Source organism: Synechococcus sp. CBW1004, assembly GCF_015840715.1.
Taxonomy (GTDB): domain Bacteria; phylum Cyanobacteriota; class Cyanobacteriia; order PCC-6307; family Cyanobiaceae; genus Cyanobium.
The window spans coordinates 2588521-2645803 of record NZ_CP060397.1; the positions used below are offsets into that span (position 1 = coordinate 2588521).

Here is a 57283-nt window from a genome sequence, read left to right on the forward strand (position 1 = left end):
TGCTGGTGCTCGCCCTGTTCACCACCATCCAGCTGCAGGGGGTGCGCGCCGGCAGCGGCAGCCAGCTGCTGCTCAGCCTCGCCAAGACCGTGGCCTTCCTGCTGCTGGTGGCCGCCTGTTTCCTGCTGGCCGATCCGGTTTCCGCCACGGCCCTGCCCGCCCTGCCGGAGGCGGTGGCCCACGCCGGTGTGCCGGGCTGGCTGGCGCTGGCAGCGGCCTGGGTGCTGGCCTTGCAGGCGATCATCGGCACCTACGACGGCTGGCACAGCCCCATCTATTTCGCGGAGGAATTCAGCGAGCCCGCCCGCGATCTGCCCCGCTCCCTGATCGGTGGGGTGCTGGCGGTGATCGCCATCTACCTGCTGATCAACGCCGCCCTGCTGCGGGTGCTGCCGTTGCCGGATCTGGCCGCCTCCACCCTGCCGCTGGCCGATGCCGCCGAGCGGCTGTTCGGCACCCTCGGCGGCCAGCTGATCACGGCGGTGGCGCTGCTGTCGGTGCTGGGGCTGATCAACACCTCGATCCTGAGCGCGCCACGGGTGCTCTATGCACTGGCCCGGGAAGGGTTGTTCCTGCCGGCCGCCACCCAGGTGAGCGCCGGCGGCACCCCCGGCGTGGCCCTGCTGCTCACCTGCGGCGCCATGGCCCTGCTGGTGCTCTTCGGCGATTTCCCGATCCTGCTGGCGATCGCCTCCTTTCTGTATGTGGCGCTCTATGCCAGCGGCATCGCCTCGCTGTTCGTGCTGCGCTGGCGCGAGCCCGAGCTGGAACGGCCCTTCCGGGCCTGGGGCCATCCGCTCAGCGGCCTGATCGTGCTGGCCGGATCCGCGGCCTTCCTGGTGGGGGCCCTGCTGGAGGATCGCAGCCACAGCCTGGAGGCCCTGGCGCTGGTGGCGGCGGCCGCGCCTCTGTACTGGCTCACGCGGCGGTGGACGCCCGGAGAGTCGCCGGCCGGACCCTGAGGCCGGGCTGCCTCGACGATCGGCCTGACTGGATGACCAACCGTGCGAAGGCCCGTGTCGGCGGCGAACGGCGGTCCGTCTTCCAGCCAGCAGCGGAGGGGCTGTCCCCCTGGATTTGGCGTCCTCATTCCGGGCAGGCGCGCCAGCCCTCGGCGAAGGGGGCCTCCTGGGCCATCAGCGCCGCCACCCGCTCATCCAGGTCCGACTCCATCAGCCCCACCGCCAGGCTGGCCGCCACCCGCGTCGTCAGCCCCTTGACCAGCGCGGGGTCGCGCTCGCTGCCGCCGGTGCGGCGCAGAGCGTCGGCGCAGAGCCTGGCCAGATCGCTGAGCAGTTCGCCATGGCCCAGCAGGGTGTCCACCACCAGGCGATCGAGGCCCTCGGGATCGGAGGACGCCAGCAGGTGGGGCAGCTTGCGCCGCACCCGCCACGGGCCCGGGCAGGCGGCCTCGTCTCCGTGCAGCTGCGCCAGCTGCTCAGGGTGGATCGGGGGATTCCACGAGACCATCGGTCCGGCGCATGGTGACCCGATGGTGACGCCTCGGACGTGATGGCGCACCTGCCACTGCCACCCTGCCGAGTGGAGGGGCGTTCTTCAGAGGGTGGGACGCCGCCAGCGTTCCCGCTGCATCCAGCTGATCCAGTCCGCGGAGATCTCCTGCGGGCAGGTGGCCTGGCACTCCAGGTGACTGCTGCAGCCCCCGAAGCCCTCGGCCTCCATCTGCGCCACCATCGCGGTCACGCGCCGCGGCCGCTCCGGCTGTCCCTGGGGCAGCAGCGCCAGGTGCGCCAGCTTCGCCGCGGTGAACAGGCTGGCCGACGCGTTCGGGCAGGCGGCCACGCAGGCGCCGCAGCCGATGCAGGTGGCTGCATCGAACGCCAGAGCGGCCTGATCGCGGCCGACCAGCTGGGCGTTGGCATCCGGAGCGCTGCCGGCATTGAGCGAGCAGTAGCCGCCGGCGGCGATGATCCGATCCAGTGCCGAACGGTCCACCGCCAGGTCCTGCAGGAGCGGGAAGGCTCCGGCACGGAAGGGCTCCAGCACCAGGGTGTCCCCGTCGCGGAACTGGCGCAGATAGAGCTGGCAGACCGTGGTGGTGGCCTGGGGGCCGTGCGCCTGGCCGTTGACCAGGAAGCCGCAGGCGCCGCAGATGCCCTCGCGGCAGTCGTGCTCGAAGCTGAACGGCCGTCGCCCCTGACGCACCAGCTGTTCATTGAGCAGATCGAGCGCCTCCAGCACCGACAGATCCGCTGACAGCCCCTCGAGGCGATGGGTCTCGAAGGCGCCGGGAGTGTCGGGGCCGTCCTGGCGCCAGAGTCGCAGCGTCAGCGTCAGGCGGGCGCGGGTCACGGCAGATGGGCAGGAGAAGGTAAGAAAACCGGCATCATGGATGGGATTCAAGACGCGTCTGATGCCGGAGGCCCGAAAAGAGCTCCTGGCACAGCATGATGGCTTAGGTCTCGATGCACGAGCCCATGGGATTGCAGAACCCCCCGTCTGTCCCCACCATCGCCGAGCTGCAGCAGGGAGAGGTGCCCTTTGTGCTCGCCGATGCGCTCGGCCTGGTGCTGGAGGTCAACGAGCCGTTCACGCACGCGTATGGCTGGACGGAAGCTGACCTGCGGGGCCAGTCCCTGAGCCTGATCCTGCCGGAGGCGTTCCAGATGGCCCACCATCTGGGCTTCTCCCGCTTCCAGTCCACCGGACAGTCCGAGATCCTCGCCCATCCACTGCGGCTGCGGACCATCTGTCGCGATGGCCGGGAGGTGGTCTCCGAGCACTTCATCGTTGCCGAGCGCAGCGGCGAGTCCTGGGTGTTCGGCGCCACGCTCACCCCCCTGCCGGATGGCTCCCCCACGGATGCCTGAGCCATCCCCTCCCGCTCCTCCCTCGCGCATCACCGCCGAGGAAGGGGAGCTGGTGGCGCGGCTGCGCAGCACCCTGGGCCGGCTGGAGGCCGGCCTGGCCACGATCAGTGATGCCCTGGCGATCACCGACCGTCACGGCCGTCTGATGTGGTGCAACCAGGCCTTCGAGCAGCTGGCCGGTCGTCCGCGCCTGCTGCTGCTGGACCGGGCGATCACCAGCCTGCTGCCCCCCGATGCGGAGGGTCAGCCGCTGTTCAACCTGGCCCTGCTCGATGGGCAGACCACGGAGGGCCGCAACCTGCGTGCGGTGCTGCGGCATGAGCCGCTGCGCGCCGTGGCGATCGAATGGAAGCCGGTGCTCTCCGATCCCGAGTGGCCGCTGGTGTTCTGCGTTCGCGACATCAGCGCCGATCTCACCAGTGAGGCCATGCGCCAGGAAGTGCTGCGGATCGCCGCCGAACGCCGGCAGCTGGAGAAGAAGGTGCTCGCCTGCGCGGTCACGGGCCTGCCGAACAGGCTTGCGCTCGAGCAGCGTCTCGCTCTGGCCTTCGGCCAGCTGCGCGAGTATCCCGGCCTGCTCACCCTGCTGTTCTGTGATCTCAACGGCTTCAAGCAGGTGAATGACGAGCACGGCCATGCCGCCGGTGATGCCCTGCTGGTGGCCATCGGAGAGCGCCTGCAGAGCTGCCTGCGCGCCAGTGATCTGGTCAGCCGGCTCGGGGGCGACGAGTTCGTGGTGCTCAGTCAGGGACCTGCCAGTCCCCAGGAGGCGATGACCCTGGCCCTGCGGTTGCTGGAGGAGGTGGGCCGTCCCTGGCGCCTGGAGGACCGCATCCTGCATCCCGCCATGAGCGTGGGGATCGCGATGACCGACGATCCCGATCTGGGCGGGGCCGAACTGATCCGGCGCGCCGATGTGGCCATGTACGAGGCCAAGGGTGGTGGCGGCCTGCCGGTGGCTCTGCACGACAGCAGCCTCGACCTGCGCAGCCGTTCGCGCGAGCATCTCGCCACCTGGCTGCAACGCACCCTGGCCGACGAGAGCCCCGAACGCGAGGGCCTGACGCTGCATTTCCGGCCGATCATCGACCTGGGCGATGGCAGCCTCCACGGTCTCGAAGCGATCCTGGCCCTGGAGCCTCCCGGGGGCGCTCTCCAGCGCGGGGCCGAGGCCCTGGCGGTGGTGCAGCGTCTCGGGCTGGCGGTGTCGCTGGGGCGTTGGTCCCGGACCATGGCCCTGGCACGCCTGCAACAGGGGCCCGCTGCAGCCGGGACCAGTGCGGTGGCGTTCCAGGTCAGTCCCGGCGAACTGAAGGAAGGCGGCTTGAGCGCCGAGCTGGAGCGCCAGGCCAACCGCGTCGGGCTGAATCCGGCCCGCATCGCCCTGCTGCTGAGCGAGGAGGTGCTGAGCGATCCGCCCGCTGCCGCCCTGATGGAACTGGAGGCCCTGTGGGCGATGGGGGTGCGTCTGGTGCTGGATGGCTTCGGGGCCGGCTCGATTCACCTCGGTGGTCTGGCCCGTCTGCCGCTGGCGATGGTGCGGCTGCACCCCAGCCTCTGCTGCGATCCAGGCGACAACGTGCATCAGCGCCGGTTGCGGCAGGCCGCCCTGCGGCTGGCCCTGGATCTGGATCTCGAGGTGATCGCCGAGGGCATCGAGACCGAGGGGCAGCTCCAGGAGCTCCGCTCCCTGGGCTGCCGCTGGGGACAGGGTCCCCGCTTCGGGCCGCCGCTGCCCTGAGGGGTGCTGCAGCGGCCGGAGCCAGGCGGCGGGTCCTGCCGATCCAGCCGTCGAGCCATCGGGGTCGCCCTGCCGGGTCGTCATCCTCCCGGCGCTCCGGGGCTGGTCGCCCACGCCGCAGGCACCAGGTCTGCTGGCGGTGCAATCGGCGGACCCTTGTCTTCAGTGCCCTGGTCCCGGCGACTGGCTCAGCGGTAGTCGCGCCGGCTGGGCTGAACGGCGCTGAAGGTCAGCGGTTCGGCGTGCCGCAGTGGCTCGCCCACCGGCCGGTGCTCCCAGGCGGCGATGTGGGCGAAGCGGGTGTCGTCGCGCAGGGCTTCGCCTTCCGGTGTCTGGTGTTCCTCGCGGAAGTGGGCACCGCAGGATTCCTCACGGGCCAGGGCGTCGCGCAGCATCAGCGCGGACAGCCCGAAGAAGTCCTCCAGCCGCAGGGCCTTCTCCAGCTCGGCATCGATCGCACCGCCCGCGTCGGGCAGGGCCAGCTCCGAGCGGAATGCGGCCTCCAGATCGGCCACCGTCTCCAGCGCCTGCTCCAGGCCGGCGCGATGGCGGCTGATGCCGCAGGCGTCGATCATCACCAGTCCCAGGGCCCGGTGGAATGCGTCCGCCGGCCGTCTCCCACCGATGGATCGCAGCGCAGAGATGCGGGCCGCCGCACGCGAAAGGGCCTCGCGGCAGGCGGGATGGTCCTCGCTCATGGTCCCGGCCGGTTGGCCAGCCAGCCAGGCCGGCACCGTGGCCGGGGCGATGAAGGTGCCGTCGGCCAGGCCCTGCATCAGGGCGCTGGCGCCGAGGCGGTTGGCGCCGTGCTCGGAGAAGTTGGCCTCGCCGAGCACGAACAGGCCCGGCACGCTGCTCATCAGCTGGTAGTCCACCCACAGGCCGCCCATCGTGTAGTGGGGCGCCGGGTAGATGCGCATCGGCGTGCGGCGCGGGTCCTCACCGCTGATCCGCTCGTACATGGCCAGCAGGTTGCCGTAGCGGGCCTCGATCGCCGCCAGCCCCTCGCGGGCGATCGCGTCGCTCAGATCGAGATACACCGCCCGTCCATCGGCCCCCACGCCGTGGCCCTGCAGGCACAGTTCGCGGGCCCGGCGCGAGGCCACATCGCGGGGGACCATGTTGGCGTAGCTGGGATAGAGACGCTCCAGGAAGTAGTCGCGCTCTTCGGCTGGAATCGCCGCGGCGTGCCGCTGATCCCCCGCCCGCGCCGGCAGCCAGAGGCGGCCGTCGTTGCGCAGGCTCTCGCTCATCAGCGTCAGCTTGCTCTGCCCCACATCGCCGGCTGGGATGCAGGTGGGATGGATCTGGGTGAAGCAGGGATTGGCGAACAGGGCGCCGCGGCGGTGGGCGCTCCAGATCGCCGAGACGCTGCTGCGGCGGGCGTTGGTGGAGAGGAAATAGACGTTGGAATAGCCGCCGCTGGCCAGCAGCACGGCGTCGGCGGTGTGGGCCTCGAGCCGGCCGCTGAGCTGGTGGCGGCAGACGATGCCGCGGGCGACGCCATCCACCGTGATCAGCTCGAGCATGTCGCGGCGCGGCAGCAGCTCAACCCGGCCCGCCTGCACCTGCCGCATCAGCGCCTGATAGGCGCCGTAGAGCAGTTGCTGGCCGGTCTGGCCGCGGGCGTAGTAAGTGCGGCTCACCTGCGAGCCGCCGAAGCTGCGCGTGGCCAGGGTGCCGCCGTACTCGCGGGCGAAGGGCACGCCCTGGGCGACGCAGTGGTCGATGATCGACGTGCTGATCTCCGCCAGCCGGTGGCAGCCCGCCTCGCGGGCACGGAAATCGCCGCCCTTGACGGTGTCGCGGAACAGACGCGCCACGCTGTCGCCGTCGTTGGCGTCGTTGCGGGCGGCATTGATGCCCCCCTGGGCGGCCACGGAGTGCGCCCGCCTGGGGCTGTCGTGGTTGATCACCACCCGCACCCGGTAGCCCTGCTCGGCAAGGCTGGCGGCGGCGGAGGCTCCTGCCAGGCCGCTGCCCACCACCAGGATCTGGAAGCGGCGGCGGTTGGCCGGCGCGATCAGCGGCAGGCTGTCGCGGCAGTTCTGCCAGGCGGTCGGCAGGGGACCGGCCGGCAGGCGCGGATCGCAGGGGAACGGGGCCTGGCTGCTCATCGGGCGGAGGCGGTGAAGACCAGGGCGAAGGGCAGCAGGGCGAAGCCGCCCCCCAGCAGCAGGGCCAGGCCGCGGCCCAGCAGGCGGATGCGCGGCCCGTTGCCCGCTTCAAGCCAGCCCAGGCTGCGGTGGGCGCTTTCGACCCCGTGCAGCAGATGCAGGGCCAGCGCCACGCCGGCCAGGCCGTAGAGCATCAGGGCCAGGGGGGAGGACAGGGCCTGCTCCAGCGCCGCAAGTTCCGCCCCGGCCGGTGGCCGCGACCAGCGCAGCTGGCCGAGATGCACCGCCAGGAACAGCAACAGCACGCCGCCGCTGAACGGCAGCCAGCGGCCTGAGGCCGCCGCCAGGCCTTCCAGGCCGCTGCCGCGGCGGCTGCGCCTCGGTGCGGCTGTGCTTCCCGTCCGGGCGCGGTTCTGGAACCAGCGGCCCAGGGCCAGCAGCGGATGGGCCAACAGGGCCAGGGCCAGGGCCACCTCCAGCGCCGGCAGCCAGAGGCGGCCGTGCAGCCAGGTGGAGAACGCCTCGAAGCGCATCGGTGCGAGCAGGGCGAGGGAGACACCTCCCAGGTGCAGCACCAGAAAGAGCACCAGTGTCAGGCCGCTGCCGGCCAGCACCACGGTCCGGCTCAGGGATGTCATCGCAGCCCACCTCACGGCTCCCCTCGCACCATGCTCCCCCATGCCGGCGTCGGTTTCAGTCGGGTCGCCGGGCATGGGAGGCCAGCAGACGGGCACAGTCCTCCACCTCCAGCGGGCGGGAGAAGAAGTAGCCCTGATAGCCGTCGCAGCCCATCTCCTGCAGCACGCCCAGCTGCTCCGAGGTCTCCACCCCCTCCACCAGGGTCTGCAGGCCGAGTTCGCGGGCCATGGTCAGAGCGGCGCGCACGATCAGGCGGGCGGAATCGCTGCTGAGCAGGTTGGCGGTGAAGTTCTGATCGATCTTGAGCTTGTGGATCGGCAGCCTGTGCAGCGATTCCAGGGAGGAATAGCCGGTGCCGAAGTCATCGATCGCCAGCGTCACCCCCAGGCTCGCCAGCCGATCGATCTCCTCGCTCACGCCCGTGATCGGCAGGATGCCGGATTCGGTGATCTCCAGCTCCAGCAACCGGGGCTCCAGACCGTGGCGCTCCAGGGCCGTGGCGACGATGACGCTCATCGGCGTCGGTGCCGACAGCAGCTGACGGGGTGAGACGTTGACCGCCACCGGCGGCGGCTCCAGGCCGGCCCGCTGCCAGCGGCGCTGCTGGGCGCAGGCCTCCTCCAGGGCCCACTGCCCCAGGGCCTGAATCATGCCGGTACGCTCCGCCAGGGGGATGAAGGTGCCCGGGCTCACCTCCCCCCGCTCGCCGTCACGCCAGCGGGCCAGGGCCTCGGTGCCGATCAGCCGGCCGCTCGGATCCATCTGAGGTTGGTACACCAGGCGCAGCCGCCCCTCCTCCAGCGACTGCCTTAGCCGCCCCTCCAGGCCGAGCTCGCAGCGCAGGGTTTCGGTGAAGGAGGGCTCATAGAACAGCACCAGTCCCCGGCCGCTGTCATGGGCGTGGCCGAGGGCGGTGGCGGCCTGGCGCAGCAGGGTGTCGGCGTCCTCGCCATGGTCGGGATAGAGGCTGATCCCGGCGCAGAAGCCCATGCCCAGGCCCTCTCCTGCGGGAAGGGGCACGCCGCAGGCGAGCGCGCGCTGCAGCCCGGCCACCATCGCCCAGGCTTCCGCTTCGTTGAGGCCGGGGCGGATCAGCACGAACTCATCGCCGCCCATCCGCGCCAGCCAGTCGCCGGGCCGGGACCAGCCCTGCAGCTGATCGGCCACGGCGCAGAGCAGGCGGTCGCCGCTGCTGCGCCCGTGGCTGTGGTTCACCCGCCGGAATCCGTCGAGATCGAGCCACAGCAGGGCCAGGGGCATCCCGGGCCGCTGCCTGATCTGATCCCGGATGAATCGCCGTGTGCTCCGCTCATTGCCGAGCCCGGTGAGTGGATCGCTGAGGGCCAGTCGCTCCAGCTCCTGCCGGGCCGCGTTCAGCTCGCTCACATCGCGGGCCAGCAGCAGGCTTCCCTCCGCCGGCCGGCCCTCCTCCCGGCGCGGGATGAACTCCATATCCAGAAAGTGCCGGCCGCCGTCGGCGGCGCCCAGGCTCAACCGGATGTGGCGGCCCTTGCCGGCCAGAAGGGCGCCGCTGAGCTGGTCCCAGCTGGCGCGGTCCTGGGGCATCACGAACCGCGCCAGCGGCATCCCGACCAGGGAGTCGGTGCACTGACCGAGGATCCGCTCCAGGGCGGGGTTGGCGTAGAGGATCCTCAGCTCCGGGTCGAGCAGGGCCAGGCCATCGCTCTGCAGCTCCACCAGTTGGCGGAAGCGGGCCTCGCTGCGGCTCAGCTGCTCGATCAGAGCGCCCTGCTCCTGCAGCAGCGCCTGGCTCGTCTGCAGCTGACGCTCCGGGTGTCGTGTGTCCGGGCTCTCCTGGGGGCCGGGATCGTCAGCGACAGTCATCACCCTCGGGGCGTTCACGCATGGCGCGGTGGTCTCGGATCCAGGGGGTGCAGGCACGCACAACCGCATGGGGCCCGTCGCCGGTTCGGTCAGGACGCAGGGACGGGATGTGTGGAGTGCATAGCTGGCCCTGGATGCTAGTCACATCGCCGCGGTTGAACAGCGATTCCCCTGGGGGCGCGGCCGGGCTGGACCGGCGGCCACGGTGGCCCCGGCCTGCATGGGATGGTGTGCAGGCCCGCCCCGGCCGCCATGCGTCCCGCCCGCCCGTCGACGCTGTTCTGTGCCTTCCTCACCCTGCTCAATGACCGGCTGGGGGAGTCGTTGATCTTTCCATTGCTGCCCTTCCTGCTGGCGGGCTTCACCGGCGACGGGCGCACCCTGGGCCTGCTCACGGGCAGCTATGCGGTGGCCCAGTTCCTGGCCACGCCCCTGATCGGGGCCCTCAGCGACCGCTACGGCCGCAAGCCGGTGATCGCCGTGTGCGTGGCCGGCTCGGTGCTCAGCCTCAGCCTCTTCAGCGCCACCATCGCCTTCCCCTGGGCGGATGCCTGGCCCGCGGCGGCTGCCGCCGGAGTCCCGCTGGCGCTGCTGTTCACCGCCCGCCTCATCGATGGCCTCAGCGGCGGCACCGCCGCCACGGCCGCGGCGGTGCTCGCTGACATCTCCACCCCGGAGAACCGGGCCAGGGCCTTCGGCCTGATCGGCGTCGCCTTCGGGCTCGGCTTCATCCTCGGCCCTGCCCTCGGAGGAGTGCTCGGCCAGGTGAATGTCAACCTGCCGCTGCTGGTGGCGGTGGGCATCGCCGCCCTGAACCTGGTGCTGGTGCTGCTGCTGCTGCCCGAGACCCACCCGGTCGAGGCCCGTATCGCCCTGCCCCGCAAACGGGAGCTGCAGCCGTTCACCCAGCTGTCGCGGGTGTTCCGCAACCCGCAGGTGCGGCGGCTGTGCGGCGCCTTCCTTTTGTTCTTTCTGGCGTTCAACGGCTTCACCGGGGTGCTGGTGCTGTATTTCAAGCAGGCGTTCGGCTGGGGACCGGGGCTGGCGGGAGCCGCCTTTCTGATCGTGGGTGTGGTGGCCACCGTCGTGCAGGGCGGTCTGATCGGTCCGCTCGTGAAGCGCTTCGGCGAATGGCGGCTGACGCTGGCGGGCCTGGGCTTCGTGATCAGTGGCTGCGTGCTGGTGCCCCTGGCATCGCGGGATCTGGCCAGACCTATGGTGTTCACCGCCGTGGCCCTCCTGGCGCTGGGCACCGGCCTGGTCACCCCCTGTCTGCGGTCACTGGTGTCGCGGCGGCTCGATGATTCGGGCCAGGGCGCGGCACTGGGCAGCCTGCAGGGTCTGCAGAGCCTGGGCAGTTTCCTCGGTCCGCCGCTGGCGGGCCTGGCCTACGAAACCCTGGGCCGCACCAGCCCCTTCTGGCTGGGGGTCGGCCTGTTGCTCCTGGTGGCCTCGCTGGTGGCCGGCGGCACGGCCCGTCGGCCGGGTGCGATGGCGGCCTCGTGATGGCGTGCCGGCGACACGGAGCGGGCGTCTGACATTGCTACGTTCGAGCTTCGCCGCCGGGGTCCCGACCGATGAGCCAGCCGATCGTTGCCCCCGAGCTCTATATCAACCGCGAGCTGAGCTGGATCGAGTTCAACCGACGTGTGCTGGCCCAGGCGCTCGATGAACACACCCCCTTGCTGGAGCAGGCGAAGTTCAGCGCCATCTTCAGCAACAACCTCGATGAGTTCTTCATGGTGCGGGTGGCGTCGCTCAAGTCGCAGCTGGAGGCGGGCCTCAGCACCCTGAGCGATGACGGACTGACACCCCTGCAGCAGCTGGAGGCGATCCAGGAGCGCCTGCGTCCCTTGCTCGAACTGCAGCAGCAGCACTATCGCCATTCCCTCAAGGGTCAGTTGGCGGAATATGGCGTGCATCTGCTCGACTACCAGCAGCTCAATCCCGGTCAGAAGCAATGGGTGGATGACTATTTCCGCCGATCCGTCTTCCCGGTGCTGACGCCGCTCGCCGTCGATCCGGCCCACCCGTTCCCGTTCGTCAGCAACCTCAGCCTCAATGTGGCCGCCCTGGTCCGCGATCCCGACAGCGGCCGCCAGCAGTTCGCGCGGGTGAAGGTGCCGCAGAAGATCCTGCCCCGCTTCGTGCCGATGCCGGTGGAGCTGCATCAGTGCGGTCCGCGGCCCGTGTACGCGGCGGTGCCGTTGGAGCAGGTGGTTGCCTTCAATCTGCAGCCCCTGTTTCCCGGCATGGTGATCGAGGGGCATTACTTCTTCCGGGTCACCCGTGATGCCGACCTGGAGCTGCGCGATCTCGAGGCCGATGACCTGATGGAGGCCCTGCAGGAGGGGCTGCGCAAGCGGCGCATGGGCGGTGAGGTGGTGCGGCTGGAGGTGGCCGACGAGATGCCCGAGGCCGTGGTGCACCAGCTGATGGATGGCCTTGAAGTCGAGCCGGAAGACCTCTACCGGATCAATGGCCCCCTGGGCCTGGATGATCTGATGAGCCTGCTGGCGATCCCGCTGCCATCACTCAAGGACAAGCCCTTCAAGGGCCGCACCCATCCGGCCCTGGCCCGCACTCAGAAGAGTCAGCTGGAGGATGGCTCGATCAAGCAGGAGGAATTCGAGAGCATCTTCCGGGTGATCCGCCACGGTGATGTGCTGCTGCATCACCCCTATGACCTCTTTTCAACCTCGGTGGAGGAGTTCCTCAGCCAGGCCGCCGACGATCCCAGTGTGCTCGCGATCAAGATGACGCTCTATCGCGTCTCCAAGGATTCAGCGGTGATCGCCTCCCTGATCCGGGCTGCCGAGAACGGCAAGCAGGTGATGGCCCTGGTCGAGCTCAAGGCCCGCTTCGATGAGGACAACAACATCCAGTGGGCGCGCCAGCTGGAGCGATCGGGTGTGCATGTGGTGTATGGGGTGATCGGCCTCAAGACCCATACCAAGGTGCTGCTGGTGGTGCGGCGCGAAAAGCAGGAGTTGCGCAGCTACATGCACATCGGCACCGGTAACTACAACTCCAAGACCTCCAGCCTGTACACCGATCTCGGCCTGCTCAGCTCCGACCCCCAGATCGGCCAGGATCTGGTTGAACTGTTCAACTACCTCACCGGCTTCTCCAAGCAGCAGAGCTTCCGCAAGCTGCTGGTGGCTCCCGTTACCCTTCGGCGTGGTGTCGAGGAGCGCATCCGTCGCGAGATCGAGCATGCCCGTGCCGGACGGGGTGGCCACATCCGGGCCAAGATGAACTCACTCGTCGATCCGGCCATCATTGCCCTGCTGTACGAGGCATCGCAGGCGGGGGTGCGGATCGAACTGGTGATCCGCGGGATGTGCTGCCTCAGGCCGGGATTGGAAGGCATCAGCGACAACATTTCGGTCAGCAGCATCATCGGCCGCTATCTGGAGCACTCGCGACTCTTTCACTTCGCCAATGGTGGTTCGTCGGAAGTGTTCATCGGCAGCGCCGACTGGATGCCCCGCAATCTCGACCGGCGGGTGGAGGCCCTGGTGCCGATTGAGGACCCTGCCCTCAAGCAGCAGCTGGAACAGTTGCTGGAGCTCTACCTCCAGGACACGGGGGCCTGGCATATGCAAGGCGATGGTCAGTTCACTCAGCGCCAGCCGGAGGGTGAGCAACAGCTGGTGCAGGCCTCGTTGATGCAGCGTTGGCGCGGCAGACTGCGCGGCGCCTGATTCCTGGGCGTTCGGTAGCCACCATTACTCCTGGTGGAGTGAACGGTGACAGCGGGCTGGTTCGTACAGGAAATCTTCCATTTTTTGCATACCACCCCCTGCTCGTGGTGCTACATTCCGGCCAAATTCAACCGGAGGCCTGGGGTGATGGGGACACCTCTGCATTCCGCTCCCGGCGAACAGGGCCTTCCCGGTTCCGCAGTTGGGAGCTGCAGATCATCTGAATCTATGCGACCCCGTGTCGCGCACCAGTCCTTGCCGTCTCTTCCGGAGCTGGGAGCCGCCCTGCAGGCTGTGGAGGCGCCACCCGCCGAGCCACCTGCCACGCGCTCCGTGCCCGTCAGGGCGGCGTCCAAGGCCGCCGCCCGCTCGTCCCAGCGCGGCACCACCCGCCTCAGTGTCGATTCCATCGGCTGGTATCTGAGCAGCATCGGCCGGGTGCCCCTGCTCACCCCTGCCGAGGAGATCGAGCTGGCGCATCACGTGCAGGCCGCCAAACGCCTGCAGCAGGAGCACAGCGGTCCCCTCAGCCCCAAGCAGAAGCGTCAGTTGCGCATGGGCCAGAAGGCCCGCGACCGGATGATGGCCGCCAACCTGCGGCTGGTGGTGAGTGTGGCCAAGAAGTATCAGAATCAGGGCCTCGAGCTTCTGGATCTGGTACAGGAGGGTGCCATCGGTCTGGAGCGTGCCGTCGACAAGTTCGACCCGGCCATGGGTTACAAATTCTCCACCTATGCCTATTGGTGGATCCGCCAGGGGATGACGCGGGCGATCGACAACAGCGCCCGCACCATCCGCCTTCCGATTCACATCAGCGAGAAGCTCTCCAAGATGCGGCGCATCTCAAGGGAGCTCTCCCATCGCCTCGGCCGCCAGCCCAACCGCCTCGAGCTCGCCCATGCGATGGGCACCACACCCGAGGAGCTGGAGGAACTGCTGACCCAGAGTGCGCCCTGTGCCTCCCTCGATGCCCATGCACGCGGTGAGGAGGATCGCAGCACCCTCGGGGAGCTGATCGCCGACCCGGCCAGCGGTGAGCACTTCGACTCGATGGATCGCCATCTGCAGAAGGAGCACCTCGGCACCTGGCTCTCCCAGCTGAACGATCGCGAACAGAAGATTCTCAAGCTGCGCTTCGGTCTCGAGGGCAGTGAACCGCTGACCCTCGCCGAGATCGGTCGCCAGATCAACGTCTCGCGCGAACGGGTGCGGCAGCTGGAGGCCAAGGCGATCATGAAGCTGCGGCTGATGAGCAACCGCCAGCAGGCCGCCTGAACCTCCCGGCGATGGGCATGCTGCTGATCCAGCCGGGCTGGTTGCGGCAGGCCCTCGGCATCGGGGTTGTCGCGCTCTGGCTCGCCTTGCTGGCCTTTGCGGCCCTGGCGATCCGCCAGCGCTGGAACGCCCATGGCGAGTGGAGCCGCAAGGTGGTGCACATCGGCGGTGGGGCGGTGGTGCCCCTGGCCTGGCTGTTCGGCATTGAGCGCTGGCTGGCGGTCCCCGCCGCCGCCACCATCACCCTGCTGGCCTGGCTCAACCACCGCCGGCGGCTGCTGCCCGCCATTGAGGACGTGGGGCGCTCCAGTTACGGCACGGTTGCCTACGGGGCTTCAATCACCTTGTTGCTGCTGCTGTTCTGGCCCTGGCGTCCGGATGCGGTCTGCGCCGGAGTGCTGGTGATGGCTTTCGGGGACGGCCTGGCGGGGCTGCTCGGTCCGCGCCTGCCGTCGCCCAGCTGGCGGGTGCTGGGCGAGCGGCGTTCGCTGCTGGGCACCGCCACCATGGGCTTCGTCAGCCTGGCGGTGCTTCTGACCGTGGCGGTATGGGCGCCCTCCGCGCCCGGTTGGCCGGCGCTTGTGCTGCTGGCCCTGATCGCCACCGCTCTGGAGCAGATTGCGTTTCAGGGCCTCGACAATCTCACGGTGCCGCTGGCGGTGGCCCTGCTCTGGGCGCTGATCAGCGGCAGCTGACGCCGGTTCAGGCCTGCAGCAGCGTCTCGCAGCGCTGGCGCCAGTCGTGGCGGCTGCCGAGTGCCGCCACCAGCAGTCGGTCGGCGGGCTCCAGTCGCAGACGCTGCTGCCACTGGCGGATCAGATCAGCCCGCTCCATCCAGGCGTCGAGCACGGTCCGCTGAATCTGATCGCTGTCCCACTGGCGCGTACGCGCCGTGTCGAGCGCCCAGCCGAGCAGGTCATCGAGCTGAAAGGGGCGGAAGCCGGCGAACACCGGTCCGGTTGTGGAGGGGTCGGCGGCACCGCTGCGCTGCTCCAGGTAGAAGAGCTGCAGAGGATCGGAAAAGCCGCAGAACTGCAGTAGGTAAGTCATGCACCAGCCTGCCGGAACGACGACAGGCACACCGTAATGACGGTGCCTGGCAGTGCCGTTCATGACGAACATTCCTTCAGATCCTGTTGATCTGGCACTCGCAATCGCTGAGTGCCAGTGATAGTGATCCGGCATTTTCGATGGCATGCTGCAGATGTTTTGCACCTGCCGCCGCCGTCAGCCCAGGCCGCCCACCAGCGGCCACCAGCCGCTGGCCAGCACCTGATCCTCCGGTGTCAGTCCGGCGTTGCGGCGCAGCTCGGCCGCCTGGCTGTCCAGCAGCGAGCCGTGCAGGGCGTCGCCCATCGCCTGTCGCAACAGGCTGCTGGCCGCGAAGGCCGCTGAGGCCTCGGCCAGATCGACGGGCAGGCGGGATGCCGTGCCAGCGGGCAGGCCTGCCGGGTCACCGCTCACCGGAGGCGGCAGCACGGGGCAGCCCCCCAGCGAGCCCGGCCGCTGCAGACCCGTCTGAACCACGGCCTGCACTCCACCCAGCAGCAGATAGGGATTGGCTCCCAGATCACTCACCTTCAGCTCGAGGTGCGCGGCGCTGCCATCGGCGGCGGTGGGGATCAGACGCAGGGCTGCTTCGCGGTTCTCGATGCCCCACACCTGAAAGGGCGCTGCCCAGGCGCTGGGGGCCAGCCGCAGATAGGACACCACCAGGGGACAGGCCAGGGCCATCAGACCCGGCAGCTCCTCCAGGAGGGTGGCCAGCACCGCCTGGCCGGGAACGGTGAGGCCGCCGGGTCCCTCGCCGCCCTGGAGCAGCGGCACCCCGTCGCGCTGCAGGCTGATGTGCAGATGGCCGCCGTTGCCCACCCGCTCCAGGCTGGGCTTGGGGCTGAAGCTGCAGCGCCAGCCGAAGCGGCGGCTGACGCGCTGGATCACCAGGCGGGCATGCACCAGCCGATCCGCCGCCTCCAGGGCGTTGGCGGGCGCCAGCGACAGCTCGAACTGGGAGGCCCCGTATTCCGGATGGAACTGCAGCCAGGGCAGCTCGGCCGCCTCGATCGCCTCGAGTACCGCCGTGGCGTAGTCGAGGCCCTCCACCAGCCGGTCGGCGCCATAGGGGCCCCCGGGCACGGCAGGCCCTGGGGCGGTGCCGGGCTCCGCCACCAGCCACTCGAGCTCGAAGCCGGCCTGCAGCGTGATCCCCTGCGCCTCCAGCCGCTCCTGCTGGCGGCGGCAGAAGTGGCGCTGATCGGCGCCGTAGGCCGCGCCGTTGCGCTGCCAGCGCTCTCCCGGCGCCCAGGCCCAGCCCAGCGCCGGATCGAGCGGGGCCAGGGCGGCTGCATCGGCCCTGAGGCGCAGGTCGCCATCGGGCACGGCCAGCCGGTGGGCCGGATCGATGCCGCCATCGGCTCCGAACGCATCAGCCACCGGCGAGAAGCCCACGCCGGTGCGCACCGTCTCAGCCAGCTGCGCTACCGGCACTGCCTTCACCAGCGGCGCACCGGCGTGATTCACCCAGGTGACCGCCAGCCAGCGCAGTCCGCGCTCCGCCAGGGAAGCGGCGAGGGCGTCATGCGGCGAGGTCATGGCGGAGCGAGGCAATTCCGTCATGATTGCCACGTCCTCCCAGGCCCGCATCCCCCTGGACGCTCCGCCCGACTGGCTCCAGCCCGGCGTCATGGCGCTGTTGCTGGTTGATCTCCAGCACGGCACCTGCGGCGACGCCCAGCCCCGGCCTCGTCCTGACTTCGACAGGCGCTTTCGCGCCGTCACCCTGCGGGCGGCGATGCGGGCCCTGGCCCTGGCGCGTGTGGCGGGGCTGGAGGTGATCCATACCGTGATCGCCGATCTCACCGCCGACGGCCGCGACCGCAGCCTCGACTACAAGCGCTGCGGCATGGGTTTCCCTCCGGGCAGCCGCGCCAGCGAGGTGATCGAGGAACTGGCACCGCTCTGCGATGAGCTGCTGCTGGCCAAGAGTTCCTCCTCGCCGTTCAGCTCCACAACGCTCGACTATCTGCTGCGCAACATCGGCATCCGCACCCTGGTGGTGATCGGTCTGCTCACCGACCAGTGCATCGACCACACCGTCAAGGACGCCGCCGACCGCGGCTACCGGGTGGTGTGCCTCACCGATGCGTGCCAGGCCGAGACGCCCGAGCGCCACGCGCAGGCCCTGGTCTGCTTTCAGGGGTATGCCGAGCTGTGGACCGTGGCGATGCTGGAGGCGGCGTTGCAGGGCGACAGCCGTTTCTGATCCAGTTCCTCAGTGGAGCCGGTTCCCAGGGCCTTTGCTCCCAGGGCCGGCGCGGGCTGGGACCCGGCGGGGCCTGGTCGTGGGTGGGGCGACTCCTCAGGCCGCCACCAGCCGCCGCTCGCGCACCTCGCGGACGGCCGCCGCCAGCTCCTCCAGGAGTTCCAGGGTGCTGGGCAGGTCGATGCAGGCGTCGGTGATGCTCTGGCCGTAGGTGAGCTGGCCGGGATCCAGCTGGGACAGGTCGTTGGGGATCTTCTGGTTGCCGGCCACCAGGTGGCTTTCCAGCATCACGCCCATCAGATGGGTGGAGCCGCCGCGCAGCTGCTCGGCCACCGAGCGCAGCACCTCGCCCTGGCGGCGGTAGTCCTTGTTGGAGTTGCCGTGGCTGCAGTCCACCATCAGGCGGGCGGGGAGCCCATCGGCGGCCAGGCGCCCGGCGGCCTCCTCCACGGCTTCGCGGTGGAAGTTGGTGCCGCCCTTGCCGCCCCGCAGCACCAGGTGACCGTCGGGGTTGCCGGTGGTGCTCACGATCGCCGCCTGCCCTTCCTGGCTGATGCCCAGGAAATGGTGGGGCCGGGCAGCGGCCTCCATGGCGTTGATCGCGGTGGTGACGCTGCCGTCGGTGCCGTTCTTGAAGCCGATCGGCATCGACAGGCCCGAGGCCATCTCGCGGTGCGTCTGGCTTTCGGTGGTGCGGGCGCCGATCGCGGTCCAGCTGATCAGGTCGGCGATGTACTGGGGCACCACCGGATCGAGCAGCTCGGTGGCCGCCGGCAGACCCATCTCGGCCAGATGCAGCAGCAGGGCGCGGGCCCTGCGCAGGCCGGTGTTGATGTCGTAGCTGCCGTCGAGGTGGGGATCGTTGATCATTCCCTTCCAGCCCACGGTGGTGCGCGGCTTCTCGAAGTACACGCGCATCACCACCTCCAGGTCCTCGTGGTGGCGGCGCTGGGCCTCGGCGATGCCGGTGGCGTACTCGCGGGCGGCCTCGACGTCGTGCACCGAGCATGGGCCGACGATCACCAGCAGCCGCTGGTCGCCGGCGTGAAGGATCGCCTTGATCCGCTCGCGAGCCAGCTGCACGGTGCGCGACGCGCGTTCACTGATCGGCAGCTCGCGGTGCAGCAGGGCCGGCGGCACCAGCGGCCGCGTTTCCACCACGTGCAGATCGGAGGTGGGAAACATGGCGAGGGCCCAGCTTCAAGGTTGACAGGTCAGCCTATGCGGCTGTTTGCCCGGATGGAGAGGACGGCAGGGTTTTGCCACGACCCGCTGCTTTCGCTGGCCGTGGCGTCGCCTAAACCCGCCCCACGGTCAGGCGCGATCCGGCGAGAGGTTCGGCATCGGTTCGGGTTTGGAGGCCCCCTGCGTGCCAGTTACCACCGCCGCTGCCGCCATGCTTCACCGTGGCCTTCCGGCACCTCTGCCGCACCGCCGGCTGAAAGCGACGCTGTGACGGACGCATGGGACGGGTGGTGGCACAGGTGAAGTGGCACCTGAGCAGACTGCAGCCGTGGCTCCTAGCTTGAACCGAGCCTGGGATGGGCAGGCCGTGTTCACGGTCCTGGCAGCCCTGTTGCTGGCGCTGATCACCTTCTTCACCAGTTACGACCATGTCGACCTCCCTGGAGTCGGTGCCGTTGAAGTACCGCAGCAGCTCGGATTACCTTGCCTCGTTGCCGCCGTGGCGGCGGCTGCTGGCGAGGCTCAACTGGCATCCCGTACGCGAGATCGAGATCGAAACCTGGCGGGTGAGGATCGAGAAAGAGCGGCTGAGGAGAGAGTCCGAGCAGATCAGGAACGAGACCGAGCAGATCAGGAAAGAAGCCGAGCAGATCAGGAAAGAAGCCGAGCAGATCAAGAACGAGACCGAGCAGATGAGGACAGAAAACGAGCGGCTGCGGCAAGAGAGGCTCAGATGGAAGCAGCTCGACGCGCAGATCGAGGCACTGTTCTGCTCGGACGCGTCCTGCTCGATCCCAGCGACACCCATCGACGACGGCTCGACGCCTTCCTGACCCTGCTTGAGAGCGAGCCGCCGTCCTGAACGGGTTTCGGCAGAGCCGTGGCCCGTCGCGCTGGGCTGCGGCGCTCCGCGCTTGTAGCGCCGTTGCTGCCCCGGCAGCTCACCTCGCCGTGCAGCCTCGAGGCTCGGCCTCAGGCGCCCTCACCGGCTGTCCCGTCGCGGTTGCCACCAAAGCGAGGACCGGCCGGAGCGGACAATGGCTCCCAATCGAGTCCCACGCGTCGACCCATGACGACAGCCCCCATGCCCCCCGCCGAGCTTCTGCCCACCTACAGGGCCGCCGCCGCCGACCGGGAGGCTCAGGGGGTGCCGCCGCTGCCGCTCACGGCTGTTCAGGCCGGTGCATTGACCGAGCTGCTCGCCTCCCCTCCGGCCGGCGAGGAGGCCGTCCTGCTGCATCTCCTCAGCGAGCGGATTCCGCCCGGGGTGGATGAGGCGGCCTACGTGAAGGCCAGCTGGTTGAGCGCCGTGGCTCAGGGTTCGGCCGCCAGCCCCCTGGTGAGCCCGGTGGAGGCGGTGCGTCTGCTGGCCACGATGCTCGGTGGATACAACGTCGGCGCCCTGATCGAGCTGCTTTCCAGCCCGGAGGCTGCCATCGCCGAGGCCGCGGCTGAAGGGCTGAGCAAGACCCTGCTCGTCTACGACGCCTACAACGACGTGCTCGAGCTGGCGGAGAGCAACCCCTACGCCAGACGGGTGATCGACAGCTGGGCCGCCGCCGAGTGGTTCACCGCCAGAGCGGAGCTGCCCGCCGAGATCACCGTCACGGTGTTCAAGGTGGACGGCGAGACCAACACCGACGACCTCTCGCCGGCAACCCACGCCACCACACGCCCCGATATTCCGCTGCACGCTCAGGCGATGCTGGAGACGCGGATGCCCGGTGGTCTGGAGACGATCGCCGCGCTCAAGGCCAAGGGCCATCCTGTGGCCTACGTGGGAGATGTGGTGGGCACCGGCAGCTCTCGCAAATCGGCGATCAATTCGGTGCTGTGGCACACCGGCAGCGATATTCCCCATGTGCCAAACAAGCGCAGTGGCGGTGTGATTCTTGGTGGCAAGATCGCGCCGATCTTCTTCAATACCGCCGAGGATTCCGGTGCTCTGCCGATCGAGTGTGACGTCACGGCGCTGAACACGGGCGATGTGATCACGATCCGCCCCACTGCCGGCACGATCGAGCGCGCTGCCGGTGAGCCCGACGCCGGCACAATCGTGGCCCGCTTCGAGCTCAAGCCCAGCACCATCGCCGATGAGGTGCGCGCCGGCGGCCGCATCCCGCTACTGATCGGCCGCTCGCTCACCGACAAGGTGCGCGCCCAGCTCGGTCTGCCCGCCAGCGATCTGTTCATCCGTCCCAGCGCCCCCGCCGACACGGGCAAGGGCTTCACGCTGGCCCAGAAGATGGTGGGCAAGGCCTGCGGGCTGGCTGGCGTCCGCCCCGGAACCAGCTGCGAGCCCCTGATGACCACCGTCGGCAGCCAGGACACCACCGGGCCGATGACCCGCGATGAGATGAAGGAGCTGGCCTGCCTGGGGTTCAGTGCCGATCTGGTGATGCAGAGCTTCTGCCACACCGCCGCCTATCCCAAGCCCGTCGACCTGAAGACCCACGCCGAGCTGCCCGATTTCATGGCCTCCCGTGGCGGCGTGGCCCTGCGCCCCGGCGACGGCATCATCCACAGCTGGCTGAACCGGATGCTGCTGCCCGACACCGTGGGCACCGGCGGCGACAGCCATACCCGCTTCCCGCTTGGCATCAGCTTCCCGGCCGGCTCGGGTCTGGTGGCCTTCGCCGCCGCCATCGGCGCCATGCCGCTCGACATGCCCGAGTCGGTGCTGGTGAAGTTCACCGGCTCGCTGCAGCCGGGCGTGACGCTGCGCGATGTGGTCAATGCGATTCCCTATGTGGCGATCCAGCAGGGCCTGCTGACGGTGGCCAAGGAGGGCAAGAAGAATGTGTTCAACGGCCGCATCATGGAGATCGAGGGCCTTCCCGATCTCAAGCTGGAGCAGGCCTTCGAGCTCACCGATGCCACCGCCGAGCGCAGCTGCGCCGGCAGCACGATCAAGCTCAGCGTCGAGACGGTGAGTGAATACCTGCGCAGCAATGTGGCGCTGCTCAAGAACATGATCGCTCGCGGCTACGGCGATGCCCGCACCCTGGCGCGGCGCATCAAGGCGATGGAGGCCTGGCTGGCGAATCCGCAGCTGCTGGAAGCCGACGCCGATGCCGAGTACGCCGCCGTGATTGAGATCGATCTCGATCAGATCACCGAGCCGATCCTGGCCTGCCCCAACGATCCCGACAACGTCAAGACCCTCTCCGAGGTGGCGGGTGATCGCATCGATGAGGTGTTCATCGGTTCCTGCATGACGAACATCGGCCACTACCGCGCCGCCGCGAACGTGCTCAAGGGCCAGGGCGAGAACGCCGCCCGCCTGTGGGTGTGTCCGCCGACCCGGATGGACGAGGAGAAGCTGAAGGAGGAGGGCTACTACAGCATCTTCGAGGCCGCCGGCTCGCGCATGGAGATGCCGGGCTGCTCGCTGTGCATGGGTAACCAGGCCCGCGTCGCAGACAACACCACGGTGTTCTCCACCAGCACCCGCAACTTCAACAACCGCCTCGGCAACGGCGCCCAGGTGTATCTGGGCAGCGCCGAACTGGCGGCGGTGTGCGCTCAGCTCGGCCGCATCCCGTCCAAGGAGGAATACCTGGCCGTCGCCGCTGAGAAGATCGATCCCTATGGTGAGGAGCTCTATCGCTACCTCAACTTCGATCAGATTGCCGGCTTTGAGGACCAGGGGCGGGTGGTGAGCGCCGAGGAGGAGGCGAAGGTGCTGGCGGGGGTGTGAGCCCGGCCTTGATGGAAAGCAAGCGACTCCCGCTTTCTCCACAGGTGTCGAGGGCGAGCCGCAATCTGGAACGGCTCATTGCGCAGCGGTGGCCAGCTGTGTTCATCACTCTGCTGGTCACCTCCCTGGGAGCTGCCGTGACCGGCCTGCTGTTCAAGATGGGGGTCGGCTGGCTGGGGAGCTGGCGGCTGCGGCTGCTCGATCTGGCAAGCCCCTGGTTGGTGCTGCCTCTGCTGGGGGCCACAGGTGGGGCGCTGTCGGGGCTGATGGTGCAGCAGCTGGCTCCAGCGGCTGCCGGCTCCGGGATCCCCCACGTGATGCGCTTCCTGGCTCGTCAACGCGTCCCGATGCACCTGCGGGTGGCTGTGGTGAAACTCCTGGCCGGCATCGTGGCCATCGGCAGTGGCTTCCCATTGGGTCCCGAGGGCCCATCGGTGCAGATGGGCAGCTCGGTGGGTTGGCAGATGGCCCGTTGGTTCAAGGCCCCGCCTTCGTTGATGCGGGTGATCGTGGCTGCCGGCGGGGGTGCAGGGATTGCGGCAGTGTTCAATGCACCGCTCGGAGGCTTCTTCTATGCGATTGAAGAGCTGCTGCGCCAAGCCGGTCCGGTTTTGCTGCTGCTGGTGATGAGCACAACCTTCCTGGGGAGCTTCTGGGCCGATCTGATGGGCCTGGCCGGGATGGGCAGCAAGGCGGCGGGGATCGGGGGTGGCGGCTTCCAGTCGGTGAGCGAATACAACCCCGACCTCACATTCATGCCGTTGGATCTGGCCTATCTGCTGGTTCTGGGGGCGGCTGTGGCGGTCCTCGCCGAGCTCTACAGCCGATATGTCGTCACCATGCAGCGGCTCGGGGGACGCTGGCTCCCTGATCAATTGGTGCTGCGGATGATGTTGGGGGGGCTGTTGATCGGGTTGGTGTATGCCGTCCTGCCAGGCGACTTCCGTAATACCGCTGCCCTGCAGCACGTCATTGCCGATGGACATGTGGAGTTGCATAAGGCGATCGGCATCTTCGCGCTTCTGTTCTTCGGGACAGGCCTGGCTGCGTCCACCGGCGCGCCCGGCGGTCTGTTCGCGCCGATGCTGACCCTGGGCGGATCGGTGGGCCTGGTGGCTGCAGGATGGGCGGAAGTCACCACCGGCCATGCGCCCACCACATTTGTGTTCGCCGGCATGGCAGCCTTCATTGCCGCCTGTGCACGGTCTCCAATCACCGCGGTGTTCCTGGTCTTCGCTCTCACCAAGAACCTGCTGATTCTCAAGCCTCTGCTGGTGAGTGCTGTGGCCAGTACCGTGATGGCCAGCATCCTGCACGAACAGTCGATCTACAAACGACAGCTGCAGGTGTTCACCTCAGGGCGCGACCCGGAACACCCCTGAAAGCCACGCCATCCCAGATCAGGATGACAACCTTGTCCCTCTTGTCCCTTTCCTCCTGCTGCCCTGAACCAGGAAACTCTGCTGTTTGAGCCGGCACAGCCCGGGGTCGGGGCCTTGAGGACGGTGCTGGCCTTCCCGAGCACCTACAGCGTCGGCATCACCAGCCTCGGCTACCAGGTGGTGTGGGCCACCCTCGCCCGGCGCGCCGATGTGGATGTGCGGCGGCTGTTCACCGACCAGGGGGATCCACCTCATCGCCACTGCGATCTGTTCGGCCTGTCGCTGAGCTGGGAGCTGGATGGTCCGGTGCTGCTCGATCTCCTGGAGAGCCAGCGCATTCCGATCTGGGCGCTTGAACGGGGCGACGACGATCCGATCGTGTTCGGCGGTGGGCCGGTGCTCACCGCCAACCCCGAACCGCTGGCGCCCTTCTTTGACGCAGTTCTGCTCGGCGATGGCGAGCTGCTGCTGCCGGCCTTCCTTGACGCTCTCCAGGAGTGCCGCAGCGCCCCGCGCCCTGAGCGATTGCGGCGGCTGGCGCAGGTGCCGGGGGTGTACGTGCCTTCGCTCTATGCCCCCTTCTATGACGGCGAGGGGCGTCTGCTGGCGGTGGAGCCAATCGAAGCCGGCATCCCGGCCACCGTGGCCAAGCAGACCTGGCGCGGCAACACCCTGAGCCATTCCACGGTGATCACGCCGGAGGCGGCCTGGCCGTCCATCCACATGGTCGAGGTGGTGCGCAGCTGTCCGGAGCTGTGCCGCTTCTGTCTGGCCAGCTATCTCACCCTGCCTTTTCGCACGCCTTCCCTTGACGACGGTCTGATCCCGGCGGTGGAGGCGGGCCTTGCCGCCACCCAGCGCCTCGGCCTGCTGGGAGCCTCCGTCACCCAGCACCCGCAGTTTTCCGAGCTGCTGACCTGGCTGGATCAGGATCGTTTCGACGGCACGCGGGTGAGCGTCAGCTCGGTGCGCGCCGCGACGGTGACGCCCCAGCTCGGCCGGATCCTGGCCAAGCGCGGCAGCAGGTCGCTGACCATCGCGATCGAGAGTGGCAGCGAACGCATGCGCGAGGTGGTGAACAAGAAACTCGCCACCGAGGAGATCTTCGCCGCAGCCCGTTATGCGCGGGACGGTGGTCTCACCGGTCTGAAGCTTTACGGCATGGTCGGCCTTCCCAGCGAGGAGGAAGCCGATGTCGAGGCCACGGCCGAGCTGCTGCTCGCTCTCAGGAAGGCCACCCCAGGCCTGCGCCTGTCCCTGGGGGTGAGCACCTTCGTTCCCAAGGCGCACACGCCGTTCCAGTGGGAGGGGGTGCGGCCGGAGGCGGAGAAGCGGCTGAAGCTGCTGGCGAAGCGTCTCAAACCGAAGGGCATCGAGCTGCGTCCCGAGAGCTACGGCTGGAGCGTGATCCAGGCGCTGCTCTCCCGCAGTGACCGCCGTCTGGCGCCCGTGATCGCCGCCGCCCGCGGCCGCCACGAGACCCTGGGTGGCTGGAAGCAGGCCTATCGGGCCGTGCTGGCGGGTGATCAGACGTCGGATCTGGTCAGCCTTGCGGGGGATCTTCCAGGGCCTCCTGCCTGGGACGATGTCATCCATGCCGGCTGGGAGGGCGGGCGCGTGCTCCCCTGGGATCACCTGGAGGGGCCGCTGCCGCGTGACACGCTCCAGCGGCATCGCCGTGAAGCGCTTGGCGTGGCGCAAGCCGGGGACGGGCCGGGGCTCACGCGCGACCCGACTGAAGCGCCGGCCTGAAGGGTCTCATTGTCTCGAAGTCGCCCGGCGCGCCATGCTCCAAATCCTCACTGAAGCGCGCTCGAAGCTGCCCTCAGCCTTAAGGTGAAAGAGAGCCCAAGTCGCGCCCAGTCCGCTCCTCCGGAATGCTGGGCCTGGGAACGCCCCCTCTCCTGAGGTAAAACGCCATGACGACTTTTCTGCTATCGGGATCACCGCCCGGCCGGCGCGGTCGCGGTCTGCAGCGGACCCCGCCCCCCTGAGGCCTGGCCTGATCACGGGGCCTGCTGCTCCTCTTCTTCGGCTTCAGCACACCAGCGACAGTCCTCGCTTCGTGTTTGCCCAGATGAGCGCTTCTCCCCGTCCAGCTGTTTGGCGCATGGCCTCAGGTGTGCTCCTTTCCGATGCCTGAATCGTGCGTGAACGATGCCGCACTGCTTGCCGCATCCCTTGCCAAGCGCTCCTGCTTTCCGTTCTCGGCGGCAGTGAGGCTGCCACTTCTCAGCTCCGGATCCGCTGCAGTTCCCCGGAGTGTCCCCACCCTCTGATTCCTTTCCGACCATGGCGAACATCAACCGGCTCCCATTGGATTCCATCTGGGATGGCCTCGAAGGTGCGGTCCTCACCAGCCGCGGTGACCTCCCGGTCCCGCCCCCAGCCGAAGATCCAACGTCGTTCCGGAACCAGGGCAGCTCTGTGGTTGACGCGACCGCGGCGCTGTTCTCCGTCGGCACCGCTCCGCCCCTTGCCACCGCCTGGCTCTCACGCGACCCCCTGACCCTGGCTCTGTCTGTGGTCACCGGCGTTGCGGATGCCGCCGGCAAGGAGGCCCCGCTCGAGGCGGAGGCGTCGGTCGATCTTGACGCCATCGACAGCCGCATCCACGCCGGTCGCTGCGTCTGCATGGCCTGCAGTGGCGCTGCCCGCTTCCCGCAGGGCCGCACCAGTGCCACGGTGACAGGCGGCTCCACAGGTGGCACCAGCGCCATGCCTGCCGCCAGCCTGCAGACCCTGGCGAACTATCTGACGCGGGATTTCTGGCTGGAAGCCGGAACTTATGCGCGCCGATTCAACCTCACCAGCAGCGGCACCGGTGCCAAGAATGGTGTCATCACCTACAACGTCACGGGCTGGGCGAATGATGGCAATGGCCTCTCCGCCGATCGCCGGGCACTGACCCGCGAGGTGTTCAAGCTGTATTCCGCTGTGACCGGCATCAACTTCCGGGAGGTCACAGGGTCGGGAGGTGATATCCGCTTCACCGACAATGACAGCGGCGCCTACGCCTACATGGCTTCCGGCTGGTATGCGGATAGCACACGCAAGAACGTGACTATCAATTACAGCGTCGTCAATGTCGAGGCTTCCTGGTACGACGGCCGCTCCAATTACAATACCTACACGCCCCAGACCATCTTTCACGAGATCGGGCATGCTCTTGGCCTCGGCCATCAGGGGCAGTACAACTACACGGGTACTCCCCTCAGCTACGCCACGTCGGCCCAGTTTGCCAACGATTCCTGGCAGGCCACGATGATGTCCTACTGGGATCAGGCGGAGAACACCACAACCGGTGCCTCCTTTGCCTGGTTGCAGACGCCGATGGCGGTCGACTGGATTGCTCTGAATGACCTTTACGGCGGCCAGGGCTACAGCACGGACAAGGCCTTCCTGGGCGACACCGTCTACGGCGTCGGAACCAGCATCAGCGCTTCGGTGAGTCAGATCTGGAATCTCTTCAGCAACTACGCCGGGGTCACGGCCTACACCCTGGTCGATGGCGGTGGCTACGACATTCTGGATGTCAGCAATTTCGGCGCCAATCAGCTGATCAATCTCGCCCCGTCTCGGCTGGGCGCCGTGGCCCCTTCTGTGTCCAATATCGGCGGCAAGATCGGCAACCTCACGATCGCCGAAGGAACCATCATCGAAGCCGCCAATGGTGGCAGCGGTAACGACAGCTTCTACGGCAATGATGCTGCCAACACGTTCCGAGGCAATGGGGGCAATGACAGCTTCTACGACAGCCTCGGCTCCGACATCTATTATGGCGATGCCGGCGAAGACTGGCTGTACTTCAGTGAATCGATCGATCTGCTCAGTTATTCTCTCTCCGGTGATTCCCTCCTGTTCTCACGTCGCTCCGGCAGTGCCGATGTCGATCAGGTCTGGAAGGGCTTGGAGAACCTCTCCTTCAATGGTGAGGCTTATACCTATGATCAACTCCTTGACACTGTGTTGGTCGGCCCCCCTCCTCAGCCCGCCGCCACCCTCAGCCTCGCCAATGGTGTGAGCAGCACGGTCAATGAAGGCACCACCGTCTCGATTGATATCGCCACGACGAACCTGGCGCCGGGGGCTTCCGTCTATTGGCAGATCACCGGAACGGGCCTCATGACCGGTGATTTCGTCGGTCTTCCCTCTCTCGAGGGGAGCGTGGGCACCGATGCATCCGGCAAGGCCACGCTCAACTTCAGCATCAGCGCCGATGCCACCACAGAAGGCGATGAGCTCCTGGGCTTTGCGTTGTTCAGTGACGCCGGTCGCACCAGCAAGCTGGCGGATCTGAGCCTCACCATCGCGGACACCTCGCTCACCCCCACGGTCTCGAACCTGACTCTCTGGGGCACAACCAGTAGCGACACCATCATCGGTGATGCCGGCGACGACCGCATCGCCGGGGTGCTGGCCACGGGGACCAGTGCTTCCGCGATGGGCAGGGGACAGATTGACCGACTCACCGGTCTGGCGGGGTCTGATGTCTTCGTGCTGGGCGACAGCCGTGGCGTGTTCTATGACGATCGCAGGTCCTGGAATCTGGGTACTGCTGATTATGCTCTGATCAACGATTTCAGATCCGGAGAAGATATGCTGCAGCTCCGTAGTGGTCGTTACCTCACCACCACCTCGGGTGGCAATCTCTCGCTGTACTGGGATCGCAACAACAATGGCAGCCTCAATACCAGCGGCTGGAGCAGTGATGAACTGATCGCCGTTCTCACCGGTGTGACTGACATCGGCAGCAGCGACATCCTCTGGGTCTAGGGAGTGCCTCCAGGCGCCACCTCTTGGGGTCCGGCGGTGTGATGCACACCGCCGGACCCTCGTATGGGTGATCTGCCTGTGCCGCCAACCTGCTCTGATTCCTTCTTGTTGGCTCTGGGCTGAGACCTCGAGGGCCGTTGGGTCGGGGCTGTCTTGGCGTTGTTCGAACGATTCCTGAGCCTGAGAGCGCCGCCGAGGGTGGCCGCTGCCTGCTGTTCCGGTGACTGCCTCAGGCCTTCCGGATCGGCAGTGCACGGCTGGAGAGCGGAGACGCCCCTCCCGAGGCCTTCAGCCGGCGGGTTGATCCACCATCGGCTTGCCCATGGAGCTCCAGGGGTTTGCCTGTTTCCAGCAGGCAACACCGCAGGCCCGCCAGCAGCACCCATCCAGCCACATTGATCCGGCTGTCGTAGAAGGGAATGTCCGTGGTGTGCAGGCAGGCCAGCACCAGGGCGGACGCCCACCAGGCCCGCTCGAACACCGGCCCACGGATCATGCCGCGTCGGGCTGCACCGATCAGCAGCCACAGCACGAGACCCACCACCAGGGCGGCCACGGGCACACCGTGGCTGAGCGCCAGATCGATCGGCAGGTTGTGGGGATGGCCGTGCCAGTGGCCCGTGCGGCGTGGGTAGATGAGGCTGAAGGCGGCCGCTCCCCAGCCCAGCCAGGGGCGTTCGGCGATCAGGCCGACCGCCACCTGCCACTGCGCCAGGCGGGTGATCGCCAGGGGCCGCTGGCCGGCGAACTGCAGGTCGCTGAGGCGGCCCCAGATCGCCTCCGGAACGAGCGCCCGGGCAGGGGTCTGGAGCAGTCCGGGGATTCCGCTCAGGCTGGCGAGGCTGATCAGGCTCACCGCCAGCAGCAGCAGCGGCAGAAGCCAGGGCCAGGTGGCCGGCCCCACCACGAGCGGCAGCGCCATCACCAGCGCACCCCAGGCGTTGCGGGAATCGGTGAGGAACAGCGCCGCCGCCAGGGAGGCGGCGATCAACAGGGCGATCCCGCGCAGCGTCGGTCGCAGAGGCTTCTGCACCAGGGCTGCCAGGGCGAACGGCCAGGTCAGGGCCAGCCACGAGCCGGCGATGTTGGCGTAGTCGAACAGTCCTGAGAGCCGTCCCGGTGGGTTGCCGCCAGGATGGAGGTGCCAGATGATCAGTCCGCCCAGCTGCTGGACGGGGCCGCTCCAGCCCCACCACAGTTGCCCCAGGCCGGTGACGATCACCGGTACGGTGCCGACCAGCAGCGCCAGTCCCGCCCGCCGCCGCGCCGGTGCGGTGGCGAGATACGGCTGATAACCCCAGAAGGCCCAGAAGAAGGGCAGCCAGTTGCCCAGGCCCACCCAGGCGAGCCAGCCGCTTTCCGCCCGGAGACAGCCCAGCAGCATCAGGAGCGCGGCTGCCATGAGCGCGATGTTGGCGCGGTCCGCCAGGGGCGCTGTGCGCTGGCGGCTGCCGAGCAGCAGTGCCACGAACAGCAGCAGGCCCCCCAGCAGAGCGCTGCTGGCCAGCAAGGCCAGACCCAGTTGAAAACAGCGCCAGCCCAGTGGACTGGCGGCGCTCGGGCGATCTGCCAGCAGACGGGCATCGAGAGCGGCCAGGGTGATCAGGGGCAGCCGTCGGAAAGCATCGTCAATCTTGCTGGAGCCCCCGCCCGCTTCCCGCTTCATGAGGTCCGTCGAGGGTTCAGTCGAACACGGCGGTGCGGCCGCGGTAGACCATCACCTGGCGTTTGAGATGCAGGCGCACGGCGCGGGCCAGGGCCAGGCGTTCGCAGTCACGGCCCTTGCGGATCAGATCCTCCACTTCATCGCGATGGCTGACCGCAACCGTGGACTGGGCGATGATCGGTCCGCCGTCGAGCTCCTCGGTCACGTAGTGAGCTGTGGCGCCGATCAGCTTGACGCCCCGCTCCCAGGCGCGGTGATACGGCTGGGCCCCCTGGAAGGCGGGCAGGAAGGAATGGTGGATGTTGATGATCCGGTGAAAGGCGTCGGGGGGATCGAACCGCGCCAGGAAATCGGGCGTCAGCACCTGCATGTATTTGGCCAGGATCACCAGCTCGATGGCGTGCTCGTTCAGCAGCTCGAGATGGCGGGCTTCCGCTTCGGCCCGGTTGGCATTGCCGATCGGCACATGCTCGAAGCGGGCCCCGAACTCCTCGGCGATCGGCCGCAGATCGGGGTGGTTGCCGATCACCAGCGCCACCTGCATGGGGAGCTCGCTGGTGCGGGTGCGCCAGAGCAGATCGAGCAGGCAGTGATCCTGCTTGCTCACGAAGATCGCCACCGGCGGGCGGGTGTCGGAGAAATTGACCTTGTACTCCCCGCCCAGCCGCTCCGCCAGGGCAGCCGCCGTGGGGCAGATTGCCTCGCGAGGCAGCCCGAAACCCTCCAGCTGCCACTCGATCCTGCTGAGGAACAGGCCCGCCCCCGGATCGCTGTGGTGATCGGCGTGGACGATGTTGCCGCCGTTGGCGGCCACCCAGCCGGACAGCTCACGCACCAGTCCGGGCTGATCCGGGCAGATCATCTGCAGGATGGCGGTGGGAGAGGGCATGGATGAGTGAGGCTCTGCGCTGGCAGCGCTCCATCCTTAACCTGCGGCCGGTCGGGCACGCCGCTTTCGCGGTTCTACCTGCGCGGATCCGCTTTCCGCGGCGGCCTGCCCGTTGCGAGCGGCTACAGAGCCTCCCCTCGGCAGGGAGGGGATCGGTACAGTCCCCCCACCGCACCCTCCGATGCCCCCGCTGCACCATGGTCCTGCGTTCCCAGCCCGTTTCCGCCGCTCGCGCTCTGCTGCGCCGAGGCCTGCGTTTTGCTCTGATGCTGGTGCTGTCGGTGGCCCTGGGCAGCTCGCTGCTGGCCGGTGAGGCCGCTGCCGCCCGGAAGGCCCCCACCACGATCAGTCCGGCCGACATGGCGGCGATCACCCGCCAGGCGGAGGGTTTCCTGGCGGCCCGTGACCGGCTGCCTGAGCTGGCCACGCTGGTCAACGAGAAGGACTGGACCTTCACCCGCAACCTGATCCACGGGCCGATGCAGGAAGTGGGCCGCGAGATGCTCTACATCAACCAGCGACTGCTGCCGGCCGATCGCCCCGAGGCCAACAAGCTCGCCAACAACCTCAAGACCGCCATGGCGGAACTGGATGAGGCAGCCCGTCTGCAGGACGGCGAGGCTCTGCGCAAGGCCTACATCAAGGTCGCCAGCGGCTTCGGGCTCTACGCCCAGGTGCTGCCCGAGCAGGTCAAGGTGGAGCTCAAGCAGATCTGAGCTCCGGGGCGGGGCTGCCTCTGATGCACTCCATCGCAGGCCCCGCCCGTTTCGAGGTCCCATCCGGCCGTGCCGTCACGGTGATCGGCGCCGGTCTGGTGGGCCTGTCCTGCGCCTGGCTGCTGGTGCGACGCGGCCACGCCGTGCTGCTCCTCGACGGCTGCGAGCCGGCCCGCCGCCCGTCGGGTGGGGACCCTCTGGGAGAACGGGGCAGTGAGGCGGCCCTGGGCGTGCTGATGGCGCGGGTGTTTCACCGCAGCAGTGGCCGAGGCTGGCGTCTGCGACAGCGTAGTCTCGAGCTATGGGGGGCCTGGCGCAGGGAGCTCGCCGCGCGGGGCCGGCCGATTCCCTGGCGGCCGGGTCTGCTGCTGCTCGCCGCGGAGGCATCGGATCTGACCCGCCAGCAGCTGTTGCTGCATGATCCCCGCCGGCAGCAGGGCGACGCAGCAGGGCAGGCGCTGCAGCACTGGGACCCGCAGCGCCTGCGGCAGCTTGAGCCGGTGGTGCCGGCGGCGGCTCTGGGTGGGCTGTACAGCCCGCAGGACGGCCAGCTCGACCCTTGCGCCGCCATGGACGCCCTGGCTCTGGATGCGGCGGCGGCGGGGATGGAGCGGCGTTCGGAGCGGGTCGCGGCCCTGGAGCGATGCAGTAGTGGCTGGCGCCTGAGGCTCTGCAGCGGCGCGTCGCTCGAGTGCGAGTGGCTGGTGCTGGCCGCGGGCCTGGGGAGCACAGCGTTGTTGCCGGGCGAGCTGCAACCGCCGCCGCCGAGGCTGGAGCCGGTGCTGGGCCAGGCGCTCGAGCTCGAGCTCGATCCCTGCGATCGACCGGCGCCCGGGGGAGGCTGGCCGGGAGCCGTGGTGTGGCGCGGGATCAACCTGATCCAGCGCCCCCCCGCCGCTGATGCTGACGCGGCGCCCTGGCGGTTGTGGCTGGGGGCGACGCTGGAGCCCGGCCAGGAGGCGTCGGCCGGGGCACTGGAGTCCCTGCGCGACCTGGCGGGAGAAGCGCCCGACTGGCTGCGCAGGGCGCGCCTGTGCAGGCACTGGCAGGGCCTGCGCGCCAGGCCCCAGGGGCAGCCCGCCCCGCTGCTGCAGGACCTGGGCAACGGCCTGCTGCTGGCCGCGGGGCACTATCGCAATGGCGTGCTGCTGGCCCCCGCCAGCGCTGAATGGGTGGCCGAGCGGATCGAAGCGGGACGGGGTGCGACGTAGGTTTTCCCCAGATTCCCGTTGTCCCATGGCCACCGCTCGCCGTTTCCCGCGCCGTTCCGGTTCCGCGTCGCCTGCCGCGCCGACCAGGCGACGCAGCCGCGGCCGGGTAGGGCTGCCGTTGGCGCTGGCGGGCAGTGCTCTGCTGCTGAGCGGCTGTGGCGGTGGCAGCACGCTCAACGGCGCCGGTGCCTCCTTTCCAGCGCCGCTCTATCAGCGTTGGTTCCAGGAGCTGGCCGGCCAGGGAATCAGGGTCAATTATCAATCGGTGGGCTCGGGCGCTGGGGTGAGGCAGTTCGTCTCCGGCACGGTGGATTTCGCGGCCAGCGATGTGCCGATGAAGGCCGAGGACATCGCCCAGGTGAAGCGTGGTGTGCTGCAGATTCCGATGACCGCGGGTGCCATCGCCGTGGCCTACAACCATCAGGGCTGCACGCTCAGCCTCAGCCAGAAGCAACTGGTCGACATCTTCCTGGGCCGCATCCGCAACTTCAGTGAGCTCGGTTGCAGCGCTCAGCCGATCACGGTGGTGCATCGCTCGGATGGCTCCGGCACCACCGCCAACTTCACCGCCCACCTCAGTGCGATCAGCCCTGAGTGGAAGGCGGGCCCCGGTGAGAGCAAGTCGGTCACCTGGCCCACCGGAGTGGGGGCGAAGGGGAATGAGGGCGTGGCGGCCCAGCTCAGTCAGATCAAGGGCGGCATCGGCTATGTGGAATCCGCCTTCGTGCGCGGGGACCTCCAGGCGGCACGGCTCACCAATGCCGCCGGAGAAGCGCTGGAGCCCACCACCGCCAATGCCGAACGGGCGCTGGCCTCAATCGATCTCGGAGCGGATCTGACCGGCCGTGATGCCAACCCCTCTCAGGGATATCCGATCGTGACCTTCAGCTGGATCCTGCTCTACCAGCAGGGCAACGGCAGCAGGCTGGAGACCCTGCAGAAGGTGTTCGACCACACCCTCTCCGAGAAGACGCAGGCGGAGGCCCCCGGCCTCGGCTATGTGAACCTGCCGTCGCCGGTGCTGGCCAAGGCCCGTGCGGCCCTGCAGACGATGAGACCCTGAAGGGGGATCTGCTGGCGCTGGGGGCATTGCTTCAGGCCGTACGCCCTCCTTGCGCTGCTGCAATCCGGCAGACGCGTCAACGGCAGAAACAGGCACGTCAGGGTGAGCCCACTTCTGGGGGGGCGCTGCGCGGGGGATGCGGGCGTACGGAGAGCGATCCATCCGTGGCCACCGGGCGGCCTCTCCGTCGCGATGGATCAGGTGCTCTTGATGACTGTGCACAGAAAAGCCCCCTCGAGGAGGGGGGCTGCTGCGAGAAGCGTTGTCAGGATCGGGCGCCTGGACCGGTTCGCCTCGCTCGGAAGGGTTGGCCGGGGGCCTTGAACAGGCCCCCGGTGGTCGCGTTCACTTGCTCTCGGTGAACTCGGCGTCGATCACGTCGTCGGCACCGCTGGGGGCTCCGGCACTGGCGCCGTTGCCGTTCCCGCCGGGGGCCGCCCCGGCCCCATCGGCACCGGCCTGCTGATACACCGAGGCACCGGCGGCGTAGAGGGCCTGCTGGAGTTGTTCCAGCACGCTCTTCATCGATTCGGTGTTGTCCTTCTCGATCGCCTCCTTGAGCTCCTTGGTGAAATTCTCCACCTTGGACTTGTCGTCGGCGCTCACCTTGTCGCCGAGTTCGGCGAGCTGCTTCTCGGCCTGATACACCAGCGTTTCCGACTGGTTCTTCAGATCGATCTTCTCGCGCTTCTCCTTGTCGGCGGAGGCATTGGCTTCGGCATCCTTCACCATCCGCTCCACCTCGTTGTCAGAGAGGGTTGAGGCACCGGTGATCGAGATGCTCTGCTCCTTGCCGCTGCCCTTGTCCTTGGCGGTGACGCTGAGGATGCCGTTGGCGTCGATGTCGAAGGTGACTTCGATCTGGGGCACGCCACGGGGGGCCGGCGGGATGCCGTCGAGGCGGAAGGTGCCGAGCGACTTGTTGTCGCTGGCCATCTCGCGCTCGCCCTGGAGCACGTGGATCTCCACGTTGGTCTGGCCGTCCACCGCAGTGGAGTAGGTCTCCGTCTTCTTGGTGGGGATCGTGGTGTTGCGGGTGATCATCTTGGTCATCACACCGCCGAGAGTCTCGACGCCGAGCGACAGCGGCGTGACATCGAGCAGCAGGATGTCCTTCACCTCACCGGCCAGCACACCGCCCTGAATCGCGGCGCCCACGGCCACCACCTCATCCGGGTTCACCGTCTGGTTGGGATCCTTCCCGGTGATGCGCTTCACGAGTTCCAGCACCGCCGGAATGCGGGTGGAACCGCCCACCATGACGATCTCATCGAGTTCGCTGGTGGAGAGCTTGGCGTCCTTGAGGGCCTGCTCCACCGGCACGCGGCAGCGGTCGATCAGGGAGCTGGCCAGCTCCTCGAACTTGGCGCGGGTGAGGGTGAGGTCGAGGTGCTTGGGGCCCTCGGGAGTGGCGGTGATGAACGGGAGATTGATCTCCGTCTGGGTGGCACTGGAGAGTTCGATCTTGGCCTTTTCGGCCGCCTCGGTGAGGCGCTGCAAGGCCTGCTTGTCCTGACGCAGATCGATGCCTTCGTTGGCTTTGAATGAATCGGCCAGCCAGTCGACGATCACCTTGTCGAAGTCGTCACCGCCCAGGTGGGTGTCACCGCTGGTGGAGAGCACCTCGAAGACGCCGTCGCCGACTTCGAGCACCGACACGTCGAAGGTGCCGCCGCCCAGGTCGAAGACCAGGATGCGCTCATTGCTCTTCCGATCCAGGCCGTAGGCCAACGCAGCCGCGGTGGGCTCGTTGATGATGCGCAGCACCTCGAGACCGGCGATCTTGCCGGCGTCCTTGGTGGCCTGGCGCTGTGAATCGTTGAAGTAGGCGGGAACGGTGATCACCGCCTGGGTGACGGTTTCACCCAGATACTTGCCAGCATCCTCAGCCAGCTTGCGCAGCACCTCGGCTGAGATCTCCTCAGGGGCGAACTGCTTGTTGAGCACCGGGCAGCGCACCTTCACATTCGAGCCAGCCTTCTCAACGCCATAGCTGACTTCCTTCGACTCTTCATTCACTTCGTCGACACGACGGCCGATGAAGCGCTTGACGGAATAGAACGTATTTTCGGGATTCATGACCGCCTGGCGTTTGGCGATCTGGCCCACCAGCTTGTCCTGGTTCTTGGTGTAGGCCACCACCGAAGGGGTTGTGCGGAACCCTTCGGCATTGGCGATCACGGTGGGCTTGCCTCCCTCCATCACCGCCACACAGCTGTTCGTGGTGCCGAGGTCAATACCAACGACCTTGCCCATGGGTTCCCACCTCCTGGAGTGGATGAAATCGGACTGGGAGCATCTTCAGCAGCGGCCCTGCGCTCAGGCGAGGGGTGGTTCCCGAACCGCACCGTCCCTTTGTTTGGCCCAGAAGCCTTTCTCCATCTACGGTCTGGGCTGCCTGAGCCGGTCGGTCGATGTCATCTGCGATCCCTTCTCCCAGCCCGATCCGCGGCTCCACCGCCTTCGCGGGGGTGCTCGGAGATCCGGTGCGTCACTCCCTGTCGCCGGTGATGCACAACGCCGCCCTGGCCTCCCTTGACCTCGACTGGGTGTATCTGGCCCTGCCCGTCGCAGCCGACAGGCTCGCCACCGTGGTTCAGGCCCTCGAGGCGATGGGCTGTCGTGGGCTGAGCGTCACCATCCCCCACAAGCAGGCGGTGGCCGCCCTCTGCCGTGAGCTCAGCCCCCTGGCCGAGCGGCTGGGGGCGGTCAACACCCTGGTGCCCCATCCGCAGGGGGGCTGGTTCGGTACCAACACCGATGTGGAGGGCTTCTGTGCACCTCTGCTGGAAGACGGAACCGACTGGCAGGGTCGGCGGGCGGTGGTGCTGGGCAGTGGCGGCAGTGCCCGGGCCGTGGCCGCGGCCCTGGTGGAGCTGGGCTTCGCCGACATCCAGCTGGCAGGGCGGCGGGCAGCCGCTCTGGAGGCCTTCCGGCAGGACTGTGCCGCCTGGGCCCCGCAGCTGCGTCCGCTCGTCTGGACGGCAGAGACGGACGGCCTGGCGGCGGAGCTCGCCACTGCTGATCTTGTCGTCAACACCACGCCCCTCGGCATGGCCTCGGCGAGCGATTCCGGTGCCGCATCGCGCTGTCCCCTCAGCGAGCATGAACTCGACGCGCTGCCCCCGAGCTGCTGGGTCTACGACGTCATCTACACGCCGCGTCCCACTGAGCTGCTGCGCCGCAGCTCCCAGCGGGGCTGCCGCAGCCTGGATGGCCTGGAGATGCTCGTGCAGCAGGGTGCGGCGGCTCTGCGCCTGTGGAGTGGTCGCACCGAGGTCCCGGTCGGGCGCATGCGGGAGGCGGCCCTGGCGGCGCTGGAGCGTTGCGGCTGAGCTTCGCCGGGCTGCCCTCGCGGTTGGACAACCGCTGCCTGGCGACATCACGGGATGGATGGCCCGCTTCACTCCGCAGTCCAGGCTTGGGAGGCCAGAGCCGCCTGCCTCGCTGGGTGCCCTGCTTCCCCCATGGAATGCGGGCATGACGTCACGCCGTGTTGTGGGGACTGCAGTCCGGGGAAGGTGGTGGCCGGGCTCCCGGTGCCAGCCCCTAGCCTGGGCTCTGCGGTATCGGGATCATCGGTGGCACAGGCAGGCACGCCCATCTGGCAACGGTTGCTTTCAGGGCTCGCCTACCTGCTGCCCTTCAGCGATGCCCTGCCCTTCGGCCGTGCCCTTCTGCAGCAGTTCCCGTTCCTGAGTGTGGTGGCGCTGCCCGCCCTGCCCCTGATCGCCCTGCAGCAGCTGATCCCGTTCGGGGGACTGGTGCTGTTCCTGGCGCTTTACCTGGCGGTGGTGCGCAACGACCGTGTGCCCTACCTGATCCGCTTCCACGTGTTGCAGGCGATCCTGATCGACATCGTGCTGGTGCTGCTCAGCCTCGCCTTTCGGATCCTGCTGTCCCCCTTCGCCGGCAGCTTCGCGCTGCGCACCCTCGAGAACACGGTCTTCCTCGGTGCGCTGGTGGTGTCCCTGTTCGGGCTGGTTCAGAGCCTGCGCGGCCAGGAGGCCGACATCCCCACCGTGTCGGATGCGGTGCGGATGCAGCTCTGAGTTCACGGCCGCAAGAGCCCTCCGGGGCGCTGCGATAGGTTGACGGGTCGTCGCTGAAGGGCTCCGCCCCTCGGCCCCCATTCCCGGAGACCTCGACGCCAGCCCCATGAGCCAGCCCTACTACGAGACGATGTACATCCTCCGCCCGGACATCCCGGAGGAGGAGGTTGAGACCCATGTGAACAAGTACCGCGACCTTGTCACCGAGTCCGGCGGTGTGGTTCTCGATACCCAGATGCGCGGCAAGCGCCGCCTCGCCTACCCGATCGCCAGGCATCGTGAAGGTATCTATGTGCAGCTCAACCACAATGGCGACGGCCAGCAGGTGGCTCCCCTCGAGCGGGCGATGCGCCTCTCCGAGGACGTGATCCGCTATCTGACCGTCAAGCAGGATGGGCCGATGCCCGCCCCCCGCTCGGTGCCGAACAGCGGTGCCGGTGAGAGCGTTGCCGCTGCGACCGAGGTAGTGGGCGCCTGAATCCTGCTTCCGGTGACCTGCTGATCAGGGCCCCGGTCCGCTTCATTGCGGGTTCGGGGCTTTCTCATGGTGGTGGTGTGGTCGGCAATCCGGGTTCGATAAACTCCCCGCACCCATCAGCTTCACCGGTACGTGCCATGAGCGATACGGGAGAGGCCAATCGCGCCAGAGAGCGCAGTAATCCGGGACGGGCACGGGCCTTGCCCGATCGTGATCTCCCTCCTGCCGGTGCCGCTTCCGTGTCCCGGCGCTGGTGGGAAGAGGCGACATCGCCCGGGTCGATGCCTCTGATCGCCTCAGCCGGGCCGGAGACCGCTTCGCGCGCAGCCGAAGTGCCACCGCCACCCCCCCCACCTCCCCCGCCGCCGCTTCGGAGCTCTGCGAAGCCTTCGCATCTCGAGCAGGCGAAGACGGAGCGCATCAAGCGCCTTGAACAGGAACTCGCAGCCGCCCGTGACGAGGCGTCTGCGTTGCATGAAATGCTCGAAGATCTTCCCGAGATCTTCGAGCGCAAGTTTCGCCAGCGCCTGCACGGCATCCTTGAGCAGCAGCAGCTTCTGTTGGCCGATAACCGCATGCTGCGTGAGCAGCTCTTTGCCCTTCAGCCCGCCCCTGACGAGCCGGAGGCACGCAGCACCAGGCTCCTGCCGCCGGCTGCCGTTCCCGTCCCCGATCCCAGTGGGAGATCACAGCCCCTGCAGCGTGTGCTCGTCGGCATGCGTCGCCTGGGTCGACGACTGCGCTCCACCCGACCGGCAGGACGGAGCAGCAACGCCGAACCCTGATGTTCAGCGACCGCGACGACGGGCCGCCCACAGCCGTGTCGGCAGCCCCCAGACGTAGATGAAGCCCTCGGCGGCCCGGTGATCGAACTGATCCTCGGCGCCGTAGGTGGCCATGTCCGGGACGTAGAGGCTGTCGGCGCCGCTGCTGCGGCCAACCACCGTGGCGTTGCCGCGGTGCAGCTTCACCCGCACCGTGCCGTTGACGCAGGCCTGGGTGGTGTCGATGAAGGCATCGAGGGCCTGCTTGAGCGGACCGAACCAGAGACCCTGATAGACCAGATCGGCCCACTGCATCTCCAGCTGGCGTTTGGTGCGCAGCACGTCGGCGGCCAGGGTGAGGCTCTCGAGCTCCTGGTGGGCCTTGATCAGCAGCAGCAGGCCGGGGGTTTCGTAGATCTCGCGACTCTTGATGCCCACCACCCGGTTCTCCACCATGTCGAGCCTGCCGAAGCCATGCAGGCCCGCCAGCTCGTTGGCGCGCCGCACGAGGCTGACCGGATCCAGCCGCTCGCCGTCGAGGCTTACCGGGTTGCCCTGCTCGAAGCCGATCTCCACGGTCTGGGGGGCTTCGGGGGTCGCCTCGATGGAGCGGGTGAGGGCGTAGATCTCTTCGGGGGGCTCGACGTTGGGATCCTCCAGGGAGCCGGCTTCGATCGAGCGTCCGAGCAGGTTGAGATCGATCGAGTAGGGCGATTTCTTGCTCACCGGAGCCGGAATACCGCAGCGCTCCCCGTAGGCGATGGTTTCCTCGCGGCTCATGCCCCATTCACGGGCCGGTGCCAGCACCCTCAGCTCCGGCGCCAGGGCGGCGATCGCCACATCGAAGCGCACCTGATCATTGCCCTTGCCGGTGCATCCATGCGCCACGGCGTCGGCACCCACCTCGCGGGCGATCTCCACCAGCCGGCGGGCGATCAACGGCCGTGCCAGGGCGGTGGAGAGGGGATAGCGGCCTTCGTAGAGGGCGTTGGCGCGGATGGCGGGGAAGGCGAACTCGCGGATGAATGGTTCGATCAGATCGCCCACGATCGATTGGCTGGCGCCGGAATCCAGCGCTTTCCGGCGGATCGGCTCGAGCTCATCGCCCTGGCCGAGATCGGCGGCGAAGGTGATCACCTCCTGCACGCCCCACTCGTTCCTGAGATAGGGGATGCAGACGCTGGTGTCGACGCCGCCGGAATAGGCGAGCACCACGCGGCGCGCCCGCGGCTGCTCCCCTGCCGCTCCAGCCGTGCTGTCCGCATGCGCCGAGGCCACCATCAACCCTTCTCCCAGTCGGAATCGTTCGATTCTCCCTCCTGGCCGGACAGACGCTCGGTCGCTGGCGAGGCGTCACGCTCCGCCGGCGCTGGCTGTGGAGGCAGGGACCAGTCGGCGAGCAGCACCAGGGCCATCGCCAGAGGGGGAAGCAGCACCAGGGCCCAGACCACGGCCGGGCGAATCGGCAGTGGCTCGGGCCAGCGCTCCGCCGCGGCCGCCAGCACGGCGCTCAGGGCCAGTGCCAGGGACCAGACGCGAAGCACGGAACGGGAGCTGGACATGGCGATCGCGGCGGAGGGCCCGGCTTCGATGATCCCGGACCGCCGCATCGTTCCGCGGCGGTGGTGGCGGTGCATGGTGCGGCCACGCCGGCCAGTCAGGCTGGTGCACACGCCAGCGGTGGTGGGATGGCCGCCCGCGAACCCTGCATCTGGTGTCGAGACCGCTCTCCGATGGGGTCAGGCCGGCGATGGCCTGCGAGCCTGGGCTGGTGAGCGAACAACTCCTCCCGGTAGGATGATCGATTGGTTCTGCGTGAGCCCAGCCGGCCCATGAGCATCCTCGACACGATCAATCCCTCGCTGACGCGCTACGGCCGCCGCGAGCCGGCGCCGGTGCTGCCCCTGCGCGATGAGCCCGACCTGCTCACTCTGCTGGAGGCCAGCGGCCGCCTGGTGGCGGATGAGGAGACTGCCGGCACCGAGGTCAGCACGGTCGAGGAGGAGGAGCTCTCGGCGCTGATGGGCGAGAAGGAGGATTACAACCAGGCCGACGAGCAGCCCGAGGAGGACTGGGAGGACTGATCCGGGACGGATCCGCTTCAGGCCTGCAACCCCCGGATCGGCTCACCCCTGCAGTCGGGGAGGGAGGCGATCCGGGGGTTGCCTGTTTTCAGGACCTGACGAAGCCGTCCTCCGGCACAGCCATCGCTGCATCGAGATCTGCCCGTCACGTCATCTGGGCCCGGCCGATCGCCGCCGCCCGGCCTCTGCCGCCCCCATCGGGTGCCTCGCTGTCCCGCGCAGGTGTCCTCACGGCTCTTCCGGCTTCGCAGGGTTCCCGCGGTCGGCGCCGGCGCGGCCGGGTGGTGGCCTTGAGCTGGCGCCCCGGCGGGCCTGCAGGCAATCTGGCCTGGCCGTCCCGACTCGAGTGCTCGTCTTGTCTGCGATCCAACGTCCCGACGGCCGGGTGATGGCCGCGCTGCTCTCCCTGGTGCTTCTGGTGGGAGCCCTGGCCAGCGATGTTCTGGTGGCCAACTCCGCCCTCACCATTCCGCTGCTGGTGTCGGCGCTCGTCAGTGCCGGCGTGCTCGCCTGGGGCGTGCCGCGACTGCGGCAGCTGAAGCTGGGGCAGGTGATCCGTGAGGAGGGGCCGCAGGCACACCTCAGCAAGGCCGGCACCCCCACGATGGGAGGCCTGCTGGTGGTGCCCGTGGGCGTGCTGGTGGGGGCCTGGATCAGCCCGGGTGATCCGCGTCTGCTGGCCACCGCCGCGATCACGGCGGCCTACATGGCCATCGGTGCCGTCGATGACTGGCGCAGCCTCACCCGCCGCACCAACACGGGTCTGACCCCCCGCGGCAAGCTCGCCCTCCAGGCGCTGGCTGCCGTCGCTTTTCTCGCCTGGGCCGCCTGGGGGGGCTGGCTCGGTGGCGGCGCGCCCGGCGATGTGGGTCTGCCGCTGGGCTGGGTGCTGCCGCTGGGCCTGTTGATCTGGCCCCTCGGGCTGTTCGTCTTCCTGGCGGAGAGCAATGCCACCAACCTCACCGACGGCCTCGATGGCCTGGCGGCCGGCTGTGGTGCGGTGGTGTTCAGCGGCATGGCCCTGCAGCTCATGCTGCGCGGCAACGCAGGAGATCCCGCCCTGGCCGGTTTCTGTGCCGCGATGGCCGGCTGCTGGCTCGGCTTCCTGACCCAGAACCGCCATCCGGCGCGCGTGTTCATGGGCGACACCGGCTCCCTGGCGATGGGCGCGGCCCTCTCGGCGGTGGCGCTGCTCAGCAACAGCCTCTGGCCGCTGCTGCTCATGGGTGGGGTGTTCCTGGCTGAATCGTTGTCGGTGATCCTGCAGGTCTGGGTGTTCAAGGCCACCAAGGGGCCTGATGGTCAGGGCAGGCGCCTGTTCCGCATGGCGCCGCTGCACCATCATTTCGAGCTCGGCGGCCTGCCCGAGCAGGGAGTGGTGCTGGCCTTCTGGGGCATCAGCCTCGGCCTGGTGCTGCTGGGCCTGGTGCTGCTGCCCACCTGAGCACGGCGGCGGGCCTTCGCGGTGGTTGCGGCGGCGTCGCCTGGCCCAGAATGACGGGGCAGGTCGTGACGGATCCGGCGATGGCCTACTTCACCTGGCGGGAGGCGGGGCTCACCGCCGACTGCGCCAGCCTCGATGCCATGGCGTCACGCTTCGAGGAGGCGGCGTCGCTGATGCGGCGACTGGCGGCGGAGGGTTTCCGGATCGAGCGCAGTGCCGAGGGACCGCGCATCACCCATCCCGATCCCTCCGTGTTCGAGGCCTATGGGTTCATCAGCGAGGAGCCGCCTGAGCGCCAGCTGACGGTCTTCAACGACTGAGGCCACAGGCCCGGCGCCTGCCTGAGGCGGTGCTTCAGCGCCGCAGGAAGCCGATCACCCACACCAGCACGAAGGCCAGCGACGAGAGCCCCAGGTAGATCAGCGTCCACTGCTGCAGGCTGGCCATGTCCATCCCGAAGAGCAGCAGCCCGTCGCCGGCGTCTCCCGCGGTCTGCAGGGCCAGGGGGAGCAGGGCGAGTCCGTGGAGTGGGGCGACCACCGGCAGGGGGACGGAGATGGATGCAGCGCACCCTAGGAGTCAGGCCCCTGGCGGATCGCCGCAGCGCCGGCTGGGACGCGCCTGGGGGCTGAAGCTGGTGGCACGGCTGCCGGTGGAAGAGGTGCTTCAGCGGCCGGCAGGCCAGGATCGGGACACCCTTCGTTCTGCCGTCTGTCCCCATGGATCCTGCCGCCCGCCCCTTCCCCCGCACCCTGCTGCTGCTGGGCAGTGGCGAGCTCGGCAAGGAGGTGGCGATCGCGGCCCAGCGGCTGGGCTGTCAGGTGGTGGCCGTCGATCGCTACGCAGGTGCGCCGGCGATGCAGGTGGCCGATGTCAGCGAGGTGATCGCGATGACCGACCCGGAAGCCCTCAAGGCGGTGGTGCGACGGCACCGCCCCGATGTGGTGATTCCGGAGATCGAGGCCCTGGCTGTCGATGCCCTGGCCGAGCTGGAGGCGGAGGGGATCACCGTCATCCCCACGGCGCGGGCCACGGCCGTGACGATGAACCGCGACCGCATCCGCGACATGGCCGCGGGACCGCTGGGTCTTCGCACGGCCCGCTTCGCCTATGCCGAAAGTGCTGAGGAGCTGCTGGCCGCGGCCGAACCGCTCGGTTTCCCCGTCGTGGTGAAGCCGGTGATGAGCTCTTCGGGCAAGGGCCAGAGCGTGGTCCATGACCGTCAGGGGCTGGCGGCCGCCTGGGAGGCGGCTCAGGCCGGCGCACGCGGCATCGGCACCCGCGTGATCGTGGAGGAATTCCTGCGCTTCGAGCTCGAGATCACCCTGCTCACCGTCAGGCAATGGAACGGCCCCACCCTGTTCTGCCCGCCGATCGGCCACATCCAGGAGCGCGGCGACTACCAGTGCAGCTGGCAGCCGGCCGCTCTCGGGCCTGACCAGCTGGCCGCAGCCCAGGAGATGGCCCGTGCCGTCACCGATGCTCTGGGCGGCGCCGGTCTGTTCGGGGTGGAGTTCTTCCTCTGCGGCGAACCGGGCCGCGAGGAGGTGGTGTTCTCCGAGCTCTCGCCCCGCCCCCACGACACGGGTCTGGTGACTCTCATGGGCCAGAACCTGAGTGAATTCGAGCTGCATGTGCGGGCGGTGCTGGGCCTGCCCATCCCCGGGATCCGCTCGCTCGGCCCGGCTGCCAGCCGGGTCATCCTGGCCAGCGACCAGGGGGCGGCGGTGCGCTTCGAGGGTGTTGCCGAGGCATTGCGGGAGCCTGAGACCCAGGTGCTGTTGTTCGGCAAGCCCGACACAAGGCCATTCCGGCGCATGGGTGTGGCTCTGGCCCGCGGCGGCTGCGAGCAGGAGGCGCGGGACAGGGCGGATGCAGCGGCAGAGCGGATCAGCTGCCGGGCCAGCTCCTGAACCGTCGACAGCCCTGGTGCGAATGGAGTTGGGGCCGTAACCTTCGCCAAGCCAGGAGTCCGATGGCACAGGCCCCAGCCCCCAATTCCCCCCGCTCCTCGCGGCGCTCCTCCCCACCCGGGAGCCGCCAGGAACGATCCGATCGTCGGGTCGACGCCTCGGTGCCTGAGCTGCTCGCGCGCCGTCAAACCGCTCCGCCACCGCCGCAGCGCCGTCCCTGGCGTGTCGCGCTGCTGCCTTTCGCTCTCGGTCTGAGCCTCGGGTATGGCCTGGCCTCGCCTGCGGTGCGGCAGGTGCCGTCGCTGCTGGCTGGTCTGATTCACGCCCCCCGCGGTATCGCGGCCATCGTCAATCCGATGGCCAGCGGCAGCCGACGGGTTCTGATTCTGGGGCGCGACAAGGTCGGAGATAACACCGATGTGATGTTCACCGTCCAGGTGAAGGACGGCATCACCCTGGTCACTCAGGTGCCTCGTGACACCTATGTCGAAACCGATCAGTTCGGCACGATCAAGGCCAACGCTCTTTTTGCCCTGGGGGGTGTGGACGCCGCCAAGGATGAGGTGGCCAAGCTGATCGGCGCGCCGGTGCAGCGCTACTTCAAGCTCAACCTCGATGCCGTGGCCAAGGTTGCCGATGCCCTGGGGGGTGTCGAGGTGGATGTGCCCAAGCGCATGTATTACGTCGACAACGCCCAGGGCCTCTACATCGATCTTTACCCTGGCCCCCAGGTGTTGCGCGGCGAAGCCCTTGAGGGCTTTCTCCGGTTCCGCCACGACGAACTCGGCGATCTCGGCCGCATGGATCGCCAGCGCCTCGTGATGGCCAAGGTGTTCGGCAAGCTGGCCCAGCCTTCCACCCTCACTCGCCTTCCGGAGCTCCTGAAGATCGCCGGTGACGACGTGCTGACCGACCTGTCGCCGCTTGAGATGACGCAGCTGCTGACGGCCATGGCTCAGACGAAGCTCAGCTCCCAGCGGCTGCCGGGGCGGCTCTACTGGCAGGACAACCTCAGCTACTGGATGCCCGATACCAACACCCAGCACCCCACCGGAAGCGGCGAGGAGACCACGCACTGAAGCCGCCGCCGGGCATGACGAATGCCCGGCGGCTCAGGGTGCCGCAGCGGTGGCCTCCACCATCACCATCTTTCCGTTGCCCCAGGCCGCCGGCTCGAGCAGCGGCGCTGCGCCGGCCGTGGGGCGGACCCTGTCACCCGCCTGGAAGGCCGCATCGGTCCAGCTGAGCAGAAGGGGGGACAGCGTGGCGCTGGCCTGCTGCTTCGGTGCGCGCAGGTTGAAGTGGTCGCCACCCTGCACCAGCACCAGCTGGTGTCCGGAGCCGCGCAGGGCCCCGAAGCGATCGAGGGCCTCCGGACCGGACGGCACCACCCAGTCGTGGGTGCCGCTCACCACCAGCCCGCGAGCCTGCATCCCGGCAGTCGCTCCCCGCTCGAACACCAGGCTGACCGGGGGGCTCACGGCCGCCACGGCGATCACCCGTGGATCGGCCAGGGCGGCCCGGTCGGCGGCCCGCAGAAAGCTGCACTGCAGCACCCAGCTGAGATTGCGGTCGGGATCGCGCAGGTTGTCACAGCGCTCTTGCAGAGCACTGACGCTGGGGCGGGTTCCACCCAGCTGCAGGACCGTGGTGGCCCCCCAGGAATGGCCGATCGCCACCACCCGGTCGGTGCGGATCCCCTGCAGGCCACCGATGCTGCCTGCGGCGACCGCATCGATCGCGGCTGAGACGTCCAGCGGCCGTTTGCGCAGTTCGTCCGGGTCCGGCGGTGCCGCCTTTCCGGAGAGCATCGCCTGCTGCTGCTGCTTGTCGCTGCCGGGGTGGTAGGGAAGGATCACCGTGGTGCCACGGGAGGCGAGCGCCTCGGCCCACCCTTCGAAGCTGATCGGGCTGTCCCACAGACCGTGGGAGATCATCACCAGCCGGCCGTTGCTCCCCTGGGCCGGAGACACGATCTGCAGCTGCAGAGGCTCGGGGCGATGGCGTACCGGGATCGAGATCGTGCGCGTGACGGTCTTGAGGGGACCCGGAGCGGCCAGGGTCGGATCGCTGCTCACCGGCGGCAGCTCGGTGACCAGCTGCTGACCCAGTCGCTGCTGGCGCTGGAGCCGCTGGACCGCATAGAGGGCCCGCTCCAGATCGATCGTGGCGCTCTCGCCGGGCATGGTCTGCAGCAGGGTCAGCAGCGTGATCGGTTGGCCGGCCGGGATCTGATCCAGGGCGGTGGCCAGCCTGGTGCCGTCCCGATCGGGCGGCAGGTCCTGCACTTCCACCAGGGAACTGGTCAGCAGCATCACCTGATCGAACAGGGGCGTGCCGACGGCGTTGTTCACCAGGTTGCGCACCGGCAGCGGCAGCGGCGAGGTCATCAGATGACTCAGCTGGCGCCCGATGCGGCCGCCGGTGGCCTGGTCCAGCTGGGCCAGATCGCTGTTGCCGCTGAACAGCCGTTCCGGGCTGGCCAGCTCGCTGACCTTCACGGTGAAGTCGGTCTGCAGCAGCGGCAGCTGCAGTTTCACGGTCTCCAGCGCCCGGGCTGGGGACGCCATCAGAGACAGGCCGGCCAGCAGGGCCAGGCGGCCCCCCAGGCATGGCGCGAGTTGCCGCAGGGGTTGCAGACGGTTTTGCAGATGCTGCGGCAGGCCTGTGGTGATCCGGTGCAGGATCGTCGATCTCACGGCAGAACCACAGGCAGGACGCGTGCTCAGGGTAAAGGGGTTCGTGCCGTTGGGCCCTGGGACAGCGGATGGCTTCCTGTCCGGGGACACGCGTTGGCGGTCGCGACACACGGCCGTGCAATCAGATGAGGAGCGGTGCCTCCTCGCCCCTGGACCGGCCAGAGCTGTCGCCGAGGCCTGAAGCCCGACGGCTCGGGTCTGTGCCTCTGCCGTGACCTACGCCGCCAGCTCCTGCGGTGGATGCTGGGCCAGCACCTGTTGGAGATACCGACCCGTATGGCTGCTGGGATGGGCAGCCACATCCTCCGGGGTGCCGCAGACCACGATCTGCCCACCCTTGTCGCCGCCTTCGGGGCCCAGATCGATCAGCCAGTCGGCGCAGCGGATCACATCGAGGTTGTGCTCGATCACCAGGATCGAGTTGCCCTTGTCCACCAGCCGCTGCATCACCTCCATCAGTTTGTGCACGTCGTAGAAGCTCAGGCCGGTGGTGGGCTCATCGATCAGATAGAGCGTCTTGCCGGTGGCGCGCTTGGAGAGCTCGGAGGCGAGCTTCACCCGCTGCGCCTCTCCCCCTGAGAGGGTGGGCGCCGGCTGGCCGAGCTTGATGTAGCCCAGGCCCACATCCACCAGGGTGCGCAGCCGGTCCGCCGCCTGGGGAATGGCGCTGAACTCCTCGGCCGCCTGCTCCACCGTCATCTGCAGGACATCGGCGATCGTGTGGCCCCGATAGGTCACCTGCAGGGTCTCGCGGTTGTAGCGCGCCCCCTTGCAGACATCGCACTGCACATACACATCCGGCAGGAAGTTCATCTCGATCACGTTCACGCCCTGACCGCTGCAGGCCTCGCAGCGGCCGCCCTTGACGTTGAAGCTGAACTGGCCCACCTGGTAGCCGCGCGCCTTGGCCTCCACCGTGGCGGCGAACACCTGGCGAATCGGATCGAAGGCGCCGGTGTAGGTGGCGGGATTCGAGCGCGGTGTGCGACCGATCGGGCTCTGGTCGATCACGATCACCTTGTCCACCGCCTTGATGCCGCGCAGCTCCTCCAGTCCTGCGGGGAAGGGCACCTTCAGTCCCAGCTTGTGCTCCAGGGCCGGATGCAGCAGCTCATTGACGAGGGTGCTCTTGCCGCTGCCGCTCACGCCGGTGACGCACACCAGGCGGCCCAGCGGGATCTCCACCGACAGGTCCTGCAGGTTGTTGCGGCTGCAGCCCACCAGGGTGAGCCGGCGGCTGCCGGCGTCGCGCCGCTCGGCCGGGGTGGGAATCGAGCGCCGTCCGCTCAGATAGGCGCCCGTGAGCGACTCCTTCGCCTTCAGCAGGTCCTCCAGGCTGCCCTCGGCGACGATCCGGCCCCCATGCACGCCGGCGCCGGGGCCGATGTCCACCAGGTGGTCGGCGGCCCGGATCGTGTCCTCGTCGTGCTCCACCACGATCAGCGTGTTGCCCAGATCGCGCAGTTTGATCAGCGTGTTGAGCAGCCGGTCGTTGTCGCGCTGGTGCAGGCCGATGCTCGGTTCATCGAGCACGTAGAGCACCCCCGTGAGGCCGGCGCCGATCTGGGTGGCCAGGCGGATGCGCTGGGCCTCACCGCCGCTGAGCGTCATCGCCGGCCGGTCGAGGCTCAGGTAGTCGAGCCCCACATCCAGAAGGAACTTCAGGCGCATGCGGATCTCCCGCAGCACCAGGTCGCCGATCTGGATCTGGCGCGGCGTCAGCAGCGGATCGTTGCCCTCGCTGGCGCCCACGCCCATCAGCGCCTCGATGCGGGCCAGGCTCTCGCCGACGCTGACGGCGGTGAGCTCATGAATGGCATAGGGGCCCACTTTCACCGCCAGGGCCTCGGGCCGCAGCCTCAGGCCGCGGCAGGTGCCGCAGGCCACCAGATCCTGGAACTTCTCCAGCTTCTGGCGGATCGCCTCGCCGCTGGCGTCGCGCAGCTGCCGCTCCAGGATCGGCAGGATCCCTTCGAACGGGCGCACATAGCTCTGGGACTTGCGATAGCGGCTGTCGGCCTGGATCGCGATCGGTTCCTTGCTGCCGTGCAGCAGCACCTGGCGCTGCTCCTCGGTGAGGGCGTTCCAGGGGGTCTTGATCTCGAAGCCGAAGGCCTCGGCCACCGAATAGAGCAGTGAGAAGTAATAAGAGTTGTCCTTGTCGCTCCAGGGGGCGATCGCCGCGTACACCGGCAGCGTGGGATCGGGGATCACCCGCTCGCAGGTGAACTGGCGCAGGAAGCCGATGCCGTGACAGTCGGCGCAGGCTCCATAGGGGCTGTTGAACGAGAACAGCCGTGGTGAGAGCTCCTCCATCACCGCGCCGTGCACCGGGCAGGCGAAGTTCTCTGAATAGAGGCGTTCACGTTCGACGCCTTCGGGGAGCTCCTCACCGCTCTTCGGCACCACCTCCACCAGGGCCAGGCCCTCGCCGCGCTTGAGCGCCGTGCGCAGCGAATCGGTGAGCCGCTCCTGGATGCCCTCGCGGGCCACCAGGCGGTCGACCACCACCTCGATGTTGTGGGCGTGGTTCTTGTCGAGCTCGATGTTGTCGGCCAGCTCGCGCACCTCGCCGTTGATGCGCACGCGGGCGAAGCCCTCCGCCACCAGGCCGGACAGCAGCTTGACGTGGGTGCCCTTCTTGCCGCGCACCACCGGCGCCAGCAGCTGGTAGCGGGTGCCCTCGGGCAGGGTGAGGATCTGATCGACCATCTCATCGATGGTCTGGGGCCGGATCGGCCGCTCGCAGTGGGGGCAGTGGGGTTCGCCGGCGCGGCCGAACAGCAGGCGCAGGTAGTCCTGCACCTCGGTGACGGTGCCGACGGTGGAGCGCGGGTTGTGGCTGGTGGACTTCTGATCGATCGAGATCGCCGGGGACAGCCCCTCGATCGCGTCGACGTCGGGCTTGTCCACCTGGCCCAGGAACTGGCGGGCGTAGGCCGAGAGGCTCTCGACGTAACGGCGCTGCCCTTCGGCGAAGATCGTGTCGAAGGCCAGCGAGCTCTTGCCGCTGCCGCTCACCCCCGTGAACACCACCAGGCGGTTGCGCGGGATGGTGAGATCGACGTTCTGAAGATTGTGCTGGCGGGCGCCGCGTACGCGGATCACATCTTCCAGGCTGCCCCCGCTCAGGTTCAGGGGGCGTGGGGCGGCGGGCATCCGGCCTGATCGGTAGCCGGCCACTTTAGGGGCGGTGACGGAGGGTCAGGTAGACGACCGTGCTCCACAGCGTCACGAACACCATCCAGGCGCGGAAGTTCATGCGCTCCACCACGGCTCCGGAGATCGGCGCCGGCGTGATGATCGCGACCGTGGCCTGGAACAGCCGGGGTTCAAGGGCCCGGTTGGGTTGGTCAGGGGGCCTCTGCAGGTGTCGTTCCTGTTCCCGGTGGTCGCTGGCGGCGAGGGCGAGCCGGTGTTGCTGCACTGGCGGTCCTTGGAGCGGCCGCGCTCGTTGGACCGCCGCCTGCGGCTCAGGTTCCGGTGGTGCCGTGAGGCTCGGCCTCAGGTCGCCGCGCCAGCGGGCAACGGCATCGATCGGTGTTCCGGCGTGCCTGCTGTCAGGGGAATGGCCGGCCGCTCAGCTGAGCGTGTTGATCGCCCGGCCCAGGATCACGATGAACACCGACAGTATGGCCAGGCTGTGCAGCATGTGCAGCCGCTTGATCGGGGCGCCCACCAGGGAGTGCCCCTCGGGAGCACCAAAACAGTTGCTCGAAAGAATCGTGAAGTAGAGATAATCGGTGAACGCCGGCTTCCAGCTTTCGGTCTTCAGCAGATCCCGCTCCAGGGCCTCCTCCGGAAACACGATTCCATAGGGCATGCTCACGCCGGGTGTGGTCGCGCGGGCCTCCCAGAGCGGCCCGGGGTGTCGGGGCGGATGGTCGACGATCCAGTACCAGAACAGGAAGTTGAGGGTGATGGCGCTGTAGAGCAGCAGAGACTCCAGCAGCAGCTCATAGGACTCGATCTTGAGCCAGTAGATCGCCAGGCTCTCCGAGAACAGATTCACCAGGCTCAGGCCCGCCCCCAGCCGTGCCGCCTGGATCAGGTCGCGCGACGCCGGGGGCAACCGGCGCCGCAGCGGCGGCAACAGCTTGGTCAGGGCCAGCCACCAGAACAGCAGGACCTGCACCCAGAAGGCAGTCTTCAGCAGGTCGCGCGTGCCATCCAGCAGCAGGTTGGTCGTGTGGCTGATCTGGTGGTAGTGCTCGAAGAACCGCACCCGCAGCGCCATCGCCAGCAACACCGCCAGCAGCAGCACAACCAGGTAGGGACCCACCACCCTGAGGCTCCAGCCTTCCGGCCCGCTGCAGGCCCTGGCGTCGGGTGACGGCTGGATGGGAGTCATGCCACACGCTGGCCCAGCAGGCTGGCGGCGTAGCTGTGGGCCTCGCCGGAGTCGCCGCCGGCCAGTTCCGCCAGCTCCGACTGCCGGGCGGCCGTGTCGAGCAGCGGGGCGACGCGTGTGTGGGTGGTGCCCTGCAGCACCTCCTTGCTCACCCGGAAGTGGTGATCGGCCGCCGCCGCCACCAGGGGCTGGTGCGTGACACAGAACACCTGGCGCCTGGCGGCGAGCTGCCGCAGCAGTTCGGCCATGGCGCCGCTCACCCGGCCGCTGACGCCGGTGTCGATCTCGTCAAAGAGCAGCGTCACGTGGGCATCGGCGGCGGCCAGAGCGGTCTTGAGGGCCAGCAGAAAACGGCTCATCTCGCCGCCGGAGGCTACCTCCGCCAGGGGCGCCAGAGGTTGGCCGGGGTTGGCGGAGAACAGGAACTGCACGGCGTCGGCGCCCTCCTCGCCCGGGTCACAGGGGCTGAGCGAGACAGTGAAGCGCACGTGGGTGAGGCCCATCGGCCGCAGGGCCTGCATCAGCTGCTGCTCAAGCTGCTCGGCGGCGCTGCGGCGGGCCTTCGTCAGGCTGGCGTTGACACGGTCGCGGGTGGTGCGGGCAGCGGCTTCAGCGGCCTCCAGGGCCTCCAGAGCCGCCTCGGCGCCGCCGGGGGTGAGCTGCTCGCGCAGCTGGTCGCGCCAGGCGATCAGCTCTCCCAGGTCGCGGCCATGGCGCCGCTCCAGCGCCTTCAGCTGGGCGATCCGCTCCTGCAGCTCCGCCAGGCTGCCTGGGTCGCTCTCCAGCGAGGCGCCGTAGCGATCGAGATCGCGGGCCAGATCCTGGAGGGCCGCCAGGCCATCGCTGCAGCGGCCCGCCAGCCCCGCCAGGGAGGGATCGAGCTGCTGCATCTGGGTCAGCTCCGCTTCACAGGCGGCCAGGTGGTCGAGCACCGAAGGGGCCTGGTCCGCCCCCTCCTGCAGGCGGCCGATCAGGGTCATCACCCCCTCCTGCAGCCGCACGCCGTGGGCGAGGCGGTTCTCCTCGGTCTGCAGGTGTTGCCCCTCCTCGGGGTCGTCGAGGGCCGCGGCCTCCAGATCCTCCAGCAGCTGCTCCTGCCGCTCCCGCTCCTGCTGCAGGCGCTGCCAGCTGTCATGGGCGTCCTGCAGGGCCGTGGCCGCCTGCCGCCAGTGGCGATGGGCCTGAGCCACCGAGGCCAGCAGGGCCTGCTGCTCCTCACCGGCGAAGCGGTCCAGCCAGCGGCGCTGCTGCCCCGGGCGCGCCAGCTGCTGCGTCTGCCCCTGGACGGTGAGATCGAGCAGCAGGGGGCGCAGCTCCAGCACCTGGGTGCGGCTGACGGCCACCCCGGCGATGCGGTGCCGGCTGCTCAGCCGTTCGTCCTGCTGGCGCCATTCGCGGCTGAGCAGCAGCTCATCCTCGTCGCTGTCCAGCTGTTGCTCCTCCAGCCAGGCCTTCAGCGGCGGTGTCAGGGCAAAGCTGGCCTCGATCCTTCCGCGCGGGGATCCCCGCCGCAGCAGCCGCGCCCCCTGGGAGCCCTGGGCACCGCCGAGCAGGGCATCGAGGGCATCGAGCAGGATCGATTTGCCGGCGCCGGTCTCGCCGGTGAGCACCGTGAAGCCGCTCTGGAAGGACAGCTCCAGCTGCTCGATCAGGGCGATGTTCTCCAGTCTCAGACCCGTGAGCACCCGAGCCTCCGGCGCGTTGGCGCAGTGTCAGCCGACCGTAGCGGCTGTGCCGACGATTCCAAGGGGGTGGGGAGGCTCCCTCACACAGGCGCCTCCTCTACCGGTGACTCCGTGCCCTCGGCCTGGTGCAGCACCGTTCCGCCGAGGCCGAAGGCGTCGTGCACCGCCTGCAGGGCCCGCACACCCTGCTCCTCGGCCACGAGGCAGCTGGTGCGGATCTCGCTGGTGGCGATCAGCTCGATGTTGATGCCCTGCTCCGCCAGACAGCGGAACATGCGCGCCGCCGTGCCCGCCGTGCAGGCCATGCCGGCACCCACGGCGCTCACCATGGCGATGGCGTTGCCCTCCTCGAAGCGGGCGCCGGGCCACTGCCGCAGCACCGGCTGCAGCGCCTGCTCGGCGGCGGCCCGGTCATCGCGGCGCAGGGTGAAGGTGATGTCGCGGCTGGTGGCATCGCCGCTGCCGTGGGTGCGCTCCGACTGCACGATCGCGTTGGCGCTGATGCCGGCATCGGCCAGGGCGCGGCAGATGGTGGCCGCCGCCCCCGGCCGGTCGGGCACACAGCGCACCACCACCTGGGCCAGGTCGCGGTCCAGGGCGACGCCGCGCACGGCGCGATCATCGCGGTGGCAGCTCAGCTCGCCGGTGCGCAGCTGGCTCTCCGACAGCTCGAAGGCCTCGGCGGCGGTGCGCAGGGCCAGGGCGGCCCTCTCTCCCTCCACCAGGCAGCTCACCTTCACTTCGCTGGTGGCGATCAGGCGCAGGTTGATGCCGAGGCGCGACAGGGCGTCGAACAGGCGCGGGGCCACGGCGGGGCGCCCCAGGATGCCCGCGCCGGCGATGCTCAGCTTGGCCATGCCGCTCTGGCTGTGCAGCGTGGCCTCGTCGCCGGCGCCCAGGTCGCACAGCACCTGCTCGCACACGGCGCGGGCCCGCTCGCCCTCGGCGTCGCTGACGGTGAAGGCGATGTCGTTGCTGCTGCCCTCATGGGTGGCCTGCACGATCAGATCGACGTTGACGCCGGCTTCTCCCAGCGCTTCGAACAGCCGCGCCGCCACGCCCGGCCGGTCGGGCACGTGGGCCAGGGCCACCACCGTCTGGCCCTGCTCCAGCTCGGCGGCATCCACCGGCTTGCCCAGTTCCAGGCCCTCGCTGCCGATCGGGCGGCGGCTGCCGCTGGTGAGGTGGGTGCCGGGCTGATCGCTCCAGCTCGAGCGCACCACCAGCGGCACGCCGTAGTTGCGGGCGATCTCGACGGCCCGCGGATGCAGCACGGCAGCGCCGAGGCTGGCCAGCTCGAGCATCTCGTCGCAGCTCACCGACTCCATCAGCTGGGCGTCGCTGACCTTGCGCGGATCGGTGGTGAGCACACCCGGTACATCGGTGTAGATCTCGCAGGCCTCGGCCCCGAGCGCCGCCGCCAGGGCCACCGCCGAGGTGTCGGAGCCGCCGCGGCCCAGGGTGGTGATCTCGGGGGTGCCGGCGGCACCGCTGCTGGTGCCCTGGAAGCCGGCCACCACCACCACCTGGCCGTCGTCCAGGAGACGCCGCAGCCGCTCGGTGCGTACATCGAGGATGCGGGCGCGGCCGTGGTGTGATTCGGTGAGGATGCCCACCTGGGGGCCGGTCATCGACACGGCGGGCACGCCGCGGGCGTGCAGGGCCATCGACAGCAGGGCGATCGAGACCTGCTCGCCGGTGGCCAGCAGCATGTCCATCTCGCGCCGGGGCGGGTCGCTGCTGATCGCCCGGGCCAGGCCGGTGAGCTCGTCGGTGGTGTGACCCATCGCCGAGACCACGATCACCAGGTCGTGGCCCTCCTCGCGGCTGCGGGCGATGCGGGCGGCCACCGCCTGGATCCGCTCCACATCGGCGACGGAGGTGCCCCCGAACTTCTGAACCAGCAGGGCCATCGCCGCAGCCACCTTGTGCAGTCGGCTGATTATCCCTGCCGTGCAACGGACGCTCCTCAGACCTCAACGTCGCCCTCTGCAGGGGGCGCTTGCGGTGTGCTCGCTCTCCACGCTCAGGCAGGGGCCCGAGCCGTTTCAGGAGCGCGACGGCGCCAGCAGGAAGCCGTCGCGGAAGGCATCGGCGGGATCGCTGCCGCGCTTGAGGGCCATCTCCACCTCCAGTACCCGGCTGAGCAGCTCCAGCAGCTGGGCTGGCGCCTTGCCGCGGATCTGCTTGCGCAGCACATAGATGCGCCTGGGATTGCCGATCCCGGCCGCCTTGGCGATCACGCCCACGTCCGATTCGCCGTGGCGCTCGAGCAGCGCCACCCAGAGCCAGCCGCGGATCTGACTGCTCAGCGCGGCCACGATCCGCAGGGCAGGCTCATGGGCCTCCAGCAGGGCATCCACCAGGGCGATCGCTTCGGCCGGGCGGCCCGCCAGCAGGGCGTCGCCCACCGCCAGGCTGGTGGTGCTTCGGCCGCCCACCAGGGCTTCGACGGCCTGGCGGTCGATCGGCTGCGACGCAGCGGGCTGGCGGTCGCTGCTGGCGGAGGAGACGTCACGGCCCGCGGCGGCCGCTGCGGTGCCCTGGCTGTAGAGGGCGAGCTTCTCCAGTTCGCTGGCCAGGCGGGTGCTGTCGCTGCCGATGGCGTCGGCCAGGGCTTCGGCGGCATCGGGGGTCAGGCGCAGCCCAAGGGCGGTGGCGGTGCGCTGCACCAGCTCCAGCAGCCCTTCGCCATCCCACACGGCCGGCAGCGCGAAGCTCTGCTCCTCGGCCGCCTGCCGGAGGGCCTTGGTGGTGCGCAGGCGCGCATCCGGCTTGCCGGCGCTGCAGAGCACCAGGTGGCAGCTGGAGGCGATCAGGGGCAGGCTCGCCTCCAGCTGGGCCGCCAGCTCCGCCGGGCAGGCGCTGCAGAACGGACTGCGCTGCAGCACCACCACCCTGGCGCCTGCGCCGAAGGGGGGCGTGCGGGCCTCCTCCAGGGCCTGGGCCGCCTGGGCCGCATCGTTGCCATCCAGGCGGCTGAGGTTGATCGCCGCCCAGGCCGGATCCACCAGCTTGTCCACCAGGGCCTCGACGGCCCGGTTGCGGGCGGCCTCGTCGTCGCCCCAGAGCAGATGGATGGGCATGCCACTGATCGGAGCAGACGACTACCAGAGGATCCGGCAAGGGAAGGCGTGCAGGGCTGGATCCAGGCTCACCAGGGTGAGGCCTTCCAGCTCGGCCTGGGCGGCCAGCAGCCGATCGAAGGGATCGCGATGGGCGACCTCGTACCCGCCGGCCCGCAGACCGTGGGGCAGCTTCACGGGCAGGATCTCGAATCCCTGAGCCGTCACGATCATCACGAGATCCTGGGTCAGTTCCCTGGCCGCGGGCAGTTTCCCCAGTCGCACCTTGGTGGCGATCTCCCAGCCGGAGGCGGCGCTGACGGCGATGCGGCCGCCGGGATCGGCAATGCGCGCATGGGCGACGCGCGACAGACGCTGCGGCTCCGCCAGCCACCACAGCAGGGCATGCGTATCGAGCAGCAGAGGCTCTTCCCAGGCCTGCCTGGTCTCGGCCGCGGCCGTCATGGCAGGGGCAGCTCAAGGGCCGCAAGCTCCTCCTCGGGGAGGGGTTCCAGCAGGCTCTCCGGTGAGGGCAGGGTGAGACGGCCCGCCAGGATTCCCGGCTGACGCTGGGGCTCAGGGGACTCGAGGGGCATCAGCCGGGCCCAGGGCTTGCCGCCCTTTGCCAACAGGATGGTTTCACCCGCATGGGCGGCATCGATCAGCCGCGAGAAGTGCGTCTTGGCCTCATGCACATTGACGGTTCGCATCACACCCCCCGCGTTCCAGGCTCTCGCGCTGCA

48 protein-coding genes (1 of these 48 cut by a window edge) are annotated in these 57283 nt (G+C 68.8%); 25 read left to right on the top strand and 23 right to left on the bottom strand.

Annotated features, from left to right (window positions below; all coding sequences use genetic code 11):
• On the top strand, nt 1–962 hold the 3' portion of the coding sequence (locus H8F25_RS12340; RefSeq protein WP_197210669.1) for an APC family permease. 397 nt of this gene lie to the left of the window's left edge; the window shows 962 of its 1359 coding nt (coding positions 398–1359); its start codon lies beyond the left edge, outside the window; its stop codon occupies nt 960–962.
• 124 nt (nt 963–1086) lie between these two features.
• On the opposite strand, the gene H8F25_RS12345 is transcribed toward H8F25_RS12340, so the two are convergent.
• Both H8F25_RS12345 and H8F25_RS12350 read right to left on the bottom strand, forming a co-directional pair.
• Nucleotides 1087–1470 carry a hypothetical protein gene (locus H8F25_RS12345; RefSeq protein WP_197210670.1) on the bottom strand — a complete coding sequence of 128 codons (384 nt, stop codon included), beginning with the start codon at nt 1468–1470 and terminating at the stop codon, nt 1087–1089.
• Nucleotides 1471–1557: 87 nt separating this feature from the next.
• Nucleotides 1558–2298 carry a succinate dehydrogenase/fumarate reductase iron-sulfur subunit gene (locus H8F25_RS12350; RefSeq protein ID WP_197213809.1) on the bottom strand — a complete coding sequence of 247 codons (741 nt, stop codon included), beginning with the start codon at nt 2296–2298 and terminating at the stop codon, nt 1558–1560.
• 140 nt (nt 2299–2438) lie between these two features.
• Between H8F25_RS12350 and H8F25_RS12355 the strand changes: the two genes are divergently transcribed.
• Together H8F25_RS12355 and H8F25_RS12360 are read left to right on the top strand one after the other, a co-directional pair.
• Entirely contained in the window at nt 2439–2831 is a 393-nt protein-coding gene (locus H8F25_RS12355; protein ID WP_197210671.1) for a PAS domain S-box protein, read from the top strand.
• Complete coding sequence (locus H8F25_RS12360; protein ID WP_197210672.1) at nt 2824–4572, top strand: diguanylate cyclase domain-containing protein; 1749 nt, start codon at nt 2824–2826, stop codon at nt 4570–4572. The genes H8F25_RS12355 and H8F25_RS12360 overlap by 8 nt, the downstream gene beginning before the upstream one ends.
• Before the next feature lie 188 nt (nt 4573–4760).
• Here the strand turns inward: H8F25_RS12360 and H8F25_RS12365 are convergent, their stop codons facing one another.
• From H8F25_RS12365 to H8F25_RS12375, 3 genes are read right to left on the bottom strand one after another with little or no spacing between them, the layout of a single operon-like run.
• Complete coding sequence (locus H8F25_RS12365) at nt 4761–6689, bottom strand: fumarate reductase/succinate dehydrogenase flavoprotein subunit (protein ID WP_197210673.1); 1929 nt, start codon at nt 6687–6689, stop codon at nt 4761–4763.
• The gene (locus H8F25_RS12370; RefSeq protein WP_197210674.1) at nt 6686–7327 is read right to left on the bottom strand and encodes a succinate dehydrogenase; all 642 of its coding nucleotides are present in this window, start codon (nt 7325–7327) and stop codon (nt 6686–6688) included. The genes H8F25_RS12365 and H8F25_RS12370 overlap by 4 nt, the downstream gene beginning before the upstream one ends.
• A gap of 55 nt (nt 7328–7382) precedes the next feature.
• Nucleotides 7383–9173 carry a bifunctional diguanylate cyclase/phosphodiesterase gene (locus H8F25_RS12375; RefSeq protein WP_197210675.1) on the bottom strand — a complete coding sequence of 597 codons (1791 nt, stop codon included), beginning with the start codon at nt 9171–9173 and terminating at the stop codon, nt 7383–7385.
• 252 nt (nt 9174–9425) lie between these two features.
• On the opposite strand from H8F25_RS12375, the gene H8F25_RS12380 reads away from it, so the two are divergent.
• The 4 genes from H8F25_RS12380 (at nt 9426) to H8F25_RS12395 (ending at nt 14850) form a co-directional block, all read left to right on the top strand.
• Nucleotides 9426–10679, top strand: coding sequence for an MFS transporter (locus H8F25_RS12380; RefSeq protein WP_197210676.1), 1254 nt, complete (start codon nt 9426–9428; stop codon nt 10677–10679).
• Nucleotides 10680–10750: 71 nt separating this feature from the next.
• A complete protein-coding gene (gene ppk1 / locus H8F25_RS12385) occupies nt 10751–12880 on the top strand; it encodes a polyphosphate kinase 1 (RefSeq protein WP_197210677.1) in 2130 nt (709 codons plus the stop codon).
• Between the two features lie 147 nt (nt 12881–13027).
• Nucleotides 13028–14155 carry an RpoD/SigA family RNA polymerase sigma factor gene (locus H8F25_RS12390; RefSeq protein WP_370525738.1) on the top strand — a complete coding sequence of 376 codons (1128 nt, stop codon included), beginning with the start codon at nt 13028–13030 and terminating at the stop codon, nt 14153–14155.
• 11 nt (nt 14156–14166) lie between these two features.
• Entirely contained in the window at nt 14167–14850 is a 684-nt protein-coding gene (locus H8F25_RS12395) for a diacylglycerol/polyprenol kinase family protein (RefSeq protein WP_231596814.1), read from the top strand.
• A 7-nt stretch (nt 14851–14857) separates the two neighbouring features.
• On the opposite strand, the gene H8F25_RS12400 is transcribed toward H8F25_RS12395, so the two are convergent.
• A complete protein-coding gene (locus H8F25_RS12400) occupies nt 14858–15205 on the bottom strand; it encodes a hypothetical protein (protein ID WP_197210680.1) in 348 nt (115 codons plus the stop codon).
• 177 nt (nt 15206–15382) lie between these two features.
• Nucleotides 15383–16747: a glutamine synthetase gene (locus tag H8F25_RS12405; RefSeq protein WP_197213811.1), complete on the bottom strand. Its 1365-nt coding sequence runs from the start codon at nt 16745–16747 to the stop codon at nt 15383–15385.
• Between the two features lie 22 nt (nt 16748–16769).
• Here H8F25_RS12405 and H8F25_RS12410 point away from each other — a divergent pair, with 22 nt between their 5' ends.
• The gene (locus tag H8F25_RS12410) at nt 16770–17417 is read left to right on the top strand and encodes a cysteine hydrolase family protein (protein ID WP_231596815.1); all 648 of its coding nucleotides are present in this window, start codon (nt 16770–16772) and stop codon (nt 17415–17417) included.
• A 96-nt stretch (nt 17418–17513) separates the two neighbouring features.
• Here the strand turns inward: H8F25_RS12410 and H8F25_RS12415 are convergent, their stop codons facing one another.
• Complete coding sequence (locus tag H8F25_RS12415; RefSeq protein WP_197210681.1) at nt 17514–18602, bottom strand: 3-deoxy-7-phosphoheptulonate synthase; 1089 nt, start codon at nt 18600–18602, stop codon at nt 17514–17516.
• Nucleotides 18603–19030: 428 nt separating this feature from the next.
• Here H8F25_RS12415 and H8F25_RS12420 point away from each other — a divergent pair, with 428 nt between their 5' ends.
• The 5 genes from H8F25_RS12420 to H8F25_RS12440 all read left to right on the top strand — a co-directional run bounded on the left by H8F25_RS12420 (nt 19031) and on the right by H8F25_RS12440 (nt 28460).
• On the top strand, nt 19031–19435 hold the full coding sequence (locus H8F25_RS12420; protein WP_197210682.1) for a hypothetical protein: 405 nt from the start codon (nt 19031–19033) through the stop codon (nt 19433–19435).
• Nucleotides 19436–19671: 236 nt separating this feature from the next.
• Entirely contained in the window at nt 19672–22302 is a 2631-nt protein-coding gene (gene acnB, locus H8F25_RS12425; RefSeq protein ID WP_370525739.1) for a bifunctional aconitate hydratase 2/2-methylisocitrate dehydratase, read from the top strand.
• Nucleotides 22303–22313: 11 nt separating this feature from the next.
• Nucleotides 22314–23684, top strand: a complete 1371-nt coding sequence (locus tag H8F25_RS12430; protein WP_197210683.1) for a ClC family H(+)/Cl(-) exchange transporter — start codon at nt 22314–22316, stop codon at nt 23682–23684.
• Between the two features lie 123 nt (nt 23685–23807).
• A complete protein-coding gene (locus H8F25_RS12435) occupies nt 23808–25436 on the top strand; it encodes a radical SAM protein (protein WP_197210684.1) in 1629 nt (542 codons plus the stop codon).
• A 675-nt stretch (nt 25437–26111) separates the two neighbouring features.
• Complete coding sequence (locus tag H8F25_RS12440) at nt 26112–28460, top strand: M10 family metallopeptidase (protein ID WP_197210685.1); 2349 nt, start codon at nt 26112–26114, stop codon at nt 28458–28460.
• A gap of 229 nt (nt 28461–28689) precedes the next feature.
• Here H8F25_RS12440 and H8F25_RS12445 read toward each other — a convergent pair whose 3' ends face one another.
• Nucleotides 28690–30126 (bottom strand): O-antigen ligase, encoded by a 1437-nt coding sequence (locus H8F25_RS12445; protein ID WP_197210686.1) that lies wholly within the window; start codon nt 30124–30126, stop codon nt 28690–28692.
• Nucleotides 30127–30142: 16 nt separating this feature from the next.
• Nucleotides 30143–31015 carry a formyltetrahydrofolate deformylase gene (gene purU / locus H8F25_RS12450; RefSeq protein WP_197210687.1) on the bottom strand — a complete coding sequence of 291 codons (873 nt, stop codon included), beginning with the start codon at nt 31013–31015 and terminating at the stop codon, nt 30143–30145.
• Nucleotides 31016–31212: 197 nt separating this feature from the next.
• Here purU and psbQ point away from each other — a divergent pair, with 197 nt between their 5' ends.
• Genes psbQ through pstS form a run of 3 tightly spaced genes read left to right on the top strand, consistent with a single transcriptional unit; the run spans nt 31213 to nt 34005 of the window.
• Complete coding sequence (gene psbQ, locus H8F25_RS12455; RefSeq protein ID WP_231596816.1) at nt 31213–31731, top strand: photosystem II protein PsbQ; 519 nt, start codon at nt 31213–31215, stop codon at nt 31729–31731.
• A gap of 23 nt (nt 31732–31754) precedes the next feature.
• Entirely contained in the window at nt 31755–32942 is a 1188-nt protein-coding gene (locus tag H8F25_RS12460; RefSeq protein ID WP_197210688.1) for an FAD-binding oxidoreductase, read from the top strand.
• Nucleotides 32943–32967: 25 nt separating this feature from the next.
• Nucleotides 32968–34005, top strand: a complete 1038-nt coding sequence (gene pstS, locus H8F25_RS12465; protein ID WP_197210689.1) for a phosphate ABC transporter substrate-binding protein PstS — start codon at nt 32968–32970, stop codon at nt 34003–34005.
• A gap of 345 nt (nt 34006–34350) precedes the next feature.
• Here pstS and dnaK read toward each other — a convergent pair whose 3' ends face one another.
• Nucleotides 34351–36261 carry a molecular chaperone DnaK gene (dnaK, locus tag H8F25_RS12470; protein ID WP_197210690.1) on the bottom strand — a complete coding sequence of 637 codons (1911 nt, stop codon included), beginning with the start codon at nt 36259–36261 and terminating at the stop codon, nt 34351–34353.
• A gap of 158 nt (nt 36262–36419) precedes the next feature.
• Between dnaK and H8F25_RS12475 the strand changes: the two genes are divergently transcribed.
• The 4 genes from H8F25_RS12475 to H8F25_RS12490 all read left to right on the top strand — a co-directional run bounded on the left by H8F25_RS12475 (nt 36420) and on the right by H8F25_RS12490 (nt 39320).
• Entirely contained in the window at nt 36420–37340 is a 921-nt protein-coding gene (locus H8F25_RS12475; protein WP_197210691.1) for a shikimate dehydrogenase, read from the top strand.
• 279 nt (nt 37341–37619) lie between these two features.
• A complete protein-coding gene (locus H8F25_RS12480) occupies nt 37620–38057 on the top strand; it encodes a Tic20 family protein (RefSeq protein WP_231596817.1) in 438 nt (145 codons plus the stop codon).
• Between the two features lie 106 nt (nt 38058–38163).
• Entirely contained in the window at nt 38164–38535 is a 372-nt protein-coding gene (rpsF, locus tag H8F25_RS12485; protein WP_197210693.1) for a 30S ribosomal protein S6, read from the top strand.
• A gap of 479 nt (nt 38536–39014) precedes the next feature.
• Entirely contained in the window at nt 39015–39320 is a 306-nt protein-coding gene (locus H8F25_RS12490) for a hypothetical protein (RefSeq protein ID WP_197210694.1), read from the top strand.
• Between the two features lie 3 nt (nt 39321–39323).
• Here the strand turns inward: H8F25_RS12490 and H8F25_RS12495 are convergent, their stop codons facing one another.
• Nucleotides 39324–40580: an argininosuccinate synthase gene (locus H8F25_RS12495; RefSeq protein WP_197210695.1), complete on the bottom strand. Its 1257-nt coding sequence runs from the start codon at nt 40578–40580 to the stop codon at nt 39324–39326.
• Nucleotides 40580–40861 (bottom strand): hypothetical protein, encoded by a 282-nt coding sequence (locus tag H8F25_RS12500; protein ID WP_197210696.1) that lies wholly within the window; start codon nt 40859–40861, stop codon nt 40580–40582. The genes H8F25_RS12495 and H8F25_RS12500 overlap by 1 nt, the downstream gene beginning before the upstream one ends.
• 270 nt (nt 40862–41131) lie before the next feature.
• Between H8F25_RS12500 and H8F25_RS12505 the strand changes: the two genes are divergently transcribed.
• The 3 genes from H8F25_RS12505 (at nt 41132) to H8F25_RS12515 (ending at nt 43147) form a co-directional block, all read left to right on the top strand.
• Nucleotides 41132–41383 carry a DUF3134 family protein gene (locus tag H8F25_RS12505; RefSeq protein WP_197210697.1) on the top strand — a complete coding sequence of 84 codons (252 nt, stop codon included), beginning with the start codon at nt 41132–41134 and terminating at the stop codon, nt 41381–41383.
• Nucleotides 41384–41771: 388 nt separating this feature from the next.
• The gene (gene mraY / locus H8F25_RS12510; protein WP_197213819.1) at nt 41772–42827 is read left to right on the top strand and encodes a phospho-N-acetylmuramoyl-pentapeptide-transferase; all 1056 of its coding nucleotides are present in this window, start codon (nt 41772–41774) and stop codon (nt 42825–42827) included.
• Between the two features lie 80 nt (nt 42828–42907).
• Nucleotides 42908–43147, top strand: a complete 240-nt coding sequence (locus H8F25_RS12515) for a hypothetical protein (protein WP_197210698.1) — start codon at nt 42908–42910, stop codon at nt 43145–43147.
• Between the two features lie 34 nt (nt 43148–43181).
• Here the strand turns inward: H8F25_RS12515 and H8F25_RS12520 are convergent, their stop codons facing one another.
• Nucleotides 43182–43367, bottom strand: a complete 186-nt coding sequence (locus tag H8F25_RS12520; protein ID WP_231596818.1) for a cytochrome B6 — start codon at nt 43365–43367, stop codon at nt 43182–43184.
• Nucleotides 43368–43546: 179 nt separating this feature from the next.
• Between H8F25_RS12520 and purT the strand changes: the two genes are divergently transcribed.
• Both purT and H8F25_RS12530 read left to right on the top strand, forming a co-directional pair.
• A complete protein-coding gene (purT, locus tag H8F25_RS12525; RefSeq protein WP_197210699.1) occupies nt 43547–44740 on the top strand; it encodes a formate-dependent phosphoribosylglycinamide formyltransferase in 1194 nt (397 codons plus the stop codon).
• A gap of 161 nt (nt 44741–44901) precedes the next feature.
• Nucleotides 44902–45819 carry an LCP family protein gene (locus H8F25_RS12530; protein WP_231596819.1) on the top strand — a complete coding sequence of 306 codons (918 nt, stop codon included), beginning with the start codon at nt 44902–44904 and terminating at the stop codon, nt 45817–45819.
• 33 nt (nt 45820–45852) lie between these two features.
• On the opposite strand, the gene H8F25_RS12535 is transcribed toward H8F25_RS12530, so the two are convergent.
• From H8F25_RS12535 to H8F25_RS12575, 9 genes are all read right to left on the bottom strand, one after another.
• On the bottom strand, nt 45853–47439 hold the full coding sequence (locus tag H8F25_RS12535) for a dienelactone hydrolase (protein WP_231596820.1): 1587 nt from the start codon (nt 47437–47439) through the stop codon (nt 45853–45855).
• Between the two features lie 216 nt (nt 47440–47655).
• The gene (gene uvrA, locus H8F25_RS12540) at nt 47656–50598 is read right to left on the bottom strand and encodes an excinuclease ABC subunit UvrA (protein WP_197210701.1); all 2943 of its coding nucleotides are present in this window, start codon (nt 50596–50598) and stop codon (nt 47656–47658) included.
• 25 nt (nt 50599–50623) lie between these two features.
• The gene (locus H8F25_RS12545) at nt 50624–50866 is read right to left on the bottom strand and encodes a hypothetical protein (protein ID WP_231596821.1); all 243 of its coding nucleotides are present in this window, start codon (nt 50864–50866) and stop codon (nt 50624–50626) included.
• Nucleotides 50867–51019: 153 nt separating this feature from the next.
• On the bottom strand, nt 51020–51790 hold the full coding sequence (locus H8F25_RS12550) for a hypothetical protein (RefSeq protein WP_197210702.1): 771 nt from the start codon (nt 51788–51790) through the stop codon (nt 51020–51022).
• Entirely contained in the window at nt 51787–53475 is a 1689-nt protein-coding gene (recN, locus tag H8F25_RS12555) for a DNA repair protein RecN (RefSeq protein WP_197210703.1), read from the bottom strand. Before recN ends, H8F25_RS12550 begins: the two co-directional genes overlap by 4 nt.
• An 80-nt stretch (nt 53476–53555) precedes the next feature.
• A complete protein-coding gene (locus tag H8F25_RS12560) occupies nt 53556–55388 on the bottom strand; it encodes an aspartate kinase (RefSeq protein ID WP_197210704.1) in 1833 nt (610 codons plus the stop codon).
• A gap of 135 nt (nt 55389–55523) precedes the next feature.
• The gene (gene holA / locus H8F25_RS12565; protein ID WP_197210705.1) at nt 55524–56561 is read right to left on the bottom strand and encodes a DNA polymerase III subunit delta; all 1038 of its coding nucleotides are present in this window, start codon (nt 56559–56561) and stop codon (nt 55524–55526) included.
• 21 nt (nt 56562–56582) lie between these two features.
• Complete coding sequence (locus tag H8F25_RS12570; protein WP_197210706.1) at nt 56583–57005, bottom strand: type II toxin-antitoxin system VapC family toxin; 423 nt, start codon at nt 57003–57005, stop codon at nt 56583–56585.
• Nucleotides 57002–57250, bottom strand: coding sequence for a type II toxin-antitoxin system Phd/YefM family antitoxin (locus H8F25_RS12575; protein WP_197210707.1), 249 nt, complete (start codon nt 57248–57250; stop codon nt 57002–57004). The genes H8F25_RS12570 and H8F25_RS12575 overlap by 4 nt, the downstream gene beginning before the upstream one ends.
• Nucleotides 57251–57283 lie beyond the last annotated feature (33 nt).

Bases quoted from the DNA above. Each gene is read 5' to 3' on its own strand.
- H8F25_RS12345 (WP_197210670.1), bottom strand. From the start codon at position 1,470: ATGGTCTCGTGGAATCCCCCGATCCACCCTGAGCAGCTGGCGCAGCTG.
- H8F25_RS12355 (WP_197210671.1), top strand. From the start codon at position 2,439: ATGGGATTGCAGAACCCCCCGTCTGTCCCCACCATCGCCGAGCTGCAG.
- H8F25_RS12360 (WP_197210672.1), top strand. From the start codon at position 2,824: ATGCCTGAGCCATCCCCTCCCGCTCCTCCCTCGCGCATCACCGCCGAG.
- H8F25_RS12365 (WP_197210673.1), bottom strand. From the start codon at position 6,689: ATGAGCAGCCAGGCCCCGTTCCCCTGCGATCCGCGCCTGCCGGCCGGT.
- H8F25_RS12370 (WP_197210674.1), bottom strand. From the start codon at position 7,327: ATGACATCCCTGAGCCGGACCGTGGTGCTGGCCGGCAGCGGCCTGACA.
- H8F25_RS12375 (WP_197210675.1), bottom strand. From the start codon at position 9,173: ATGACTGTCGCTGACGATCCCGGCCCCCAGGAGAGCCCGGACACACGA.
- H8F25_RS12380 (WP_197210676.1), top strand. From the start codon at position 9,426: ATGCGTCCCGCCCGCCCGTCGACGCTGTTCTGTGCCTTCCTCACCCTG.
- ppk1 (WP_197210677.1), top strand. From the start codon at position 10,751: ATGAGCCAGCCGATCGTTGCCCCCGAGCTCTATATCAACCGCGAGCTG.
- H8F25_RS12390 (WP_370525738.1), top strand. From the start codon at position 13,028: ATGGGGACACCTCTGCATTCCGCTCCCGGCGAACAGGGCCTTCCCGGT.
- H8F25_RS12395 (WP_231596814.1), top strand. From the start codon at position 14,167: ATGGGCATGCTGCTGATCCAGCCGGGCTGGTTGCGGCAGGCCCTCGGC.
- H8F25_RS12400 (WP_197210680.1), bottom strand. From the start codon at position 15,205: ATGACTTACCTACTGCAGTTCTGCGGCTTTTCCGATCCTCTGCAGCTC.
- H8F25_RS12405 (WP_197213811.1), bottom strand. From the start codon at position 16,747: ATGACCTCGCCGCATGACGCCCTCGCCGCTTCCCTGGCGGAGCGCGGA.
- H8F25_RS12410 (WP_231596815.1), top strand. From the start codon at position 16,770: ATGATTGCCACGTCCTCCCAGGCCCGCATCCCCCTGGACGCTCCGCCC.
- H8F25_RS12415 (WP_197210681.1), bottom strand. From the start codon at position 18,602: ATGTTTCCCACCTCCGATCTGCACGTGGTGGAAACGCGGCCGCTGGTG.
- H8F25_RS12420 (WP_197210682.1), top strand. From the start codon at position 19,031: ATGTCGACCTCCCTGGAGTCGGTGCCGTTGAAGTACCGCAGCAGCTCG.
- acnB (WP_370525739.1), top strand. From the start codon at position 19,672: ATGACGACAGCCCCCATGCCCCCCGCCGAGCTTCTGCCCACCTACAGG.
- H8F25_RS12430 (WP_197210683.1), top strand. From the start codon at position 22,314: ATGGAAAGCAAGCGACTCCCGCTTTCTCCACAGGTGTCGAGGGCGAGC.
- H8F25_RS12445 (WP_197210686.1), bottom strand. From the start codon at position 30,126: ATGAAGCGGGAAGCGGGCGGGGGCTCCAGCAAGATTGACGATGCTTTC.
- purU (WP_197210687.1), bottom strand. From the start codon at position 31,015: ATGCCCTCTCCCACCGCCATCCTGCAGATGATCTGCCCGGATCAGCCC.
- psbQ (WP_231596816.1), top strand. From the start codon at position 31,213: ATGGTCCTGCGTTCCCAGCCCGTTTCCGCCGCTCGCGCTCTGCTGCGC.
- H8F25_RS12460 (WP_197210688.1), top strand. From the start codon at position 31,755: ATGCACTCCATCGCAGGCCCCGCCCGTTTCGAGGTCCCATCCGGCCGT.
- pstS (WP_197210689.1), top strand. From the start codon at position 32,968: ATGGCCACCGCTCGCCGTTTCCCGCGCCGTTCCGGTTCCGCGTCGCCT.
- dnaK (WP_197210690.1), bottom strand. From the start codon at position 36,261: ATGGGCAAGGTCGTTGGTATTGACCTCGGCACCACGAACAGCTGTGTG.
- H8F25_RS12475 (WP_197210691.1), top strand. From the start codon at position 36,420: ATGTCATCTGCGATCCCTTCTCCCAGCCCGATCCGCGGCTCCACCGCC.
- rpsF (WP_197210693.1), top strand. From the start codon at position 38,164: ATGAGCCAGCCCTACTACGAGACGATGTACATCCTCCGCCCGGACATC.
- H8F25_RS12490 (WP_197210694.1), top strand. From the start codon at position 39,015: ATGCTCGAAGATCTTCCCGAGATCTTCGAGCGCAAGTTTCGCCAGCGC.
- H8F25_RS12495 (WP_197210695.1), bottom strand. From the start codon at position 40,580: ATGGTGGCCTCGGCGCATGCGGACAGCACGGCTGGAGCGGCAGGGGAG.
- H8F25_RS12500 (WP_197210696.1), bottom strand. From the start codon at position 40,861: ATGTCCAGCTCCCGTTCCGTGCTTCGCGTCTGGTCCCTGGCACTGGCC.
- H8F25_RS12505 (WP_197210697.1), top strand. From the start codon at position 41,132: ATGAGCATCCTCGACACGATCAATCCCTCGCTGACGCGCTACGGCCGC.
- mraY (WP_197213819.1), top strand. From the start codon at position 41,772: ATGGCCGCGCTGCTCTCCCTGGTGCTTCTGGTGGGAGCCCTGGCCAGC.
- H8F25_RS12515 (WP_197210698.1), top strand. From the start codon at position 42,908: ATGGCCTACTTCACCTGGCGGGAGGCGGGGCTCACCGCCGACTGCGCC.
- purT (WP_197210699.1), top strand. From the start codon at position 43,547: ATGGATCCTGCCGCCCGCCCCTTCCCCCGCACCCTGCTGCTGCTGGGC.
- uvrA (WP_197210701.1), bottom strand. From the start codon at position 50,598: ATGCCCGCCGCCCCACGCCCCCTGAACCTGAGCGGGGGCAGCCTGGAA.
- H8F25_RS12550 (WP_197210702.1), bottom strand. From the start codon at position 51,790: ATGACTCCCATCCAGCCGTCACCCGACGCCAGGGCCTGCAGCGGGCCG.
- H8F25_RS12560 (WP_197210704.1), bottom strand. From the start codon at position 55,388: ATGGCCCTGCTGGTTCAGAAGTTCGGGGGCACCTCCGTCGCCGATGTG.
- holA (WP_197210705.1), bottom strand. From the start codon at position 56,561: ATGCCCATCCATCTGCTCTGGGGCGACGACGAGGCCGCCCGCAACCGG.
- H8F25_RS12570 (WP_197210706.1), bottom strand. From the start codon at position 57,005: ATGACGGCCGCGGCCGAGACCAGGCAGGCCTGGGAAGAGCCTCTGCTG.
- H8F25_RS12575 (WP_197210707.1), bottom strand. From the start codon at position 57,250: ATGCGAACCGTCAATGTGCATGAGGCCAAGACGCACTTCTCGCGGCTG.